Here is a 55222-nt window from a genome sequence, read left to right as displayed (position 1 = left end):
ACGAACGCCCGGTTCGCGCGGGCGGTACCAGTGATCGTCGGCACCACCTTGGTGAGACGGCCGGCGGCGTCCCGGTCAGAGGCGAAGTTGTCCTTGCCGCCGAGGAAGTGATCGTAAATGCGGGCCACGCTCGGGGTTCGAGAAGAGAAGGTGGTGCCCGCAGGGGTGGCAGGGGAGCGCATACCCCGGACCGTAGAAACGCGCTGGCCAGAGCCTCAATGAGTTTGCTGCCATTTGCGACGGGCCTCTCCTCAGCGGCCTTTCTCCCGCTGGCCGAGCAAAATCAAGCAAACTCCTTGAGCTGGCGGAGGCATCGGAGCACACTCAAGCAACAACCCCCGATGCGCGAAGGAGCCCGTCATGGCCCTTGAGTTCCTCGACAAAGACCCCTCCAGCCCCAACGGCGACTCGGCGACGGTGTGGCGAGACACCGAGACCGGCGACTACGTCTTGCAGGGCTACATCGACACCAGCCCGGCCACGACCGCCGAGCTCGGCCCCGTCCCGGACGGGGAGATCCGGATCCGCTACCCCCAGCGCATGATGCAGTTCTTCCCGGAGGTGACCGGTGGTCGAGCGGACGCTTGAGCAGCACCTGGCCGTCTGCACGCGCTCCGCGCTCCACCTGGAGATGCGTGACGGCTACACGCTCAACGATCCCGACTATCACGCCTGGCAGGCCGGCCACCGCATCAACTTGGACGACCGCACCTCCTGGTGGCGGCCCTGGCTGCAGAACATCACGGACGCGACCGCCCGCGGCGTCCAGGTCCGCCGGGCCCGCATCGTGTCCGAGCCGATCAGCGCCTACATCCGCTACGAGTACGACATCACCGTCCCCAACCTGCGGGCCGGGGAGCAGGTGCGGTGGCTGCCCCGCCGCCGGACGACCGGCCTGGCGCTGCCCGGTAACGACTTCTGGTTGTTCGACGAGGAGGTGCTGCTGGTCCACCACTTCAGCGGCGAAGGCGACAAGGTCAGCGCTGAAACGGTCATGGATCCGCAGGTCGTGAAGTTCCACGTGGCCGCGTTCGAGGCCGTGTGGGAGCGTGCCATCTCTCACGACCACTACCAGCCGCTCTGAGCCCGCAGCCGCTGTGCGATCCTCTTCCTCCAGCGCGCATCAGGCGCTCCAGGCACTCGGGCAGCGCCTACGGGACATCCGCGTCGAGGCCGAACTGTCTGGCCGTGACCTCGGCCGGCGGACCGGCTGGCACTCCTCGAAGATCAGCAAAATCGAGTACGGCAAGCAAACCCCCACCGCCGCCGACATCCGCGCCTGGTGCGAGCACTGCGGCGCAGGCGACCAGGTCGCTGATCTGGTCGCCTCGCTGCGCGCGGTGGAAGGCATGTTCGTGGAGTGGCGGCAGATGGAACGCACCGGTCTGCGCCGCGCCCAGGAGACGGTACTGCCGTTGTGGGAACGCACCCGCCACTTCCGCATCTACTCGCCTCGGATGATCCCGGGACCGTTGCAGACTCGCGCCTACATCACCGCGGTGCTGACCTCCCTCACCCGGCGCCGCTCCATCCCGGACGACGTCGAGCAGGCCGTACAGGTCCGCGTGGACAAGCAAAACGTCATCCATGAAGGTGATCACCAGTTTGCGATCCTGCTGGAGGAGAACGTCCTGCATCACCCGATCGGCGGGACAGAGACCATGGCCGGACAGCTCGGGCACCTGCTGACGGCGAGCACACTGCCGTCAGTGTCGCTGGGCATCATCCCCCTGGACGCCGACCGCTCCAGCATCTGGCCGGTGGAAGGCTTCTGGATGTTCGACGAAGCCGAGGTGACCGTCGAGCTGGTGTCCGGGCATCTGACCATCACCCAGCCGCACGAGATCACCATGTACGCGCAGGCGTTCGCCGAGCTGGCCGAGCTCGCGGTGTACGGCAAGACGGCCCGTATGTTGATCACGAAGGCGATCGCCGGCCTCGACGTGTAGAAGGGCCGGGGCTCGAGCCCCACCAGCCCAGGCTCCGGCCCTGTCACCGCTGCCGTGGGCAGCGGGTCCCGCATGTGCGCTCAGGGCATTTAGGGCTTGTTGCAGCAGATCCACCCCGTCGGGCAGGCCCTTCGGATCCTGCGCAGTGAAAGGCCTCATCGTGACCACCAAGGGCCAGGGGCCGGTCGTCGCCGGCGGGAGGCCGCGCGAGCCGTACCGGGTGCCGGCAGGGGCGCGGGTGGGCGGCGGAAGGTCCTGCTGCTGTGCGGACCGATCCACACTCGCGTTTGACGAGGAGTGACGGACTGCCTATGGAGCGTTTCATAAGCTGCCGGGTGCCGCTCACGGGGCATTCGACGCGACCGGCAGCGTGGAGGTCACCGAACGCGCCATCATGGTGGAAGGACTGGACGAGCCGCCGCGCTACTTCCTGCAGCACACCCACGGCTACCAGGTCCACGCCCGCGAGCACCCCCACCACTACCGTCGGCACGGCCGCGCTGACATCGGCTGGCCCGCAGCGACCGCATAGGAGGCACCCCGTGGACTTCGGCACCTGGCCGCCCCTGCTCGTCGTCGACGTCGAGGGCAACGGCGCCCAACCGCCGGACCTGGTGGAAGTCGCCGCGATCCGGATCGACGGCGGGCGGCCGGTGCCGCAGCCGGCACTGTGCACCCTGATCCAGCCGCCGCGCCCCATCTCCCGCTTCGCCACTCGCGTCCACCGCCTCACCGACCAGGACGTGGCCGACGCCCCGGCCTGGGCTGACGTCGCCCCAGCCGCCCGGGACGCCCTCCACGGTGTATGGATCGCGGCCCACAACGCCCACGTCGACTACCGGGTGCTGGAGCGGCACCTGCCGGGCTGGGAACCCGCCGGCGTCATCGACACGCTGCGCCTGGCCCGCGCCGCCCTGCCGCAAGCGCCCGGCCACGGCCTGGACGCCCTGCTGACCTACACCGGCATCACCACCGACGACATCCCCGGCCAGCGGCACCGCGCCGCTTTCGACGCCCACGCCACCGCGCGGCTCCTGCTCACCCTCGCCGGCCGCTACCCGACCTGGGACGCGCTGACCGCGGTGGCCGTCCCCCCGGGCCTGCCCGCAACAGCGACCGTCCCCGACCATGAGGAACAGAAGACGTTATGGTGACCACCCCCGTTCACCTCGGCATCGCCGGAACGCACGGCACCGCCACCACCACCCTGGCCCGCCGCATCGAGATGGAGCTGCGCGCAGGCGGCCTGACCGTGGCCCGCGTCAGCGGCCTGGCCACCCGGGCGGCCGCACTCGGGTTTGCGAAGATGACCCGGCACACCCCTGCCTCCACCGAATGGATCATCACCAGCGGAGCCGCGGCGAGCAGCCCGACCCCCGCACCCTGGACCGGCTCACGGCCCTGGCTGACCTCCACGCCAGCCGCCAGGCGCTCATCATGGCGACCGTCCTGACCAGGGCAGGGGCGGCGCTGGGCATAACCGCCCGACACCGCGGCCCCGACCGCGTCCCAGAATCCGGCGGCGTCGCGAAAGTGGCCGCTGAGCACACCGGGAGCCGGTCCAGCCGGGATCCGGGCGCGGCGGCGCCTCGGTCACCCCGAAATGAACGGGCGAACCTGACGGCAAGCAGCGGCGGCCATCGTTCGACTCCCGGCGGGGAACCCGGCATGACCGGCAACCAACTGCGTCTTCCCGTCCAATTTGGGACACTGGGCTCTATGAGTGAGCGGCTGGCGAACATGCCTCTTCAACGGATCGACGTGGCCTACGCGCTGGTTCTGGATGAGACCCACCCGGCGCGTACTGGCGGTGCGTAATCGTGACTCGTGGAGCCTGCCCGGAGGTCGCCGCGAGGAAGGCGAGACCCTGAGAGCCCGACGCTGTCGGGGATCTTGAAGGGCTGACGTTCAACCAGATGATCACCAGCTCTTCAAGATCCCCGACAGCGTCGGGCACTTCGACTCCTTCCAGGCGCACGATCGCGGGCGCCGACGAAGAGTTACGGCCAAAATTCTTCACGCCCCGGGTGGTGCGAGGCATCTCTGGAACTGCTGTCCGGTGCGCCGCGGCCGTCACCAGCGGTCGTGGTGCAGCACCTCCCGCAGTGGGGGCCGGGCCGCCGGACGGAAGGTGTCGCCGAGGTGGTACGCCGTCGGTATGAGCGCCCCCTGGTGGACCCCGGGCGGGATCCCCAGCAACTCGGCGATCTCCCGTTCGTACGCCAGGTGGGCGGTGGTCCACGCGGTCCCGAGTCCGCGCGCCCGGGCGGCGAGCATGTAGCTCCACACCGAGGGCATCAGGGACCCCCACAGCCCGGCCTGGCTGCCGCCGGGCAACGGGCCGCCGGAATCCAGGCAGGCCATGACCAGGACGGGGACCTCGCCGAGGTGCCGGGCGAGATGGCCGGCGCTGTCGAGCGAGCGCCGCCGGCTCGCCGCCCAGGCGTCCTGTCCACCGGCACGGCCCGGCCCGGGGCCCGCCGTCTCCCCGGACGGCTCCGGGGAGGCCGGGGGCGCGTAGCGGTCGAACGCCGCCCGGTACGACTCGCCGATCGCCGCCCTGATCGCAGGGTCGGTGACGACGATCCAGTGCCCGGTGTTGCGGCCCGAGCCGCAGGGCGCCTGCTGGGCGATCCGCAGGCATTCCTCGACCAGCGCCACGGGCACCGGCCGGTTCAGGTCGAGCCGCCTGCGCACCGAGCGGGTGGTCGTCAGCAGCCCGTCGGGCGTCAGCCCGTTCTCCGCCGGGCCGTGCGGGGCGTTCGCGCCGTTCATGCGGAACCTCCCTCCTCCCCGGTCACCAGGTGACCGGCAGTTCCCACAGCCCGCGGATGAACATGTCGGTCCGCCAGCGGAGCTCCTCCTCGGGCACGGCCAGGCGCAGTGTCGGGAAGGCGCCGAACACGGCCGTCAGGCCCAGGCGCATCTCCAGCCGGGCCAGCTCCGCCCCCAGGCAGTAGTGCGCCCCGAATCCGAAGGTCAGGTGCGGGTTCTCCGCCCGATCGCCCCGCAGGCACCGGGGGTCCTCGAAGACGCCGGGATCGTGGTTGGCGGCGTCCGGGATCGGGACCACCACCTCCCCGGCCGGTACCACGACCCCGCCGGGGAGCGTGACGTCGGCGGTCGCCACGTGCGGCACACCGCCGCTGCCGTTCGCGCACAGGTATCGCAGTATCTCCTCGACCACCGGCCCGCTCTCCTCCGGACGGTCGCGCACGCGCCGCACCAGCTCGGGGCGGCGCAACATCTCGTACACCGCCGCCGCCAGTTCGTTGCTGGTGGTCTCGTATCCGGCGATGAGGATCCCGGCGGACATCGTGATCACCTCGGCCCGGCTGAGCCGGCGCTCCTCCTTGCGCGGGGTGAGCATCTCGGCGATGAGGCCGGGCACCGTACGGCCCGCGTCGAGCGCCGCCCGCACATCCTCCACGAGCGCGGTGAAGTAGTCGTTCATCTCCCGGTGGCACCGGGCCACGGTGTCGGCGGGGAAACGGCCCACGGACATCATGGGATCCACCCACGGCTTGAACCGCCCGATGTCATCCTCCGGCACGCCGAGGATCCGGCACATGACCCGCAGCGTGAACGGCACGGTGAACCGGTCGACCAGATCGGCCGGGCGCGGGCCGGCCGCGACCTCGGCGATCTGCTCCTCGATCACCCGTTCGACCATCGGCCGCATCCGCCGCACCTGGCGGGCGGTGAAGGCGTGTGCGACGGCTCCCCGCCGGCGGCCGTGCTCGGGCGCGTCGGCCGTGTTCAACGCGAGCGACTCCGTCGTGCGCGCGAACAGCGGGGTGCTGGTGAACGCCGAGCGGCTGAACCTGCTGTCCGACAGCACGAGCCTGACGTCGTGGTACCGCGTGACGACCAGCGCCTGGCGGCCGTTGCTGAGCCGTACCCGGGGCAGGCCGGGTTCCTGCCGGATCCGGGCGTATTCGGCCGGCGGCTCACCCCTGGTCCCGGCGGGAAAGGGGAAGAGCTGGAGGTCGGTCATGGCGCCGTCGCCCTCTCCACGAGGTTGATGATCTGATAGCCGGCGAAGCTGACGAGCATGAACAGCGCCGCCTGCCCGTAGGGCCAGCGGGCGAGGTCCTCGCGCCGGAACCGCAGCGCGCCGAGCCCCGCGAAGGCCAGCGGTGCCGCCGCCAGCCACACCGCCCAGGTCCCGGTGCGCTCGCCGCCTCCGGCGGTGGTCGAGGCGATCAGGACCGCGACCGAGGCCAGCGCGCAGGCCAGGGCCAGTGCGGCGGTTCCCGCCGTGCCGAACAGGGTGACGTAGGTGCGCTCGCCCGGGCGGGGCCGCCGGGTCGTCTTGCGGGCGAACTCCACGTGCAGGAACGCCAGGGCGGCCACGGCGATCCCGATCGCGCCCGGCCAGACCGGGGCGAGCCCGGCCGAGTGCAGCAGCCCGGCGTACAGGAAGGCGTTGATCATGAGCTGGACGGGGAGGTTCACCAGGAAGCCCGCCACGAGCGCGTCGCCGCGCGGCCACCCGAGCCGGCGGTCGGCCCACAGCACCAGGTACGCGTACGCGAGCTGACCCGCCAGCACGCACATGACCGGCCAGCGCCACGCGTTGAGCGCGAGCACGAGCACGGTCCCGGCGGCGACCATGACGGTCAGGTCGCGGACGCGGACGACGCCTCTGGCGAGCGGCCGGTCCGGGTTGTGCTCCCGGTCGTAGTCCAGGTCCCGGATGTCGTCCAGGGCCCGCATCATCAGCAGGACGACGACGAGGGTCACGGCGCTCACCGCGGTCCCCGCGTCCGGCAGCCATCCGGAGATCCGGGGGTCGACCAGCGCGCAGGCGGCCGGCGCGCCGATCGCCCACGCCAGCGCGTAGGGGAGGTACACCTTGGGCGGGTAGCTGCCGGCGACGTAGCGGAGCAGACGGGTCGTCAGGAGGTCTCCGCGGCGCTCAGGACGCGCACCCTCCCCTCGGCCCCGTCGACCTCGACGAGGGCCCCGTCCTTGATCAGCGTGGTCGCCCGGGGCACGGAGACGACGGTCGGGATGCCGAGCAGTCGTCCGGTGATCGCGGTGTGGGACAGTAGCGTGCCCCGTTCCACCACCATTCCGCGCGCCGCCATCATGAGGAACAACCATCCGGGGTCGGTCTCCTTCGCCACGATAATCCGGTCACGGCATGATTCGGGGGATATGGATGGGTCGAGGACGACGCGAGCCTCGCCGCGCACCACGCCGTTGCTGGACGGCAGTCCCCGCAGGTCGCCGGCCACCGTGGCGGGCTCCGGAGCGGGCGGGTCGGGAGGCGCACCGGCCGGGCCGCCCGGCATGGGGCGGTTGAGCGGCATGGGGCGGTTGAGCGGCATGGCCAGCTCGACGCCGGGGTCCGGACGTCCCTGCGCCGCGCGCCGCTCCTCGCGGCGGGCGCGGACGAGGGAGCGCAGGTCGGCGTCCACCAGCGTGCCGTCGTAGGCGCCGAGCACCTCCTCGACGGTGAGGTCCACGACATCCCGGCCGCGGTCGAGCCTGCCCGCCTCGGCGAGCAGGTCCCCGAGGCGCCACATCACCTGACGGGTCAACCCGAACAGCTGGCTGCGGCAGTACCGGGTGTCCTCGCGGGTCTTGACCGCCCGGCGCAGCCCAGCGACGAGGGCGCGGATCGTCAGGAGGCGGACGGTGCCGCGGCAACGCCCGCGCAGTTCCCGCTCCGCCTCGGCACGGGCGGCGAGCTCCTTGGCGCGGCTGCCCGCCACGGTCAGGCCGCCGTGGACCATGGGTTTGACCATTTCGATGATCATGCCGGGCCGCTGGCGGGGCGAGGGCTCCTCCAGCTTCAGGTCGTGCAGGGCCCGATCGCCGTACCGGCGCAGGTGGGTGGCGGCGGCCCGGGCGATCTCCGCTCCGTAGCGGCCCGCGACGACGTCGACCCAGATCTCGTCGGCGGAGTCGCCCTCCCCGCCACAGCGCCGGATCCGTCCGGCCAGTTCAGGGTGCCCGCCGACCAGCTCCGCGAGCGCGATTGCGGACCGCACCCCGAGCAGCGACCGGTTCTCCCGCCCGCCCGTCAGCAGGCCGCCGAGCAGCCGCTGCTCGTCGTCGGTGACCCAGCGGCGCAGCGCCGCCGAGGTCAGCGTGGTCCACACCAGGAGGAAGAAGCTGTTGACGAGGGTGACGCCCCATCGCCGGCCCACCTCGGCCCACAGCCGCCGGTAGAAGGCGATGAGGCGATCGGGCGTCCACTCGTCCATCCCCGCGCTCTGGTCGACCAGGCGGTCCCACCAGCGCAGGAAGTCCCCGGTCTCCCGGGGCTGTCGCAGCAGCCGTGCGAGGAGACGCGGCACGGAGGGCAGCGCGCGGAGCACCTCCGGCCGGGAGGGGCGATGGTCGCCGTCGATCCCCATCGAGCGCTCCCACCACCGGCGGACCAGCGGGAAGCCGGGGATCTGCCCGTGCAGAGCGAGCCAGGCGTCCAACCGGTAGTAGATGCGGCCGTCGACCAGCCCCACCATGCGGTTGAGGTGGTGCTCCAGCGCCCGGAGCCGGCGGTCGGGCACTCCCATCCGCCGGTAGAGGTCGCGGAAGATCGACCGGTAGAAGACGCGTGCCTGCGAGTACGTCAACGCGCCGGAAAGGCCCGGGAAGCTCTCGGTGATGTTGTGGTTGCTCCAGCGCACCGCCGGTTCCTCCGGACCGCCGGCGAACACCACGGGGCGGGCCTGCACCAGGTGGATGGCGCCGTCGGGCGTGATCGTGCCCTCCATGTCCTGCGGCAGCCCGAAGAAGTCCTCGACCTCCGCCGCGAGATCACTCACCCGGCGCACCTCACCGTCGGTGAGCACGGGCTGCCCGGCCTGCTCGGCGGGCACCGGACGCGGCACCGGCCCCTCGTCCCCGTCACCCCGGGTCATCATCACCCGTTTGACGACAACCTCGGACCGGATCCGGCCGGAGGCCGTGTCCACGAAGAAGTGGTCGACGTCGGCGCGTTCCTGGACGACGCCCTCACCGATGCCGTGCGCCGCCGCGATCACACAGGCGGCCTCGCCCGTGCGGGGGTCGCGGCTGAACGCCACGAACGACCGCGTCCCGGGGACCATCACCTGGACTCCGACCGCCACCCGGACCGAGCCGACCGACAGTCCCCTGCGTACCCGGTACAGGATCGACTCCGGGGTAAATCCCGAGGCCCAGCACTGCACGACCCGCCCTGGTACGTCCTCGGGACGCACGTACAGGTAGGACTCGGTCATCCCGGCGAACGCGTCGCTGACGCCGTCCTCGCCGACTCCCTCGGCGTCGGCCACCACGCAGGCCCGTACCGCGAGCAGGCCGTGGTCCCCGGCGAGGGCCGCGGCCTCCTCGCGCAGCTCGGCCTCCAGCCGGCCCGGTGGCACGGCGGACGACAGCCGGGCCGCCGCGTCCGCCGCCCAGGCCGTCAGCTCGGCCTCGCGCCCGGGGTCCGGCGCGGGGGGCAGCAGGTCGCGGGCCACGGCGTCGAACACGGTGACCGGAACACAGAAGAACTCGGGCACCTGGAAACCGGCCCGGCGCAGCAGCTCCTGACGGGCGAACTTGTGCCCGGTCACGGTCGCGTCGGTGAGCCGGGCGTCACCGGCCCGGATCAGCGCGGTCATCACCACACCCCCATGAGCAGGCGCGCGCGCCCGGCGGCGAACTGCGGGTATCCGGGAACCGACCACAGCACCCGCTCCTCGGTGCGGATCCGCCAGACCAGGACTCCGGCCAGCACCAGCAGCGCCGCGACGCCGTACGCCTGGTGGAAGTAGAGGACGAAGCCGGTGTTGGCCAGGAGCATGCCGGCGTAGGCCGGGTGCCGCAGGAACCGGTACGGGCCGGTGGTGACCAGCGGGTGCTCCTCGCGGCGCAGGACGTGATGGGTGTAGAGCGCGCCCAGCGCCCTGATCGCGACCGTGCGCAGCACGATGCCCGCCAGGAACAGGGCGATCGCCGGCGCCATCAGATAGGAGACCTCGTTCCAGGGAGCCGGCGGCACCACGGCCGCGAGCACCAGCAGCATCCGCGAGGAGGCGTACGCGGCAAGGGTGCGGCTCTCGGCGACGGGCTGCGACGGTTTACGGAAGGTGACCGGGATCTCGATGCTCACCCAGGCCAGGTAGCCGGTGACGAGGAGTCCGGAGACGAGGTTCGCGCCCTCGGCGGCGTGGGTCAGGTACCCGGCGGCGCGCACCGCCATCGCGGTGACGGCGGCGACGAACAGCACCCGGGTCAACAGGGTCACCAGGCCCGCGGACCTCGCGGCGCTCATGCCGTCCTTCCCGCGTGGCGCAGCCTGCGGTAGATCGCCGGCGAGGCGGCGTAGTAGTCGAGCGTGACGGAGCCGCACGGCTCGGTGCCGGGGTCGCCGGCGACGACTTCGATGTGCATGCGGGAGCGTCCACGTCGCGGGGCGGTCCGCGTCCACCCGAGCCGCAGGTCCCGGGGGAGCTCGCACGGCAGGTCGGCCTCGATGGCCAGCAGGATCAACCGGGCGTCCTGCGGCACGGCGTGCTCGACGTGGCAGATCATGGTGCCGAACTGCCGGGCCGCGTCGATGATCAGCTCCGCGCGGGGCGGCGCGCCCGGCGCCGGGGCGAGCGGGTGGCCGTCCGGCGGCCGGCGTATCTCCGCGATCCGCGTCGTGCCGTACGGCACCATGCCGCCGATCAGGACGTTCTCCGGACGGTGCCGGTGGACCAGTTCCGGGCGGGCCGGTTCGGGGTGGCGGGCCGCGGCGGGGACGCCGGGCGCCTCGAAGGGCGCCGCCGGGCGGAAGGCGGCCTCTCCCTCGCAGACGACCTGGCCGCGCTGGCGGGCGCTCATGACCACCCGCGTCGTGCCGGAGAGCCCGCCGGGCAGTCCGCCGGTGTCGTCGGGAGGGAGCCGGATCGCTTCGAGGTGGACCGGCACCTCCTGCTCGCAGAACGTCGACAGATCCAGCGACATGAGCATGCGGTGCCCCGGCCGCTCGGGGTGCCCGGTGCCGGTGGCGCGCAACAGGTCCAGCAGACCGCAGACGAGGGCCATACCGGGCAGGTGATCGAGAGGATGGTCGAAGAAGTAGGGATCGCCGGAGTCCACGGCGAGCGTCGCGGACCAGGTTCCGGTCACCAGATCGAGGTCCCGGAGCAGACCGTCGGCCGGCCGCTCCTGCGGCAGGACTCCGTGGTGGGCCTCGGATGCGGTCAGAAGTGTCACAGGTTCCAACCCCCGTTTCGGGAAAGATTCATGAATCCTGTTACCGGCATGATCACCGAGCATCTCCCGTATTGCTCTCCTCCATATTTCGGTGTTATGGATCGATCCCGAAACGACTGTCGGAATATTCGCCAGCGGACGGCGTCCCCTCTGATCAGGCTCTATGCGGAAGGCGATCCGGACAGGAAAAAGCCGGCGTTTTCAGTCCTCTGTCAATCGCGGATACGGCCCGGCGTTAACGGACCCGGAGCTGCTCACGGACCCGGTGTCCACCGGCGCCGCCGGTACCGCATTCCAGAAGATGTGCGTCCGGCGTCCGCGGGTCCAGGATTCGGGCCGCGTCGCACAGGAGGGGCGGTGCATTTCCACGCGTCGCCCGAAACCGGTACGGATCACCGGACACCGCTCGGTAAGCGAGGTCGAAAAATGAAGGTGGACGGCATCCACATCGCCGGGCTCGGCGCATACATCCCCGAGTCGTTCAGTGCGGCGAGGGCCGTGGAGCTCGGCATGTACGACCGTGAGGAGCACATGCGCGCCGGATGGTCCGGCGCCGCGGTGGCCGGCCGGACGCCGGCACCGGACATGGCCGTGCGCGCCGGCAACCAGGCGCTGGCCCGCTCGGGCCACGACGCCTCCGAGGTCGGCCTGCTCCTTCACGCGACCTTCTACCACCAGGGTCCCGACGGCTGGTCGCCGCACCACTACGTGCAGCGCCACACCATCGGCGGCCACGTCCCCGCCTTCGAGATCCGTCAGACCTGCAACGGGATGCTCGGCGCGATGGAGCTGGCCGCGTGCTACCTGACCGCGGGCGGCGGGGACCGTACCGCCGCCCTCATCACCGGGGCGGACAACTTCGGCGCGCCGCTCGTCGACCGCTGGCGCTACGCCGAGGGGGCGGTCACCAACCGCGGCACGATCTTCGGTGACGCCGGCACGGCCGTCGTGCTGTCGCGACGCGGCGGGTTCGCCCGGCTGCGGGCGGTCGCCTCCGCCTCGCTCCCGGACATGGAGGAGATGTACCGGGGGGACATGCCGCTGTTCCCGCCCGGATGCACGGTGGGCCGCCCCATGGCGATCGGGGCGCGGATCGCCGAGTTCGCCGCCCGCCGTCCCGCGGAGTTCGACCGGGCCAGGGAACGGCTGACGCTGGCGCGCGTCGAGGTGGCGCGGCGCGCTCTCGCCGAGGCCGGGATCGGCCCGCGGGACGTGGCCCGCGCCACGCACGTCTTCTCCGGCGGCGAGGCCTACGTCAGGAGCGTGCTGGAACCCCTGGGCATCGACCCCGCCCGGGGCGTGCTGGAGTTCGGGCGCGGCGTCGGTCACCTCGGGGTGAACGACCAGATCGCGGGACTCACCCATCTCGTCGAGACCGGAGCCGTCGGGCCGGGGGACCACGTGCTGCTGCTCGGCAACGGCGTCGGCATCGCCCTGTCCTGCGTGGTCGTGGAAATCGTCGAGCCCGCCGGGTGGGCCCCGGCCGGCTGAGCCACTGCGCCGCTGCGCCACCCGGTCCTCACGGCCCGGCGCCCATGCCGCGGTGCGGCGGGGGCTCAGCCGTACCGGATCGCGTTGGCGACGATGGCGAACAGGATCAACGCCACCAGCCCGGCCCCGACCATGCCGCGGATCGCCGCCCACGCCGCCGCCTTGGCGGCGGGGATCCTGTCCTTCGCGTCCGCCGCGGTCTTGATCGCCTTGCCCCGGCCTCCCCAGGCGTCCACCGTCCGCTGATAGCGCCGTCCGATGAAGAACACCACCGTCGCGACCACGATGAGGACCAGGACCCGGCCGTCCGAGGAGTCCATGAACACCTCCCGCCGTGCGCAGGAATCCGTTCCCAGGATTATGACGGCAGGGGCGCCCCCCGGCCAGGGAGCCGATGTCGTACGGTCTCGACATGTGCCGAAGCATCAAAACCCTTCGCGAGCCCTACTCCAGTGACGTGACCGAGCAGGACGTGCGGGCCGCCGCGCTGCAGTACGTCCGCAAGATCTCCGGCTTCCGCGCCCCGTCCGCGCGCAACGCCGCCGCCTTCGAGCGGGCCGTGGAGGCCGTCGCCGCCGCGACCCAGGACCTCCTCGACGAGTTGCAGATCGGCCGCACCGCCCAGGAGCGGCCCCCGGCCTGAGGCCCGGCACCGCTCCGCCCGGTCACCGGGGTCCGGCCGGAAATAGGATCGTCTGCCGCGATGCTTAAATAGTTGAATTTTAAACGGCAGCGGGACGGTGAGCACGATGCAGTTCGGAATCTTCCCCGTGGGCGACGTCACCATGAACCCCACCACGGGAAGGACGCCGACCGAGCACGAGCGGATCAAGGCGATGGTCGCCATCGCGCTCAAGGCCGAGGAGGTCGGTCTCGACGTCTTCGCGACCGGTGAGCACCACAACCCGCCCTTCGTGCCGTCGTCCCCGACCACCATGCTGGGCTACATCGCCGCACGGACCGAGCGCCTGATCCTGTCCACCGCGACCACGCTGATCACCACCAACGATCCGGTGAAGATCGCCGAGGACTACGCGATGCTGCAGCACCTGGCCGACGGCCGCATCGACCTGATGCTGGGCCGCGGCAACACCGGCCCGGTCTACCCCTGGTTCGGCCACGACATCCGGGCGCTCCCGATCGTCCAGGCCCGCCTCGCCGAGCGGGCCCTTCTGCCCGCCGAGCACCTGGTCGACGGCGGCTACACCTCCGTCGCCATCCGCGACAACGTGGCCCGCCTGCACCAGATCGAGCTTCTTGGCCCGATACGGGCCAAGCGCACCCGCCAATCACGCAAGGGGAACGTGTTCCCGCCCGACGCCTTCACCATCGACTGGGACCGAGAGAAGGTCATTTGCCCGCAGGGCAAAGAGAGTTCCCAATGGGCGACTCCCCCCTCGATCGCGCCCTTGACCAGGGTGAAGTTCCTCCAGAACGACTGCGGCGCCTGCCCGGTCAAGGCCCAGTGCACCCGAACCGACGCCCGCCAGCTGACGTTCTACCCGCGGGAACTCCACAAGCTCCAGACCCGAGCACGAGCCGAACAGCAGACCCGGGACTGGTGGACCCGCTACACCCGACGCGCTGGCATCGAGAGCACCATCAACGAGTTCGTCCAAGGACATGGCATGCGCCGAAGCCGCTACCGCAGCCAGGACAAAACCCACGTCCAACACGTCCTCACCGCGATCGCCATCAACATCGAACGCATCTGCGCGCAGCTCCCGCCCGCCATCGCACCTCAACTCCGCCCCCCGACTGCCCTCCAAGGCTTCCTCGACTGGCAACACATCCCGCGCCCTCGCTCCTGGCGCTCAACCGACTGATCCGCGCTCAACCAAGATCCCCGACAGCGTCAGGCTCTGAGCGCGACCGCCGTACGCGAAACCAAAGAGGAGACCGGACTGGTCGTGGAGACCGGGCCGGTCGTGAGCGTCACCGAGCAGATCACCGATCAGGTCCACGACCTGTTCGTGGTGTTCCGCGCCCACGTCATCTCCGGTGAGGCAGCCGTCAGCGGCGTCGACGACGACGTGACCGAGACCCGGTGGATGACGCTGGAGGAAGCCGGCACGGTCATGCCGTGGTACCGATCCGGCCTGGCCGGACTCCTCGACGGTCCCGGCGCCGAGTACGACACCGTCCAGCCCTAGTCTGCCGGGCCTCACAGCAGGCGGCGTGCGGCCGGTCCGCGCAACAGCCCGCCGGAGCCGGCCTCCAGCGCCCGCCCGCACACTTTCGCCGCCATCTCCGCCACCGTCAACGTCGCCTCCACGTGCTCTTGCCCGTGGGCGGCGGTCGGGTAGAAGATGCCGCGCACGAGCGCTCCGGCGGCGATGAGTTCTTGCAGCAGCAGCGTCTTGAGCTCCGCGGCGGACACGGCCGTAGTGTCGCGGGTTTCGATCCCGAGGAAGCAGTCGTATCCGACCAGCCGGATCTGCTCGGCCAGCCCGGCCTGGCGCACGAGGTCGTCTATGCCGGTGCGCAAGGCAGCGCCGGTGGCGTGGGCGGCCTCGATCGCACCGGTGGCGGCGATCTCGGTGACGGTGGCGACCATCGCGGCCAGGCCGGCGGCTTCCCCCCGTGCGTGGTCGACAGCAGCAGCAGCGGCGGCGTGCGCGGACACCGGGCCGGATCGCCCAGTTCCATCAGCTCGCGGCGGCCGGTGAGCGCGGAGACGGGCAGGCCGTTGGCGATGCCTTTACCCCAGCAGGTCAAGTCGGGGTGGACGCCGGTGAGGGTGCGGGCGCCGTGCAGGTGGTACTTCAGGCCGGTCACCGTCTCATCGAAGATCAAGGCGGTGCCGTGGCGGGAACACCGCTCGCGCAGCGCCGTGAACCAGGCGGTGTCGGGGCGGGTGAAGCGGACCGGTTCCAAGATGACGGCAGCCAGGTCGTCACCGTGCTCGGTGAACAGCGTCTGCAGCGCGGGAGTGTCGTTGTAGGGGAAGTCGAGGGTGCGGGCGGCGACCTCGGGCAGCGTGCCGCCGCGGGCGGCGGTGGTGCCGATGAACCAGTCGCCGGTGGAGAAGAACGGATGCTCGGCGCATTTGGCGACCAGCGTCCGGCCGGTGGCGTAGCGGGCGAGCTTGAGGGCCGCATCGACGACGTCGGAGCCGTTCTTGGCGAACTTCACCATGTCGTCGCCGACCGCGACGGTGGCCAGGAACGTCTCGGCGGCGGCGAGCTCGGCGGCCGCCGGCAACTGGAAGGCGCTACCGGATCGCAGGGCGGCGGCCACGGCCGCGGTGACGGCCGGGTGGGCGTGACCGAGCGGGACGCACGTCAGCCCGGCGAACCAGTCGATGTAGCGGTGGCCGTCGACATCCCACACCCAGGCGCCGGATCCGCGTTCCAGCAGCGGCGGCGCCGTCGCCGGCCACTGGGAGGGGGCTTTGCTGTAGGCGTGGGCGCCGCCGGGCACCAGGTCGCGCAGGCGGGCCGCCAGCTGCCGGCCGCGCGGGTGGGAATCAACCACGAGAAAACATCTCCTCTTTCAGGTCAGGCTCAGGGCCAAGCCGCCGTCGACGGTGAGGATCTGCCCGGTCAGGTAGCGGGCGTCGTCACCGAGCAGGACGGCGATGGCGGCGGCAACGTCGGCGGGCGTGCCGACGCGGCCGAGCGGGATACGCCGGGCGAGCATGTCGCGCGGCCAGGCGGGGTCGGCGAGGGTGCGTTCCACATCGATGGCGCCGGGGGCGACGGCGTTGATGCGGACGCGGGGCGCGTACTCGGCGGCCAGGGTGCGCGTCAGCATCGACAGTGCGGCTTTGGAGGCTTCGTAGGCGGCCGAATCGGGGCCGGTGAAGCGGGCCGCGACCGACGACACGAACACCACCGCACCCAGGTGGGGGTGGGCGGCGGCGGCGCGGGCCAGCAGGAACGCGGCGACCACGTTGGTGGTCAGCACGTCGGTGAAGCGGGCGGCGGTCAGCTCGGCGGCGGGGGTGATGTCAACGGTGGCGGCGCAGTGCACGAGCGCGTCCAGGCGGCCATAGCGGGCCACCGCCCGCTCCACGAGATCCTCAGCGGTGCCGGCCGGGGCCGACAGGTCGGCGGGAGTGAACGCCAGCGTGCGCCCCGCCGGGTCGAGGTCGGTGAGCAGCGCCTGGGCGCGTTCGGGATGGCGGTGGCTGGTGGCGAGGATCCGGTGGCCGTCGGCGTGCAGGCGCCGCACGACGCCGGCGCCGATGCCGCTGCTGCCGCCGGTGACCAGGACGACCGGGCCCGTGGCGGTGCTGGTCATGGGCGGGCTCCGTCCAGGCCGGCGCTGTCCATCCACGCGGCCAGGAGCTTGCGGAAGCCCTCCAGCATGGCGGCGTCGGGCCAGCGGCGGCCGAAGTACGGGAACGCCGCCAGGTATTCGATGCCCTGGTAGGTGAGCAGCCGCCGCTCGAAATCGCCTGGTAGCGGCGCGGTGGCGGTGTAGCCCTCCAGGAACGGCAGGTGCAGGAGAGGGTGCCGGTCGAACACCCACATGGTGAGCTTCACGAAGTCCCACACCGGATCGCCGAACGCGGCCGACTCCCAGTCCAGCAGCGCCACTTGCGGAGTATCGCCGACGGGGCCGGTCAGCAGCACGTTCGGCAGGTACAGGTCACGGTGGATCAGGCGGGGACCGATGTCGTCCGGCAGGGCGCCGATCATCGCGGTGAGCCGGTCGGCGACCGGCCGCAGGATCTCCTCCGACAGGACGGCGGCCTCCCGGTTGGATCGGATCATGCGGTCCAGGCGGGCGGTGCAGGCGTGACGCCAGGTGGGGTAACTGGTGGTGGCGGCGCAGTCGTCGGCGACGCGGGGCCCGCGGATGCGGTGCAGGCCGGCCACCGTGCGGCCGAACGCGGACCCGAGTGCGGCGGCATCGACCGGCGTCTGCTGCAGGGCGGTGGCGGCGTCGATGCCGTCGATCCAGGTCTGCACGTAGCAGGGCCGCTTCAGGGGGCCGCCGGTGGCGCTGGCGGCGACGACCAGCGGCGTGCTGACGCCGCCGGTCGCGGCGGCCTGCTGGGCGGTGACTTGCCGGAACAGGGCGGTCACACCGGCGTTGCGGATCGCGGTCTTGATCAGGTAGCGGCCGGTGCCGGTGGCCACCTGCCACGACAGATGGCCGTAGCCGGGCGGCAGGGCGGCCACGTCATCGGCGTGCTCACCGGTCAGAGCGGTGAAGGTGCGGCGGACCGTGTCCAGGGGTATCGCGTCCGGGGGTGGGGCGGGGGGCGCCATCGGGATCCCTTTCTCAGTCGGGGCACGGCGTCTGCTCCTGAACGGCCAGGAGCTCAACGAGCCGGTCAACGGTGTACGGCAGGGCGGGCAGGGCATGGCGCAGTCTCCACACCGGTACGGCAGCGGCCAGGCGGGCCGCGTAGCCGGGAGGCGGCGGGCGCTCTGGGATGAGCGGCTCCAGCCACGTCTCGTACGGGTCGCAAGGCCCCAGCAGCGGCTGCAGCGCGGCGGTGGCCTGCCTGGCGCTCAGACGGCGCAGCACCACATCCTCGCCGGGCGCGGCGAACACGGGCAGCACCAGCGCCCGCAACGGCACGTGGCTGGCCAGCCGGGCGTTCAGGGCGCGTGCCGCGACGCCGGCGTCCAGGGTTACCGTCGGGCCGCGGTGGCCGGGGGGTGAGGTTGCCTCGGCGCGGAGTAGGGCGGGGGCGGCCGCGCCGAGATAGGGCAGAGTGTCGCCGCGGATGGTGACGCTGCGCGGGTAGCCGCGCGCCCACACCTGCCCGGGGGCGATCGGCAGCAGGGAGGCGTCGTCGTTGGCGACCAGGTGCCCGCCGTACCGGTGCAGGGAGGCGAGCAGGAGACTGGTTTTTCCGGTGCGCGACCGGCCGGCCAACGCCATGCCGTGGCCGTCGGCGGCGAGCACGGCCGCCTCGATGAACAGCTCACCGGCCTGCGACAGGGTGCGGCGGAGGATCGCCCGCAGCAGCCGCAGCAACGGCGCCACCCCGGCGGCCATGAGGGTGCCGCCGAAGCCGGCGCGGTCGTGGGCGACGAACGGCAGCAGCCGGGGGTTGACCGCATGCAGGCGGTCGGCGTCGGTGCCCAGGAATGTCAGGTCGGTGGGGACGAAGACCCCCGTGAGGCCCACGACGGAGACGACGGCTCCTCCGGCGAACAGACCGAGGCCGACCGCGATCATCAAAAGCTGCCCGACGAGGGCGCGCCGCCGCAGCCGCTCTGGTCCTTCCGGGCGGATCCTCCACCGGGGCGGCATCGGCCTGCGCCAGGTGGCCAGCAGGAACATCGGAAACAGCACCACCGTGACCGCGGTGTGCAAGGGCTCCACGAAGCCGGTGCCCAAGAAATAGAACAAGGTGGAGAAAGCGACCAGACCGGAGACGAGATATGCCTTGCGAGCCCACCTTCATCCCTGCCGCAGGCCACCCCACGCCAGTCCGGCGTACAGCACGCCGATCGCCACCATGGTGCCGGCCATCGTGATCCGGTCGTGCTGCAGGAAGGGCGCCAGGTTCTGGTTGACGGCGTCGAGGTGACGGCGGTCCATGCCGAGGTAGCCCTCGTCGTACCAGAGCAGCAGCGGCCCGATCGTGATCAGGGCGGCACCGAGCCCGGCACCGATCATGCCGAACCCGACGAGCAGGCCCCACCACCACTGCGGCCAGCCCCGCGGATCGGCGGTGACCTCCCGCAGCCCGGGAGGCGGTCCGGTCGGCGTCACCGCCTCGATGACCCGCTGGAACCAGCCCAGCCCTGCGGCCACCAGCACCGCAGGCGTGGCCAGCACCGTCACGCCCGGGTCGGTCAGCGCCGCCGCGGCAGGCGCGATAGCGGGATCGGCCAGGTGGATCAGGTCCGGCTCGTCCCCGGTGACCACCCGGTCGACGTACGGGACGAACTGCGCCGCCACCTCGGGCGTGGACGCCCGAGCGATCACCCGGCAGCGGCGTAGCACTCAGGTAGGCGGCCACCTCATCGCGCCGCAGGTAGCGCTCCGGGTCGCCTCGGACCGCTGCTTCGTGTTCGGCCCTTGCTGCCATGTGTGCGAGGTTCTTGACCTTCACGTGGCGTCAGGCTGCATAGTCGGTGCCGTGGAGGATCACTGGACCGTGGGACACGTGGCCGAGCTGGCCGGCGTGAGCGTCCGCACGCTGCATCACTACGACGAGATCAGGCTCGTCCGGCCGTCGGCGCGGACCGCAGCCGGGTACCGGGCCTATTCGGCGGGCGACGTGGGACGGCTGCGAGAGGTGCTGGCCTACCGGCGGTTGGGCTTCGGGCTGCGGGAGGTTGCGGAACTGGTCGACGACCCGTCCACCGACGCGGTCGCGCACCTGCGCCAACTGCGCGGCCTGCTGCTGGAGCGGCGTGATCGCGCTGACGCCATGGTGGCGGCCATCGACAGGGAACTCGAGGCACGGGCGAAGGGACTGAAGGTGACACCGGAGGAGCAACTGGAGATGCTCGGTGCCGGAACCTGTCAAATGATCTTAGGTTGTTAGCTTCAGTTAATTCTGTGCCCGGTTATCTGTTTCGGGCTCTGGTCGGGGTTTGTTGATCCACGCGGGTCCGGGCAGGGCCGGTGGAGTGGGCGGGCCGTGGGGGAAACGCTCGGGACGGGCCGCGTGCGCGGCGGCCAGGACCGCGGCACGCTGGTCGCGCACGGCCGCGGCGCGGCCGTAGTGCACATCGACGGGATGCTGGTACTTGATCCCGGAATGGTAGTGATCATGGTTGTACCAGCGGTAGAACCCGGCGCAGAACTGGCGGGCATGCTCTTTGGAGCCGAACCGGCCCGGGAACTCTGGACAGTACTTCAGGGTCTTGAAACTCGCCTCGATGTACGGGTTGTCGTTGCTGGTGCGCGGACGGGAGTGGGACTTGGCCACGCCCAGGTCGATGAGCAACTCGGCGACGGTCTTGGACCTCATCGAGCTGCCCCGGTCGGCGTGCAGCGTCAAAGTGCCCTCGTCGATGCCCTGGGCGCGGGCGGTGGCCGTGATCAGGCGCCTGGCCAGGGTCGCGGACTCACGGGTGGCGACCATCCAGCCCACGACGTAGCGGCTGTGGATGTCGATGATCGTGTACAGGTGGTACCAGATGCCCTTGTCCGGGCCGCGCAGCTTGGTGATGTCCCAGGCCCACACCCGGTTGGGCGCATCGGCGAACAGGTGCGGGACCGAGGCGTTCGCAGGCGTGGCCTGGCGGCGGCGATCGCGGCCGACCTCGCCATGGCGCCGCAGAATCCGGTAGAACGTCGACTCCGAGGCCAGGTAGAGCCCTTCATCCAGCAGCATGTAGTAGACCGACGTCGGCGAGCGGTCCCAGAATCGCTCGCTGTTGAGCAGGCCGCGGATGTGCTCGCATTCGGCCGGGCTGAGGGTGGCCGGGTGCGGTCGGCGCGCTCGGGCGGGCCGCTCGGGCAGCGGGCTCTTGCGGTGGCGGCGGTACCAGGTGGCCTGCGCGACACCGTACGCGGCCAGCGCCTGCTTGCGGCCGATGACCGGCTCCAGTTCGGTGACCGCCGCGTACTGGGCCTGCTCGATCAGGCGGGCCGCCTCTACTTCTCGCCCCGATCCGGTGTCTCGCTGCTGGTGGCGAGCTGATCCAGCAGTGCGAAGAGTTTTCCCTGCACCTCGATCACCTGGCGGGTCGTGCCGAGTTCGGCGCGCAGCCGTTCGATCTCCCCTTCCAGGGCCTCGATCTTCTTGTCCCTCGGGTCGGCCTTCGGGCGTCCGACCGGCCGGGCCAGCGCTTGGGCCGCGCCGTGGTCGCGGGCCGTTCTCCAGCCGGAGATCAGCGAGGAGTACAGGCCCTCGCGGCGCATCAGCGCGCCCTTGCCGGCCTTGTCGAGCTGCTCGTACTCGGCCAGGATCCGGGCCTTGTAGGCCGCGCTGTAGCGACGGGCCACGGGCCGTTCGCGTACCTCAGGGTCGGGAACCTCGTGCTCTGGTTGCTGTGCGTCCACGAGGGGATGTCTCCTTCCCCGCCCTCACGACAGAGTTTCGTGCTTGTTTTCCACCTCTACCCATTTTGACAGGAAGGGTCTGCACTGATTCCCGAAGTCGGCTTCACCGGTTGATCTGGTCGGTGCCGAGGTAGCGGTGCAGGGAGGTCTTGGGGATACCGGTCTTGGCGGCGATGACACCGAGGGAATCGCCCTGAGCCTTCAGGAGCTGGGCGTACTCGATCTTGTCTTCGGGGTGGGCGACGGGGCGGCCGACCTGGCGGCCGGAGGCTTCGGCCACGGCGCGGGCGTGGGCGGCACGCTCGGCGGTGAAGGTACGTTCCATCTCGGCGAACAGGGCCAGCAACAGGAAGGCGATGCGGCCCATGCCCTCGTCGGTGGTGTTGATCGGCAGCGGGTCGGCCAGAGATCGCACACCGATGCCGCGCTCGGCCAGGTCGTGCACCAGGTTGAGGACCTCGCGCAGGTTGCGGCCGAGCCGGTCCAGGGTGTGGACGACGATGGTGTCGCCGGGCCGGGCGTAGGCCAGCAGGGCCTTCAGTCCGTCGCGGTCGACGGTGGTGCCGGTCTTCTTGTCGAGGTAGATCCGTTCGTCGCCGATCCCGGCGGCGGTCAGGGCGTCGAGTTGGCGTTCCAGGGACTGCTTGGTGGTGGAGACGCGGGCGTAGCCGAGTTCCATGCCGCCCTGAGGGTGATCGTTGCCGGTTCCCATGCTCCGAGCGTACCGTAATTCGTCTTCGTACGTCCTTTCTGGAACGTTTCTTGTGGAACGACTTCCGGAACGATGCGTGTCCGGCGGTGTCCGGTTTCCCGGCCCGGGATCGCCGGCGCCGCGGATTGTTCCACTTCCTTGGAAGTGGAACACCGGGCGGTCGCGGGCCGGACTCCCAAGAGACGCTCGATTCCCGGCCGCGGCTCATCCCGCGGAAACGGCGGAGCCGACGGGCCGTGCACACGAGTACGGACAGGATCGACCCGTCGTGCACGGGACTACAGGAATCAGAAAGTTCCGAAGTCCCCTGCAATCGGCCACGAAACGCCTGGTCGCTCGTGAACACGACTTCGGGAATCGACAAACATCGCCCTGGGAGGGATCCTGCGGGCCGTCCCAGGGCGAACGTTTTCGGGACGGTCGTTTAATAGGCACATGGAACTGGCCCGGATGTCCTCGAACCGTATTGACGACCACACTGACGGTATGGATCTCATCGTATGGGTCAATCGCTGGCTGATGGAGTGTTGCGGTGATCCGTTCAGCATCGGATCGTACGTTTCGTGGCGGCTGGGCCCTGTCGATGACGAGTTCCTGGCTGTGCTACCGAAAGAGGAGATCGTCGCTGTGGTCGCTACGACCGGAGGGCACCACAGTGGCCTGTCGGATGATATGCCGGCCACCAGGGGGACCGTGGCCGCGATCACTGCGGTTCGTTGCCGATATGCCTCAGGAGCCAAAGCAGACCCCTGCATCTTGTACCCGGTCGCGGGTTCGGCTGTGCTGTCTGCGCTGGATTTCGCTGACGGATGGACGCCCGACCTCGGCGAGCTGGAGTTCGTCGGCTACCTGGTGCACTTGACTGTGTCCCAATAACGATGGCGGTCTCAGGGGATCAACGCATCACCGCTGTTCAAGATCTCAGCGTAGACCTCCGCCGGGCTGCGGTAGCCGTGCATCTTCCGAGGGCGGTCGTTGAGCTCGGCCGCGATGGCATCCAGGTCTGCTTGCGTGAAGACGCGCAGATCGGCGTTCTTGGCCAGGTACTGGCGCAGCAGCCGGTTGGTGTTCTCGTTGGTGCCCCGCTGCCACGGGCTGCGCGGCTTGCAGAAGTAGACCGGCATGCCCGTCGCGGCGCTGAAGGCGCGGCGCTCGGCCATCTCCCGGCCGCGGTCCCAGGTCAGCGAGCGCCGCAGCCGCTCCGGAACGGCCAGGATGCTGCCGCTCAGATAGGGGCGGACCTGCTCGGCCTTGATACCGTCGGGCAGCGCGACCAGGCAGGTGTAGCGGCTGGTGCGCTCGACCAGCGTGGCGATGGCCGACGGGCGGCTGCCCATCACCAGGTCCCCCTCCCAATGACCGGGCACCGTACGGTTGTCGGCCTCGGCCGGTCGGGCGCTGAGCGGGACCATGTCGCGCAGGACGCCGCGGCCGCTGGGCCGGCGGGCCGCTTTCGGCTGGCGGATCGGGCGGGCGGTGCGCAGCCGCTGGGTCAGGGTGCGGTCGATCGCGCGGCGGCGGCGCGGATCGAACAGCGACAGGTAGATCGCCTCGTGTGAGATCCACATGCCGGAGTCGTGCAGGTGGTGCCGGCGCAGCCAGCCGGAGATCTGCTCCGGCGACCAGCACAGGGCCAGTTTCGCCTCCACCGCCGCTCGCAGTGCCGGATGCCGGGCCAGCTTGGCGGGTTTCGGCCGCCGTGCCCGCGCATAGGCCTGCGCGTCGGCAGGACCGGCCCGGTAGTTTTCACGGCCGCCGCCTGCGGGTGATCTCCCGGGAGATCGTCGAGGAGGCCCTGCCCAGCCGCGTGGCCAGCCGCCGGGCGGACATCCCCGCGGCGATGCCCCGGGAGATCTCCTCGCGTTCGACGGCGGTCAGGTGCCGTGCGCAACGTCGCTGCGGTGCCTGGCGCACGCCACCGCTCTGCGCCAGAAAACGCCGGACGTGATGCATGGGGGCGCCCAGTGCGCGGCTCATCGCGTTGAACGACTCCCCGTTGCGCCAGCGCCGCCAGATCTCGTCTTGCTGAGCAGGGGAGAACCCGTAGTCCCGCACACACACCTCCATGGCCCACATGATCATCCATGGGTGATGCATTGATCCATTGAGGCTGCCATCGTTATTTGAAGCCCAAGACGATCGCAGAGCGTGAAGACGATTACCCTCAGCTACTTTGCGGCTCGGCGCGGCTTCGGGAGTACTGGGCCAAGTAGGCGAGACTCGTGGCATGGCTGGCTTGAGCCCCGGTTCTTCGGGTGAACTGACCGATCCCGATGGTCGCACCTGGCGCGTACGGAGGCGCAGACTTGACCCCAGGACCGTCCGAAGCCTGATGCGCCGCCGCGATGTCCCGGTCCTGCTGGGTGAATCCGGTGGTTTCGACCTGCGGTGGGTTCCGGACGGGGAGCTGAGTGCCCTGTCGGAGCTGGTACGCCGAAACTACGCATTCACGACTGCGTCTGCCGACTCTGACATCGTGTACATGGGCTACGAGTTCGGCGATGAAACCGGCCTGCGCCTGCTCTACATCGAGGAATGGTGCTGAGGCTCGCGGGCATCGGTCGCCGGCAGGGGTGGGTGACCTGCTCATCCCGATGCCGCCGTCGGCCCGTCCGCAGGGGAAGCAGAGCAGACGCCGGCTCAGCGCTTGAGAGCCCGGTATCTCTTGAGCAGAGCGGTGATCTTCTCGTAATCCGCGTCGCCGTTCAGCTCGGCCAGCAGATCGTCGGGGCACAACTCGTAGAGATCCCCCCACCATCGGCGGGCCCGGGTGTCCCAGATGCGATAGCCGCCCGGCACTCCTCGGGCCACGTACCGTCTCCTACTCACCGGCCGCCTCCGGATCGTTGTCCTCCGGGGCGTAGCCGCAGCGCTGCGGGCCGCATGCGGCCTTGTGGTCGCGGCCCCACAGGTAGGTGTCGCGTTCGGTGGCGCGGACGAGGTGGACCAGCCGCAGTTGCCGGCTTCGGCGCAGGGTCGAGGGCAGGGCGGTGAACGTGTCGGGCAGGACGGCGAGCATCCCGGTGACCTGTTCGCCGTCCTGCATCCGCAGGAGCGCGGTGCACTGCCACCAACGGATCTGTTCGCCTCGGCCGTCCGAGCGGCCAGGCCAGTAGTAGTCCGCCGGATCCGGCACCAGGTAGTGGACGCCGTCGGGGTCCAGGTGGGCCCGTAGCCAGGGCCCGCCTTTACCGAGGCCGAGCCGGAGCCGTCCGGCCTCCTCGTACAGGGCGCAGACGGTGTCGGTGTCGAGTTCCTTGAGGACACGCGCCTGCGCGGGCAGCGGCCGCTGACCGGCCGGGGTTCTGACCGGCCAGCGCCCCAGCAGGACGCCGATGCGCTGCCGCAGCGTCATGGGGAACGGGCCCTTGCGATTGGCCGGGAGCGGCGGCGGTGGCGTCCAGCGAAGCCCGGCCTGTTCGATGTGACGCAGCATCCAGGCGCGCCCTTCCGGGCCAGTGGTGTGCCAGGCCCAGCCCATCGGCCGTTTCGCCATCGCCTGCTGACGACCACTGCCGCGCGTGCCCCTGCGGGACGGCCGCCAGGGGCGGCGTGGCCGCGCGATCCCCGGCAGGTTGTGGCCCAGGTTGGCCAGGAACCTGATGCGGTCCAGATCATCGTCAGGACAGCCGTCTTCCGGTGCCTGCCGGGTGTCCCCGGCCAGGTACCGGATCTCGGTGAACGCCCTGGCCGCCAGGAGCGCGGCCACGTCCCGATCGAGCCCGGCCTCGCGGCGCCTCATGCCGCCCCGCCCGCACGGTCCCGGCCGACCCGCGCAAGGACCCGGTACACCGTCGGCCGCGACACCGAGAACAGCTCCGCCAGGTCGGCGATGGTGTACTCACCGGTGCCGTGCATGCGGCGCAGCTCGCTCTGCTGGCGCACGCCCAGCTTGGGCTGCTTGCCGCGCAGCCTGCCCTTCGCGCGGGCCACAGCCATGCCCTCGCGGGTGCGCATGCGCAGCAGATCGACTTCGAACTCGGCGACGGTCGCCAGGATGTTGAAGAACATCTTGCCCATCGGGTCGAGCGGGTCATACAGGGTGCCGCCGAGCGACAGCCGTACCCCGCGGGTGGCGAGGGAGTCGCCGATGTCACGGGCATCAGGCACCGAGCGCGCCAGCCGATCGAGTTTCGGCACCACGAGGGTGTCGCCGGCGCGCACCGCGGCCAGGGCCTGATCAAGTCCGGGCCGCGCCCGGTTGGTGCCGGTGAGCCCGTAGTCGAGATAGATCCGCTCGGCGGCGACCCCGAGCCCGAGCAGGATGTCCTTCTGGGCGGTGAGGTCTTGCTCGTCGGTGGAGCAGCGGGCGTATCCGATCAAGGTGACGGCCACCCGGGAAGTGTAACGTTTACCCCTCCTCCATCGGACAGTTCACCGGACCACCTATATGAGACGGCGTCCGCGCAGGCCGCATCCGCCCGCTCTTCAAGATCACGAGTGTCCGATGGAGGTTCGACTTGCGTACACCACCTCGCTGGACATGACCGTGACTCCTGCGCATACCCTGATCGCCCCTTTGGGAAGGAGTCGCGGTATGGATGACCAGACGCCCTTCTTCGAGGGCCCCTTCGACAGCGACGAGGCCGCCGACGCCATCGCGGAACTGGAAGAAAGCGATGACATCGCGGCGGCTATGACCGAGGTGCTCGACGAGTTCGTCCGAGACAACGAGGACTACGCCGAGGAGGGCCAAGTGGAGGCCGCCCTGGCGATCGCCTGCCTGGTCGCAGCCCGCATCTCAGGAATCGCTCCCGATGAGGTCGCTCATCACTGGCTGGACCGCAACCCCTTCACCGTCTCCGCTGACCTGCGTCGGCTGGCCGCCGTCGCGTTCGATCTGGCCACCCGTGCCGACGACAACTATCTCAGCGAGGTCCGGGCCGCGGACTGGCCGGAGTTCCTGAAGCACCTGGCCCCCTACCGAAAGGCCCTGCACGGGGAACCGCAGGAGCCGGCCGCCCCGTTCGTCGCGGACCACTCCCACCCCGGCAAGCAATGGCTGCAGGCGTTCTGGAGCATCACCGATCGCGGCCTGCCGCATGGCAGCGCCTACGCCCAGGCCGCCGAACGCCTCGTCCGGGCCGTCAACGAGTCACCGCAGTGGCTCGCCTGGTGGCGCCCGGCGGGCCTACAGGAACTGCTCATCTTCGGGGAACTCGTACCGGGCGCCTGCAGCGAGCGGATCTCCCGGGGCCGCACCACAGCCGAGGTGTGGATCGGCTTCGGTCACTCCCCTGAAGCCTGCGGGGACTCCGTCGTACAGCAGGTCGCCGACGATGTCCGTACGGCTCTGAACGCAGCAGGCCGTTATCTCGGCCTCGCTGCTGTTCCCTCGCTTCCCGCCTTTGACTGAAACCCCGAAGCCACCGGCTCGGCAAGCGGAGCGATCGATCACGTTCGTCGTGGTGGCACCCTCAAGGGATCAACGCACCACCCATGGATGATCATGTGGGCCATGGAGGTGTGTGTGCGGGACTACGGGTTCTCCCCCGCTCAGCAAGACGAGATCTGGCGGCGATGGCGCAACGGGGAGTCGTTCAACGTGATGGGCCGCGCACTGGGCGCCTCCATGCACCGCATCCGCCGTTTACTCGCGCAAAGCGGTGGCGTGCGCCAGGCCCCGCAACGGCGGCCGCGAGCACTACCGGGCCGGTCCTGCCGACGCGCAGGCCCATGCCCGGGCGCGCCGGCAAGACGCGTATGGATCGCGTCAACAACCCCTCCGGCGGCGTAGAGAAAGCGTCAAGATGCGGGGGAAGCTCCGATTATCGCTATTTCATGGGTCTTGGTCCTTCTCCTGGAGGGCTGGGCGAGGTTTCGAGATCGGGGAAATGGTGATCGGCATGCCACGGGGGCGGCTGCGGGTCTACCTGGGTGCGGCGCCGGGGGTGGGCAAGACCTTCGCGATGCTGAGCGAGGGGCGTCGCGGGGTGGAGCGCGGCAGGGATGTGGTCATTGGCCTGGTGGAGACCCACGGCCGTACCCGCACCGCCGGGCTGTCGGACGGCATGGAGCTCGTCCCCCGCAAGACCCTGGCCCATCGGGGTGAGATCTTCACCGAGTTGGACACCGAGGCGGTCATCGCCCGGCGGCCGGAAGTCGCCCTCATCGACGAGCTCGCTCACACCAACGCTCCGGGGTCGAAGAACGCCAAGCGCTGGCAGGACGTCGAGGAGATCCTGGACGCCGGCATCGACGTCGTCTCCACGGTCAACATCCAGCACCTGGAGTCGGTCGGCGACGTGGTGCGGCAGATCACCGGAGTGGCACAGCACGAGACCGTGCCGGACGAGGTCGTACGGCGGGCCGAACAGGTCGAGCTGGTCGACATGACCCCCCAGGCACTGCGCCGCCGCCTGGCGCACGGCAACGTCTACGCACCGCAGGAGATCGACGCGGCGCTGTCGAACTACTTCCGCGAGGGGAACCTGACCGCGCTGCGGGAGCTGGCGCTGCTGTGGGTGGCGGGAAAAGTCGACGAGCAGCTGGAACGTTATCGCGTCGAGCACGGCATCGCCGCGCCCTGGGGGGCGCGGGAGCGGGTCGTGGTGGCGCTCACCGGCGGTCCGGAGGGCGAGACGCTGATCCGGCGGGCGGCCCGCATCGCCGGCCGGACCAAGGGCGCCGACCTGCTGGCCGTGCACGTCACCCGCGCGGGCGGTGGCCTGGCCGACGCGGGTCCGGCCCATCTGGCCCGCCAGCGCACGCTGGTCGAAGCCCTCGGAGGCTCCTACCACCAGGTGGTGGGCGACGACGTCGCGCGCGCGCTGCTGGACTTCGCCCGCGGCGTCAACGCCACCCAACTGGTGCTGGGCGCCTCCCGCCGCGGCCGGCTGGCCCGCCTGCGCTCTCGCGGCGTCGGCGTGGAGACCATCGCGCTGTCCGGTTCCATCGACGTCCACATGGTCACCCACGAGCAGACCGCCACCGGTCGGCGGCGACCGTCACGCTCGCGTGCCGGGATTTCCCGGACCCGGCGGATCGCCGGGTGGTGCCTGACCGCACTCGGCCTGCCCGCCCTGGCCGCAGCACTCGTCTGGCTGGGCGGGGCGGTGAGCCTGTCCAGCAGGATCCTGCTGTTTTTGTTGCTGGTCGTCGGCGTGGCCCTGCTCGGCGGCAGATGGCCGGCGATCACCGCCGCCGTGGGCGGATCCGCCCTGCTCAACTGGTTCTTCACCCCGCCTCTGCACACCCTGTTCGTAGCCGATGCGGACAACCTGCTCGCGCTCATCGTGTTCGTGCTGGTCGCGGTCACGGTCAGCACCATCGTCGACCTGGCCGCCCGCCGGACCGAAGAGGCCGCCCGCGCCGGTGCGGAGGCCGAGGTGCTGTCCACCCTGGCCGGGCACGTGCTGCGCGGCCAGGCCGCGCTGGCCTCCCTGCTGGCCCGGCTGCGCGAGACCTTCGCCCTGACCTCGGTGACGCTCCTGGAACGCGTCGGCGAGCCGGGCCTCGAAGACCGCGGTGATCCCGGAGCCTGGCGCATCCTGGCCACCTCCGGCGGCCCGCCCTGCACCCACCCGGCCACCGCCGACACCGACGTCGCCATCGACGCCTCCCTGGTGCTGGCGGTCCGCGGGCGACTGCTGAAGGCCTCCGACCGCCGGGTGCTGGAGGCCTTCGCCACCGAGGCCGCTGTCGCCCTGCGCCAGGAACGCCTGCAGCAGGAGGCAGCGCGGGCCCGGCCGCTGGCCGAGGCCGACAAGATGCGCACCGCCCTGCTGGCCGCCGTCAGCCACGACCTGCGCACCCCGCTCGCCTCGGCCAAGGCGGCCGTCGACAGCCTGCGCAGCACCGAGATCGACTGGAGCGACGACGACCGCGCCGAGCTCCTGGCCACCGCCGCCGAATCCCTGGCCATGCTGGACCGGCTGGTGGCCAACCTGCTCGACATGAGCCGCCTGCAGGCCGGCGTGCTCGGCCTGGCCGCACATCCGGTGGCGCTGGAGGAGATCGTGCCGCATTCCATCGACACCCTGGGCCCACTGCGCGAGCGCGTCGAAGGCGACATCCCTCTGGACCTGCCTGAGATCGTCGCCGATCCGGCCCTGCTGGAACGCGTGCTGGTCAACCTGATGTCGAACGCGGCCCGCCACAGCCCGCCCGATCACAAGGTCCTGGTCACCGCCAGCCGGTACGGCGACCGCGTGGAGATCCGCGTGATCGACCGCGGACCCGGCATCCCGCCCGCGGCCCGTGAGCAGGTCTTCCTGCCCTTTCAGCGCCTCGGCGACCGCGACACCCACACCGGCGTCGGCCTGGGCCTGGCACTCGCGCGCGGGCTCACCGAGGCCATGGGCGGCACCCTGGTTCCCGACGAGACCCCCGGAGGCGGACTCACCATGATCGTTTCTATGCCCGTCCCCCCCACGGCGGAGCATGCCTCCGCGAAGGAGGACGCGTGACCCGCGTCCTGATCGTCGACGACGAGCCGCAGCTGCTGCGGGCGCTGCGCATCAATCTGGCCGCCCGCCACTACGAAGTCACCCTGGCCGATGACGGCGGCTCCGCGCTGCGCCAGGCCGCGCAATTCCACCCCGACGTGGTCGTGCTGGATCTGGGCCTGCCCGACATCGACGGCGTGGAAGTGGTTCACGGCCTGCGCGGCTGGACGTCCGTGCCGATCATCGTGCTGTCGGGCCGGGCGGGCAGCCAGGACAAGATCGACGCCTTGGACGCCGGCGCCGACGACTACGTCACCAAACCGTTCGACATCGAAGAACTCCTGGCTCGGATCCGGGCCGTCACCCGCCGCGCCTCACCACATGAGACGCAGCCGGCGCAGTTCCGGATCGGGGAGCGCACGGTCGATCTGGCCGCCAAGACGGTCTCCGGCGATGTGCGGCTGACCCCGACCGAATGGCGCCTGCTGGAGCTGCTGCTACGCAACCCGGGCCGGTTGATCAGCCAGCGCCAGATGCTCGCCGAGGTGTGGGGCGCCGGCTACGCCAAGGAGACCCACTACCTGCGCCAGTACATGGCCCAGCTGCGCCGGAAGCTGGAGCCCGACCCCGCCCGCCCGGCCCATCTGATCACCGAACCCGGCATGGGCTACCGGTTCACGCCCTAGGGCCGGTCATTCGTCAGACGGCCACCGCTTTCGAGTTCCGGAAGGAAGCGCGCCATGCGCGCCACACGAACACACCGACAAGTGACATCGACCACGGGGGGGTGGGCCGGGGTGAACACATCGACCCCGCCGAGGACCGGATCCGCACACGGCGAGTCCACACTGCGCCGATGGCTGCTGCACGGCCTGCCGCGCTCGGACGCCAAGACCACCGGCCCGCACCACCAGGAGGCACCGGGCCACCAGCACACCTGGTGGCAGGTGATGTGCCTGACCGGTGTGGACTACTTCTCCACCCTCGGCTACCAGCCGGGCATCGCCGCACTGGCCGCCGGAGCGCTCAGCCCCGTCGCCACGCTGCTGCTGGTGGCGCTGACGTTGTTCGGCGCGCTGCCCACCTACCGGGCCGTGGCCCGGCAGAGCCCCAACGGGCTGGGCTCGCTGTCGATGCTGGAGAGCCTGCTGCCCGGCTGGCGCGGCAAACTGCTGGTGCTGTTCCTGCTCGGGTTCGTGGCCACCGCGTTCATCGTGACGATCACGCTGTCGGCCGCCGACGCCACCGCCCACGTGCTGCACAACCCCTTCGTGCCCGAGTTCCTGTCCGGCTGGCAGGTGCCGGTGACGCTGGCGCTGATCGCCGCCCTGGGCGGGGTGTTCTTGGTCGGCTTCAGCGAGGCCATCTCCATCGCGGTGGTGCTGGTCGCCGTCTACCTGGTCTTGAACGTCGTGGTCGTGGCGGTGGCCGTCCAGCACGTGCTGGCCGAGCCGGCCCTGGTCGGCGACTGGGGCGCCGCGCTGGCCGCCGAGCACTCCAGCCCGATTGCGATGATCGCCGTCTCGCTGTACGTCATGCCGAAACTCGCCCTGGGGCTGTCCGGTTTCGAGACGGGAGTGGCGGTGATGCCGCTGGTCAAGGGTGATCTGACGCGGCGCATCGCGGGGGCCAAGAAGCTGCTGACCACCGCCGCACTCATCATGAGCGGCTTCCTGGTCACCTCCAGCGTCGCCACCACCGTGCTGATCCCGGCCGAGGAGTTCGCCGAGGGCGGCCGCGCCAACGGCCGCGCCCTGGCCTATCTCGCGCACGAGTTCCTGGGCGACTGGTTCGGCACCGCCTACGACCTCTCCACCATCGCCATCTTGTGGTTCGCCGGCGCCTCCGCGCTGGCCGGACTGCTCAACATCGTCCCGCGCTACCTGCCCCGCTACGGCATGGCCCCGGACTGGTCCCGGGCCACCCGGCCGATGGTGCTGGTCTTCACCGCCATCTCTTTTGCCATCACCCTGGTCTTCAATGCCGACGTCGAATCCCAGGGCGGCGCCTACGCCACCGGCGTGCTGGCGCTGATCTTGTCGGCGGCGGTCGCGGTCACCCTGTCGGCCTGGACCACGGGCCGCCGCCGGGCCGCGGTTCCCTTCGGCGTCATCAGCCTGATCTTCACCTACGCCACCGTGGCCAACATCATCGAGCGGCCCGACGGCCTGGTGATCGCGCTGCTGTTCGTGCTAGCCATCGTGATCACCTCGTTGATCTCCCGGGCCACCCGCTCCACCGAACTGCGCGTCACCCGCATCAGCCTGGATGACGCCGCCCGGCGCTACATCAACGAGGCCGGGGAGATCCATCTGATCGCCAACGAGCCGCACGCCCGAGACTGCAAGGAGTACGTCGACAAAGCCCGCGAGGCCTGGGGGCTGCACCGGCTGCGCACGGCCGAAGGCCTGATCTTTTTAGAGGTGACCGTCCCGGACGCCTCGGAGTTCGAAAGCGAGCTGCGCGTCATCGGCGAGGAACGCCACGGTTTCCGTATCCTGCGCATGGAGAGCCCGACCATCGCCAACGCCATCGCCGCACTGCTGCTGTACCTGCGCGATGAGACCGGCAAGACGCCGCACGTCTACTTCCACTGGGCCGCCGAGGGCAACCCGATCGGCGCGCTGCTGCGCTACCTGGTCTTCGGCGGCGGCGACATCCCGCCGCTGACCCGGGAGGTACTGCGCCAAGCCGAGCCTGACCCCGCCCGTCGCCCGCTGGTCCATGTCGGCTGAGCCGCCACCGGCAGCGGCGTTCACTACACCCGCCTTTGATCACACCTGTCTCCCGGCAGTCCGCGCGTGGATTGACCCCTTCAGAGCGGCGCCAGAACTCGACCTCAGATCATGTCTTCGTGATCGCTAAGCGGTCCCGCAGCCGACCGACACCTGGCACCCCTTCAAACCGTCGTCATCACCCCACCGATGCCCAGGCGCGACTCAAGCGACAGGATGGTCCAATCAATGCGTCGTTCCGCCTCTCAGGTGCTGCTGGACCGCTTCCAGCATCCGGCCCAGATCATCGTGACCGCGTTCGCCGTCGCCGCGGTGCTCGGCACCGCGGCGCTGGCCAGCCCGTGGGCCAGCGAGTCCGGGCAGGCCACCAAGCTGATCGACGCATTGTTCACCGCAATCTCGGCGGTGTGCGTGACCGGGCTGGTGGTCGTCGACACCGCCGGTCACTGGTCGGTCTTCGGCGAGGCCGTCATCTTGGTGCTGATTCAGGCCGGAGGCTTGGGCATCATGACGCTGGCCACCCTGTTCGCGATGATGATCTCCGGCCGAATCGGGCTGCGCGCCCGGATGTGGGCCCAGGCCGAGACCAGGTCCCCGCAGATGAGCGACCTGCGCCGGGTGATCGTCAAGGTGGTGCTCTTCAGCCTGGCGACTGAGGCGCTCATCGCCGCGGTGCTGACTGCCCGCTTCGCGCTCGGCTACGGCCAGCCGTTCGGCCGGGCCGCCTATCTGGGAGTCTTCCATGCGATCTCGGCGTTCAACAACGCCGGCTTCGGCCTGTGGCCCGACAACCTGATGCGTTTTGCCACCGATGGGTGGATCTGCCTGCCGATCGCGCTGGCGGTCATCATCGGCGGCCTGGGCTTTCCGGTGATCTTCGAGCTGCGCCACTCCTGGCGCCATCCGAGCCGGTGGTCGGTGCTGACCCGCATCACCGTCGTCACCACGCTGGTCCTGCTCGCCTTAGGCTTCCTGGCCTTCACCATCACCGAGTGGGCCAACCCCAAGACCTTGGGGCCGATGGATCTGGGCGGCAAGCTGCTGGCCGGCCTCTTCACCGGCGTGATGCCCCGCACCGCCGGATTCAACAGCCTGGACATCGCCGCGATGTACCCGACCAGCTGGCTGGCCACCGACGTGCTGATGTTCATCGGCGGCGGCAGCGCCGGCACCGCTGGCGGCATCAAGGTCACCACCTTCGCCGTGCTGGCCTACGCGCTCTGGGCCGAGCTGCGCGGCGAGACCCACGTCAACGCCGGCCACCGCCGCCTGGCCGCCACCGTACAGCGCCAGGCGCTGGCCATCGCCCTGCTGGGCGTGGGGCTGGTCACCGCCAGTACCTACGCGCTGCTCGCGCTGACCCCGCACAGCCTCGATGCGGTGTTGTTTGAGGTGGTCTCGGCCATCGCCACGGTGGGCCTGTCCACCGGCATCACCGCCGACCTCACCCCGGCCGGGCAGCTGCTCGTCGCGGCGTTGATGTTCGCCGGCCGGGTCGGCCCGGCCACTTTGTTTTCCGCACTGGCGCTCCAGACTCGCACCCGCCGTTACGAGCTGCCCGAGGAAAAAGTCATCGTCGGGTGAGCCGGGCCCCGGGCGGTCGCCGACAGCTGCTACGCATCGGCCTCCCGCAGAGGGGAGGATCGCCCCATCCGGCACAATGCCTGATGTGATTGTGGACAAGGCCATCTACCGAGACGGCGCGCGGGAGACCATCACCGGCGACATCAGCGATGCCTTCGCCGCCGCCCGCGCCGACGGCGACTGTTTTCTCTGGATCGGCCTGCACGACCCCACCCAGGAGGAGTTCGATCTGATCACCAGCGAGGTCACGCTGCATCCCCTGGCCATCGAGGACGCCATCCACGCCCACCAGCGGCCCAAGCTGGAGCGCTATGACGACACCCTGTTCGTGGTGCTCAAGCCGCTGCGGTATGTGGAAGAGGGCTCCGACATCGAAGTCGGCGAGATCAACCTGTTCCTCGGCGATGACTTCGTCATCAGCGTCCGCCACGGCCGGGCCAACCCGCTGACCGGAGTGCGCCGGCGCATCGAATCCGACCCTGACCTGCTGGCCGCCGGCCCGGCCGGGGTGCTGTATGCGATCTGCGATCAGGTCGTCGACACCTACTCGCGCATCTCCCACGAGGTCGAAGCCGACCTGATCGCCCTGGAGCGGCGCGTCTTCAGCGGCCAGGACGCCGACGTCATCGAGGCCATCTACTCCCTCAAACGTGAGGTACTGGAGTTCCGCGCCGCCCAGGACCCTCTGGTGCCGGTCCTGGAAGAGATCGTCAAGGGCCGGGTGGAGCTGTGCTCGGTCGCCCGGGAGCAGTTCCGCGACGTGCTGGACCATCTGCTGCGGGTGGACGCCGCGGTCGATGAGCACAACGAGCTGCTGACCAGCGCGTTGAGCGCGCACCTGGCGCTGGTGGGCCGCGAGCACAGCGCCGCGGCCATGCAGCAGAACGCCGACATGCGCAAGATCTCCTCGTGGGCCGCCCTCATCGCTGTCCCCACCATGATCGCCGGGATCTACGGCATGAACTTCGACCACATGCCCGAGCTGCACTGGCTGCTGGGCTATCCCTTCAGTTTGACCGTCATGGTCATCGCCGTGATCATCGTTTATCGGATGCTGCGCAAGAGCGGGTGGCTGTGAAGACGCCGAAACCCTCGCACCGCCACCTGTCCTGGAGCAGGATCTTGCTGGCGGCGGTCATCGTCTGGATCGTTCTGCTGACCATCCTCATCCTGCTCGACCCCCGGGCCGCCGGCGGCCTCTCGCCGTGACTTCAAAGACCGCCCGCACACACGGACTACGCTGTGTGGACTGCGATTAAGCGCGCCGACGGCTCCCTCGTGGTGCCCGTGCACGTCGACACGCCGGAGGGCTAGCACGCCGACGACGCCACCACCCTGGTTCCCGGTGATGCCGACTACGCCCTGCATGCGGCCGCCGCTATTGCGCTCACGCGACGGCGCGCGGTTCATCGGCCACGGCCACCGCTACACCAGGCGCCTGCTTTCCCCACCGCACCCGCGTCGGCGCCCACCGAGGCATCCAGCGCCCACAGTCAGCACCGCCCCACCGATCAGGACGGGCCGAGGTTCCACATCAGCAGCTTGCCGTCACCGGAGACGGCGATGGTCCGGCCGCCGAACTGGCCGACCGCCAATGCGCCGATGATGCCGGTGTGACCGGTGCGCGGCTGGCCGATCTGCTTACCTGCGGCCAAGTCCCACACCCACACCGTGGAGTCGCCGCCCGTCGGCGTGCCCCTTGACATGCAGAGGTGCGTACGAGTGATCGTGCAGAGCACCCGGCTGTGCAGTCGTCATCGCCGCGGGGTGGGTGATCGTCTCGGGCGGGAGCGATACGGCGGGCACTTCCCGCCCGAGAGGGGCATCACAGGCCGGCGCCGCCGGTCGCGTCGATCACTCTGCCGGTCACCCAGCGGGCGTCGTCGGCGGCGAGGAAGGCCACGATGTCGGCGATGTCGTCAGGTCGTCCGATCCGGCCGAGGGCCGCCAGGGACGCAGCGTGGGCCTGGGCTTGCGAGTTGCCGCGCAACCACCCCGCGTTAACGTCAGTATCGACGATCCCGGGCGCCACCGAGTTGACCGTGATGCCTCGCGGACCCAGCTGCTTGGCCAGGTTGAGGGTGAAGGTGTCCAAAGCGCCCTTCGTGGAGCCGTAGGCGATGATCTCCGGCATGGCCAGGCGGGCCGCGCCGCTGGAGATGTTGATGATGCGTCCGCCGTCGCGCAGCCGCTCGAGTCCGTGCTGCACGATGAAGAACGGCGCCCGGACGTTCACCGCGAAGACCTCGTCGAATCCTTCCTCGGTGAGTGAGACCAGGTCCGCGCTACGGCCGATGCCGGCGTTGTTGACGATGATGTCGACGCCCGCACGGGGCGAGTGCTGCTGGATCTGGTCGTCGAAGGCGGCCCAGAGCGCGGCTGCGTCACCGTGCCTGCCCAGCTCGGCTTGGATCGCGAACGCCCGGCCGCCGCCCTTGCCGATCTTCTCGACGACCTCGTCGGCCGCGGCCTTGTCGCGCGCGAAGGCGACGGCCACGACGGCGCCGTCCCTGCCGAGCCGCTCGGCGATGGCCCGGCCGATTCCTCGGCTGCCGCCGGTGACCAGCGCGACCTTGTCGTTCAGCACGTGTGCGCCCATGGTGTCCTTCCACTCTTCTTTGTTGAGTGATTACTCAACAAAGAAGCTAGCACAACTTATTGAGCGATCGCTCTACAATGAGTGCATGGGCCAGACGGGTGCACCACGGGGACGGCCGCGCACGTTCGATCGCGACGCCGCCCTCACGCAGGCCATGCGCCTGTTTTGGGAGCGCGGCTACGAGGCCACCTCGCTCAACGAGCTCACCGAAGCGATGGGCATCCGCCCAGGCAGCCTCTACGCCGCCTTCGGTGACAAGAGGTCGCTGTTCAAGGAGGTGGTGCACGCCTACGCGCGCTCGTCCGTCGGCGCGTTCATCGGCATCGCCCTGAAGGAGGAGCCCACCGCCTTCCGGGCGTTCGCCCGAATCCTGCACCAGGCGGCGGCGATCTACCCCGATCCCTCCCACCCGGCCGGTTGCCTGACCATCAGCGCCGCCACCAACGTCACAGTCCAGGACGCCGAGATAGCGGTGTTCCTGCGCGACCTGCGTAACGCCAACCTCATGGTTTTCCACGACCGCCTGCGTACCGCCCAGCAGGAAGGCGAACTCCCTCCCGGCGCCGACCCTCGCGCCCTGGCCGGTTATTTCGCCGTCGTCATCCAGGGGATGTCACAGCGCGCCCGCGATGGAGCCGACGCGACCGAACTGGCAGCCATCGCCGATATGGCGATGGCTGCCTGGCCGGAGGCCGAGCCAGGCCGGAGCTCGCCGAACTGAGCCGAGCCCCCAGCCTGCGGACATTGCTCCGTCGCATGGGCACAGCGGCCTCTGCGCATCCACCCGTACCCGCCTCTGCACACAAGCCAGTACGCCGACACCGCCGGTTGCGTCCTCGGAGCGGTTAAAAGGCTCGACGAGATAGGTGCCGTAGGTTGATCTTAGGCGGCCTCGGTAGCCGTCGTCACGACGGTCTGCGAAGCGGGGTGGAGCTGGGTCGGCGGGTGCAGCAGCGCGCGCCGTAGGTCCTGCGGAACACGCAGTCCGGCCGGGGTCGTGGTGAAGCCGCGCCAGCCCCGTGAGGCCCGGTCCAGGACGGCCCGCACCAGCGACACGCACGAGGTCTCGCCGGCGAAGCGGCCGATCACCTTCACGCGGCGGGTCTCGCCGAAGGTCCGCTCGATGAAGGTGCAGTGGCGCACGCGCTTGTGGTGCTCGGCGGGGAAGCGCAGGTAGGAGGTCAGGTTGTGGCGGTCGGTCAGCAGGCTCCTGACCGCCGCCGGGCAGGAGCGGCCCCAGGCCTCGGCGAAGGCGTCGATGCGGGCCCGCACCAGTTCGACCAGCTGCCGGCCGGGCGTGACGTCGCCGAGGCCGGCAAGATCGAAGATGCCCCAGCAGGCGGCTTTGACCGCGGCCTGGTCGGCGGCTGAGATCTTGGAGGCGATAGTGCGAGCTGATCGATCGGCGCACCTTCCGCACCCGGTCAGAGGCCGAACGGGCGCTGTTCTCCTACATCGAGGGGTTCTACAACCCACGCCGGCGTCACTCGGCCAATGGCCAGCTCAGTCCCGCCGAATACGAACGCCGACACACGCTCAAGGCCACCCAAGATCTCGACTATGCTGCCGCGTAGTCGAAAGCCCTGATGTGTCTACCGAACCGGGGCAACTCCAGTTCGGCGACGATCCACACGCGCTCGACCACCTGATGGACGGACTGCGCTTCCAGGTCACCGATGACGACGTCGACCCCGTGGAAGCAGACGAGAGCGTCAGTTCCGCCTTGGCGCTGATCGGGCGGATCACCGAAACCGACATCGCCACCGACTGGTTCCAGGCGCGGCACTCGCGCATCGGCGACCCCTCCTGGCACCCACCTGGGCCTTGAGTGCACGGCCGGCCAGAGGAACGATCATCTTCATCCTGGGAAAGCAATCAACGATTCCCTGGCTTGTCCGCAGGTCAGGGCCACTCGTGAACACCCCACGATCGCCAATGCGGTGCAGAGCACGGCGCGCTGAAGGCCCGGGCCACCGCGCTCGCGGCACATCGCCGTCACACCAGATCGACGCCTGTATCCGCTACCTGACCGGTTGTGCCGCCTTTCTGCGCTACGACCAAACCCTGCAGCAGGGGCGTGGCCGAGCGCAGTCGGCCACGCCCCTGCGGTATCGCCCCTCGTGGCGGCGTGGCCGTCCCCGCGTCAAGACAGCGGGCGCACGTCCATGCCGTAGCTCAGACGATCGATCCACCATGGTCCGCAGCTCGCCGTGCTCCACTGGCCGCTGTTGGTCGTCACCCAGCCGCCGTCCCTACGGCCGTTGACACACTGGACCCACGCGCGGAACTCGTAGGCGGGACCGTTCGTCGCACATCGGGCGGAGAATGAGTTCTGACCGACGGCGTAGTCGCAGTCATCGACTCCTGCCGACGCCGGGCTCAGCATGCTCGATCCGACGGTAACGGCTCCCGCTGTGAGCATGGTCGCGGCGAGGACGCGCAGGGTTCTTCTCATACCCTCTCCTAGGATTGGTGACGGATGGCTGTTTCATGTTCCGTACGCCCCGGTTCACGCCTCATTCCGGGGAAGTGCAGCAGAGGAAATGCTTAGGAAACTTTCCTAAGCGAAAGATACGCGCCGACCCGGGCGCGTCAACCCTGTGCGTACCGGTAACCTCATCCGCCCAGCGGAGTAGGGGCGCGGACTCCCCCATTCGCGCACTTGAGGGTCGAGGATCTCCGGATCCGGCTTGCTTGCTCCCACGAAGGGATGTCTCCTTCCCCACCCTCAGCACAGAGTTTCATGCCTGTTTGTTACCTCTGTCTATTTTGACAGGGAGGGGATGGAATGCGTCGGGCTGCGGCTGCACCCCGGCAAGACCCGGATCGTGTACTGCAAGGACGGCAACCGGCGAGGCTCATATGAGCACGTGTCGTTCACCTTCTTGGGGTTCACCTTCCGCGCCCGCAAGGCGAGAAGCTGTCACGGCAGGAACTTCACCGACTTCCTGCCCGCGATCAGCAAGGACGCCCTGAAGAAAATCAGCGTCCAGGTGCGCCGCTGGCGACTGCACCGGCGCGTCGGCCACAGCCTTGCCGAGCTGGCCCGCGCGATCAACCCGATCGTCGGGGGCTGGATGCAGTACTACAGGGCGTTCTACCGCTCCGCGCTGCATCCCTTCCTGCACCGCATCAACGCCTATCTGATGCGGTGGCTCCGCAAGAAGTAGAGACGGCTGCGGGGGTTCAAGAAAGCCAGGACGTGCTGGGAGGGGATGACCGCCCGTTATCCCCGGTTGTTCGTGCCCTGGCGCTGGACCTGCGGTTTCTGGGGGCCAGGCGTGATAAGAGCCGGATGACGGGAGACTGTCACGTCCGGTTCTGTGGGAGCCGGAAGGTGGGATTCCTCCCGGCCACCCGACCCAGGTATCAGGTCTGCACTACCCAACGGGAGGCGTGCACTCTTCGTGTCAGAAGCGGAAGCGGGTTAGGCCGCCCGGCTCCGTCGCCGAGACCACCGTCGCCGAGCGTGGCTCGATGCGATACACGTTCCACGGCGGTGGTCCTTGCGACGGTGCATTGAACGGGGCGATGATGCCCGAACCGCTCTCATCGGGCTCCGCCGGCCAACCGTTGTCCGCCCACGCCTTGGCAATGCGCGCCACCGCATCCGGCTCGATTATCCGCACTGCGGCACCCTCGATCACGACATCCGCGTCGCGGATCGACACCGCGACCGAACACCGCGGATCGCGCGCGACGTTGCGCCCCTTGCGCGTGCCCGAGCCCGTCTGGAACCAGAAAGCGCCGTCCACCCAGAGAGCGCCGACCGCGGTCACATGCGGGCTGCCGTCCTCGTTGATGGTGCACAGCCACGTCGTGCGGGCGTTCGCCGCATCCGGTCGCGGTGTCGACCCCGCATCAAGCTTCTCGATGACGGCGGCCCAATCCACCGGCGGCAGGCCATCCGCCTCACCCAGATTGATGGTCTCCATATCCAGAACCTACCTGCCCGCCCTTCTCCGGCAGGCGCAATCGGCAACGAGACTCGCAACTGGGCGCGCAGGCATCGATCGATGAACCACCGGGAGGGCGCTGGACAACACCTCCACCGCCTCCGACGGGCCGGTACGGCCCGGCCACCCCGGGCGGCCACTGCCCCACCACCATCAAGACCACCAGCGGACCGATCACCATCGCCCGCCCCAACTCGCACTTCACAATGCACGACGGCGCCCGGGCCGAGCCGGTGCTGGCCGCCTAGTGAGCCGGTCTTGAGATCCTGTCGCAGTAGCGGCAGATACGGTCGATGATCTGGTCGGCAGTCTTGGTCCACCGGAACGGCTTGGCATTGTCGTTCCAGAACGCGATCCATTCCTCCAGAGCGGTCGTCAGCGCCCCCAGGGAGCAGAACACCCCACGCTCCAGGCAGCGTCGCTGCAACTCGGCGAACCAACGTTCGACCTGGTTGATCCACGAGGCATAGGTTGGGGTGAAATGCAGCGTGAAGCGTGGATGGGCCAGCAGCCAGCGGTGCACCAGCGGCGCCTTGTGCGCCGCGAGGTTGTCGCAGATCACATGGACCTGCAGGTCGGGTTCGACCTGCAGGTCCATCTCGGCCAGGAAGTCGCGGAAGTCGATCGCGCGGTGCCGGGCCGACAGTTTGCTGATCACCTGGCCGGTTGCGGTGTTCAGCGCGGCGAACAGGTCCACAGTGCCGTGCCGGATGTAGTCGAAGCTGCGCCGCTCCGGGGTCCTGGGCAGCATCGGTAGGACGGGCGCAGTCCGTTCCAGGGCCTGGATCTGGGGTTTTTCATCCATCGAGAACACCACCGCGCCGGCCGGCGGGGCCAGATACAGTCCGACCACGTCCCGGATCTTGTCGATCAGCAGCGGGTCCGGGGAGATCTTGAAGTCCTCGGTCCGCCACGGTTGCAGGCCGAACGCCCGCCAGATCCGCAGCACACTGGTCGGGGAGATGCCCACCTTCCGGGCCAGCTCGCGTTTGGACCAGTGGGTGGCTCCGGCAGGGACTTCTTCCAGCGTGCGCACTACCACCTCCTCGACCTGGGCGTCGGTGATGGTGCGCGGCACGCCGGGCCGGGGCTCGTCATGCAGTCCGTTCATCCGGGCGGACAGGAATCGGCTGCGCCAGCGGGCCACGGTTTTACGGTGGATCCGTAAGCGTCCGGCCACCGCCATGTTGCTGCCGCCCTCGGCGCAGGCCAGCACGATCCGTGCCCGCAGTGCCAAGCCCTGCGCGGTCGTACGGCGTTTCACTCACCCCTGCAACGTCGAGCGTTCGAGCTCGGTCAGCACCAGCGGCTCCAGTCGTGGATCACTCATCCCTCCAGCAGAACGCGGCGCGGAGGTCTCGTCACCTCGCGCTGCGGCCTGAAACACAATTCACCTCATGTGGTGACACCACAGCTCAAGACCGGCTCACTAGGGCATCACCACCGGCGGCACGCCCGTCTTCGTCGGCCTGACCGCCGCCGGATCCGAATCGACCGACGCCTGGAGTGACTTCCTGACCGATCTGGTCGGTCGCGGTCTGCGTCCGCCACTGCCGGTCGTCTCCGACGGCGCACCCGGCCCGATCAGCGCGGCCGAGCAGGTCTTTCCCGCTTCGCTGCGCCAGCGCTGTCTCGTCCACCGCCTGCGCAACATCGCCTCCAAGATCTCAGCCACCGACCAGGCCGCGGTCAAAGCCGCCTGCTGGGGCATCTTCGATCTTGCCGGCCTCGGCGACGTCACGCCCGGCCGGCAGCTGGTCGAACTGGTGCGGGCCCGCATCGACGCCTTCGCCGAGGCCTGGGGCCGCTCCTGCCCGGCGGCGGTCAGGAGCCTGCTGACCGACCGCCACAACCTGACCTCCTACCTGCGCTTCCCCGCCGAGCACCACAAGCGCGTGCGCCACTGCACCTTCATCGAGCGGACCTTCGGCGAGACCCGCCGCGTGAAGGTGATCGGCCGCTTCCCCGGCGAGACCTCGTGCGTGTCGCTGGTGCGGGCCGTCCTGGACCGGGCCTCACGGGGCTGGCGCGGCTTCACCACGACCCCGGCCGGACTGCGTGTTCCGCAGGACCTACGGCGCGCGCTGCTGCACCCGCCGACCCAGCTCCACCCCGCTTCGCAGACCGTCGTGACGACGGCTACCGAGGCCGCCTAAGATCAACCTACGGCACCTATCTCGTCGAGCCTTTTAACCGCTCCGAGGACGCAACCGTGAGGATTTCGGTGACGGCTCTGTTGGCGGAGCGGACGGCGCCGTCCATGTGGCCCTCCCACAGGTAGGAGGTCTCGGCGCCTGCCCAGTGCAGGGGCCCGATGGGGCGGGCCAGCCACGGGTGGTGGGATGCGAGCAGGCCGGGGGGCGGGGCGGGGACGCAACCGCTCTGCCAGGGTTCGGCGGCCCAGTCGTGTTCGAGGTAGTCCAGGCGGTCGCGGACTTGCTCGCCGAAGAGTGCCTCCAGGTCATCGAGCACCTGGCGTTCACGCTCGGGGGCCGCTCCGGGCCGCAGGAGGTTCGGGTCGTCGACGTTGCTGAGGTCCACGAATGCCAGGAGGACGCCCGGGGCGTCCGGATCGGGCGGGCTGACGTCGAAGGTCATGCGGGCGAGGCCGCATTCGGTGATGGCGGCGCCGGTGAGGCCCCGATCTCGCCACCACGGCCGCGAGTAGATGAGGTGGGTCTTGCTGCCGTGCCCCATCTGCCAGCGGCGTTGCAGATCGGCTCGGGCCGTGGGCAGCGGTGGGTCATGCGCGATGGCCCGGGCGGTTGCGGGGTCCGTGGCGATAAGGACGTGGCGGGCGGTGATGGATGTGCTGCCGGGGCCGTTCACGCAGGCCGTGCGATCGGTGCGACTGATGTGGGTGATCGGGTGGCCGGTGAGGACCCGGCCGCCCAGGTCCGCCGCCAGCCTGGTGGTCAGCGAGTCCGCGCCGCCGGCGATCCGGTATTTCAGCGCTCCGCTGACCTCGAGGAGTGAGCTGAGCCCTCCTGCTCCTCCGACGTGGGCGGAGAACGCCAGGAGCGACAGCGCGTCGGGCCTGCAGCCGAAACCGCTGGCGGTCACCGCCTCGAAGACCATCCGGCCCGCATGGGTGTGAACGTGGCGGCGCATCCAGCCGCCGAGGGTCTGAGCGTCCAGGCGGCGGGCGTAGGCCCCGTGCCAGGGCGGAGGGCCAAGTCGGTGGGCCATCCGGTCCAGGGCGTATTGGGCGCGTCCGAGGTCGAGCAGGCCGATCGGCCCGACAGGGGGGATGCTCCCCTGGTAGCGGTAGGTCCTGCCGTCCACGTGCAGCAGGTTCGCCCCGTCGTCGTACTGCGGTATCAGTCCGATGCCCAGCTCTTCCAGCAGTGCGAGGACCGCCTTCTGGCCAGGCCCCACCCAGGCGGCACCGGCGTCGACGGGGACGCCCGTGGTGGAGGTCATGGTCAGCATCCGTCCGCCGACGCGGTCCTTGGCCTCGCAGACGACGACGTTCATGCCCGCTTGGTGCAGTCGGCGCGCGGCGAGGAGTCCGGCCAGCCCGGCTCCCACGACGACCGCGTCGACCTCGCCGGATTGAACGGCCGGCAGGCGGTCCGCGGTCACGGTGTGTTCTTGCATGGGGTTCTCCTGTTCGGCGGATCGGGCGCGGGTCAGCGAGGCGGCGCGGCGCTCCGGTCGACCAGGACGCCGTCGCCGGAGGGCGGCGGCGGGGCGCCGGCGGTGTGGTGTGCCAGGTCGCGGAAGAAGCGGTCGGCGTTGATCGCGATCTCAGGTGGGTGGATGCCGGGGGTGCGTGCGGTGCCGTCCAGCACTCGGGCGAGTCCCAGCGCGAGCGGGATGCCGGTGCCCTCGGCCATGTCGTTGATCAGCGCCATCGCCCCTGTTCGGACCGTGTCGCCGGGCAGGCGGGCGTGAAGCGTGCTCCGGGGACGCGCGTCTTCAGAGCGTCTCGTCACGGTCCGGGCTCCGCATGCCGGACGAGCGTACGGTCCGGGTGATCCGGTGCCGGGCCGGGCCGCGCGCCGTGTGCGGGCGTCAGCGTGTACGGCCTCGGGTCGAAGGTGCGGGTGCGGCGGCGGAACCTCCAGGTCGGCTCGGGCCAGATGGCGGTGACGCGGCCCTGGGAGTCCATGTACCAGTTCGTGCAGCCGCCCGCCGCCCAGACGGTGCCGGCCATGCGCCGCTGGAGGGCGGCGTTGTAGGAGGCCTGGACGTCGGCGCGCACCTCCACGGCGGCCAGGCCGCGCTCGGCCATGACACGCAGGCAGTCGAGCAGATAGTTGATCTGCGACTCGATGATGTAGATGAGGCTGGTATGTCCCACCCCGGTGTTGGGTCCGGCCATCAGGAACAGGTTGGGGAAGCCGGCGACGGTGGTGCCGAGATAGGCTTGCGGGCTCCCCCGCCAGGTCTCGTCCAGGCTTCGCCCGTCGGCGCCCATGATGCACTGCGTGAAGGTGGCGTCGGTGACGCGGAACCCGGTCCCGAAGATCAGGACATCCGCCGGATGCGCACTCTCATCCCGTGCGGGATGAGATGCCGTGATCACGCTCTCCCGGGTGACGGTGGTGATCGGGTCGGTCACCACCTCGACGTTGGGCCGGGTCAGAGCCGGATAGTAGTCGTCGGACAGGAGGATCCGCTTGCAGCCCAGTTCGTAGTCCGGGGTCAGTTTGACGCGCAGCGCCGGGTCGGCGACCTGCCGGTGCAGGTGGGCGAGTGCTTCTTTGCGGCCCAGGTCGGCCATGGTGCGGCTGCCCAGCAGCACGGGCAGGCCCGCCTCGCGGCGCAGGTACTCCACGCCGCGCGCCAGGCGGTGCAGCGGCGGAGCCAGCCGGTACAGGCGGCGCCGCCAGGCGGGGATCGGCCTGTCGTGACGCGGCATGATCCACGGGGGGTTGCGCTGGAAGACGGTCACCCGCCGGGCGACGCGTTGCAGGTGCGGAACGAACTGGATGGCGCTTGCGCCGGTCCCGATCACCGCCACGCTTTTGTCGCGCAGATCGAGGTCGTGCCGCCAGCGGGCGGAGTGGAACGCCTCGCCTGCGAAGTCCTCCATCCCGGGGAGGGAGGGAACGGCCGGTTCCGACAGCGGTCCCTGCGCCATGACCAGTACTCCCGCGGTGAGCGGCCCCCGGCTGGTCTGCAGGATCCAGCGGTGCCGCCCGGGGTCCCAGGACGCCTGCTGAAGCGCGACGCCCAGTCGCAGGCAGGACATGAGGCCGTGGTCGTGGGCGCAACGCCGTAGATAGCGCTCGAGCTCACCTTGCGGGGCGAAGCGGCGGCTCCAGTCCGGGTTCGGTGCGAACGAGAACGAGTACAGGCGCGAGGGGACGTCGCAGGCGCAGCCGGGATAGGTGTTGTCCCGCCAGGTGCCGCCGACGTCGTCGGCCTGTTCGAGGACCGCCAGGTCCCGGTGGCCTTCCTGGCGCAGGCGGATGGCCGCACCCAGTCCCGCGAACCCCGCGCCGACGATGACCACGGCGACATGCGGCACGGGCGGGCTCGTCTCATCCCCGTCCCCGTGCATCCGCTGCGCCTCACCTGGGTTCTGGTCGGTCATGGTGCCTCCATCCACAATCTCTTGATTTAGAAACTATCGTATAGACTACGATAGTAAAAGATTCGATAGATGGAGTGAGATGAGAATACTGGACACCTGCGACGACTGGGAGCCGACCCAGCAGATGCTCGGCTTGGACGAGCAGGACCGGGCCGCCGGGGTCTGCGCCGTGGTGGGCATGGACGCCAGCCCGGGCATCAGCGACCTGTCGGCCCTACACGGCCTCACGATGCTGGACGGGCCGGCCCAGGGCCTGTCCGCCGCCTGGCCGGTGGACGTTCCCGGCTCGGGAACCGGCAGGCAGGGAAAGCAGGACGACGAACAGCTGCTCGATCCCAATGGGCGCCCCAGCGCCGCCGCCGTGCACCGGATGGATCAGACCAGCGTCCACGTCGCCGTGGTCGACGGCGGCCGGCTCGTTCACCAACGGCCACTGACGCCGGTCATGCTGGCCGTCGCCCCCAAACGTTCCGACGCGGCCTACACCGTGGGGCGTCCCGAACCGGTCACCTCCCGCCGCAGCTTCCACTCCACGGGCAAGGCCGTCAACCTCATGGTCATCACCCCGGGGACCCTCGCCTACCTGGATCTGCTGCACCGGAGTATCGACTCCGGCAGGCTCACCAACGAGACCGCGGCCACCGATCTGGCCAGGCCCTCGATCGTGCACGGCCTGCATTCCGCCCTCACCCCACTGGGCCGCAAGGGCCCCGGAACGCTGTCGCCGTTCTCCGCCACCGCCACCGCCACGGGAACCCGTCACGACGACCCGGTCATCGACCCCGAGCGGTTCTTCCGCGGCCTGGCGCGCCAGGCCCCCCGCCTGCGCAGTGACCGCGCCCCCGACCGCGTGGCGGTGGACGTGACCCTGGCCGACGTCGAGGCGCTCCGATCGTGACGAAAGCCCATCAGCGACCCGCTAAGGCGCAGGAATCCTCCAGGCCGCACGGCCTCACCGCTCCGCCCGCGCTGTTCGCCGAGGCCGATTTCGCCGAGGTCGACGGGCACCGTGTCCGCTACCGCGTGACCGGCAGCGGCCCGCCGACGGTCCTGCTGCACGGGCTGGGCCGCAGCCTGGAGGACTGGGAGCCGCTGCGCGCGGCCCTGTCCGGGCATCGCGTGCTGGCGATCGACCTCGCCGGGTTTGGGCACTCCCATCCCCTGCCCGACCCGCAGCTCGGCTCCCTGGCCGGGCACGTCATGAGAACGCTGGACGTCCTCGGAGTCACTCCCGCCGTGCACCTGGTGGGCAACTCGCTGGGCGGCGCCGTCGCGATGCGGCTCGCCGCCGACGCCCCCGCCAGGGTCACCTCGCTGGCCCTGGCCGGCAGCGCCGGGTTCGGCCACCAGGTCACCTGGGCCTTGCGCGTTTTGGACCTGCCGCTGCTGTGGCGGCTGCTGCTACGCCCCGACGAGAACACCGCACGCTCGACCGAGCGTGCGCTGTTCTACGATCCGGCCTTCGCCACCCCCGAACGGGTCGCCCTGGCGCACAAGCTCTCCCAGCGCCCAGGGGCCGCCCGAACCCTGCGGCGCATAGCCGCCGACCTGGGCTCCCTGCGGGGCGTCCGCCCGGGCTGGCGCCGGGACCTTCTCGCGGAGACGGCCCGGCTCGGCATCCCGACGCTCGTCGCCTGGGGCACCCACGACCGGATCCTGCCCGCCGGCCACCTCGTCAACGCGGCGGCCGCCTTGCCCGGCGCCCGCACCCACCTGTTCCCCCGAACCGGCCACCTGCCCCAGATCGAGCAAGCTGAGCAGTTCGCCGCCCTGCTCACCGGTTTCTGGGACGGGCTGAAGGCCGATTGACCCGTGACGGACCGCCCGGAGAGGTAGCCAGGCTCGGCTCTCCGGGCACTCTGCTGTCCGCCCGCACCTGGAAGGCTCCCACCGTGACCGCCGCAGCGCAGATGCCAGGACCGGACGTGCAGGTCCCCACCCGGATGCTCGTCGAAGCGCTCGTCCGCGCCGACCTCACGGTCGACACCGGTGAGCTCTACGCCACCGGCAATCTGCTGGGCATGACCGACCAGCGGGTGCGCCTGTGCATCAAGCGACTGGTCGCCGAAGGGCGCTTCCGCCGCATTCGCCCGCGCCCTGTGGCCACTGGACGAGGTCGCCGAGCGCTACCACCGGCTCGCCGCCGTCACCCGACCGCGGCTGGAGCGCCTCCGCGACCACAGCGACCTCTCCGAAGCGCAGCGCCTCACCATCGCGGTGGAACTGGCCGCCGCATTCGCCCGCGCCATGGAGCCCGACCCCCTCCTGCCGCCTCAGATGCTCCTGCGGCCCTGGCCCGGCAGCCAGGCACGCGCACTGGTCGCGCAGTGCTGGTCGCTCCTGAACGAGAACGCCGACCCGGACAGCGAGCACACCCGCCTCTTCCGCCTCGACAGCGACGTGGAAAGCACCGCCGCCCCGCCGGCTCGGTGAAGAACCGGCCGGGATCGATCAGATAAGCCGCGGTCCCAGGCGTGACGACCAGGAGGTTGGCCGAGTTTTCGACCGGCCGGTAGCTATACCGCAAGGTCACCGGCTCGGGATGGCCGACGGTGTTCGATGGTCCCGCACGCCGCACACCGCTTCGAGGTGTGCGCGGGATTGACTTTGACGACCCGCCCGGGGCCTTGTCCTCCAGCCGCTCGACCAGCAGGCCCCACTCGTTGGCGAGGATGCCCCGGTTCAGCCCGGCCTTGGCCGCCACGTTGACCTCGGGGGCCTGGATCGTGCCCTTCGCCGACCGGACCATGTTCCGGATCCTCAAGTCCTCCACAGCGATCACGTCGAAGCGGCGGGCCAGATCCGTGCTGGTCTTCTCGGCCAATCTTTGCGCCGGTCGGTCTGACGGGCTTTCAGTTTCGCAACGGCGGCCTTGGCCTTGTCGCGCCGCTTGGAGCCGCGCCGGGCGCGGACGAGTTTGCGTTCAAGGCGCGCCAGTCGCCGCTTCTCGCTGTCGGTCAGGACCGGCACCGTCAGCAGTTCTCCGGTGGACAGAGCCGCCGACACGGTCACCCCGCGGTCCACGCCGATGCTTTCGCCGTTACCGGGGGCGGGAATCGGCTCGGGGATGACGGCGAACGCCACATGCCAGCGCCCAGCCGCCGTGGGACGGCCGTCCGGGCCTCGCAGGTCGGTCGCTTCAGCACCGGACGTCGGCAGCACATCAACAGGCCAGGCGGTGTAGAGATCGATTACGATGTCGAGCCGGGCCGCCGCCCTGGCTGCGAGCAGGTTGCCGATACCGGGGCTCGCGCCCATACCGACCACGGCGCACCCTGCCGCCCGGACGTCGGCGTCGAGCATCCGCAGGGTGGATTCCCAGTCGTCGCAGACATCGATGCAGGGAGTACAGGTGCGGATCGCCGCCTTGCAGGCGCTCGTCCGCACCCGCGAGCCGGCCCCTTTGACGTGTCTGCGTAGATCGCTCCCCGCGCCCGAGGGCCGGACACGCGTAGCCGCTCGGTACCGATAGTCTGGATAAGTGCGCCCCCGGAACCGACTCCCGTTCTGAACGTGCCAGCGGTTTGCGACAACGAGGCCTGACGTCCTCACCGGCACCGGCGCGACCGGCCCCGAACTCTCCATGATCTCCTCGCCGCCCTTTCGGGCTGCCCGGAAGAAAAGGAACCTCAATGCCGCGACGTACCTCCTACCGCCACGGCACGCCCAACTGGGTGGAGCTGCAGACCCCCAACCAAGAGGCCGCCAAGTCCTTCTACGGCCGCTTGTTCGGCTGGGAGTTCGAGGACCGTCCAATGCCCCAGGGCCCGACCTACTCGATGGCCGTCAAGAACGGCGGGATCGTCGCCGGGATCGCCTCACAGGCACCGGACAGGGCCGCGCGGGACGTGCCACCGAGGTGGAACACCCATTTCGCCGTCGACGACGTCGACGCCTCGGCTGCCAGGGTCGAGGTGGCGGGCGGGCGGCTGCTGACGGCGCCGTTCGACGTCGCGGACGCCGGGCGAATGGCCTTCGCCGCCGATCCTACGGGTGTGAGCGTCGGGCTCTGGCAGGCCGGGAAGCACATTGGGGCCACCGTGGTGAACGAGCCCGGCACGTTCATCTGGAGTGAGCTCATGACCGCCGACCATGACGCCGCGCTGCCGTTCTACGAGCAGGTCTTGGGCCTCACCACGACGACCGTGGACCTGGGCGGCTCCCCCTTCACCGGCTTCACGGTCGGTGAGGACATGATCGGCGGAATCATCCCTCCCCAGCGGGAGGGCGTCGAACACCGCTGGATCGTCTATTTCTCCGTGGCGGGCGTCGAGGAGATCGCGCGACGCGTCGAGGAACTCGGCGGCACCGTCGTGCACGGGCCGATCAGCACCCCGGTGGGGCCGCTGGCGGCGTTGCGCGACCCGCAGGGCGGCGCATTCAGCGTCTGGGCCTTCAACGGCCCCACCAAGTAGTCCGCTTCCGTCGCTGCTGCTGGAAAGCGAATCCGGCGCCTGAACGCGGGGTGTCGACGACTGCCACTCCATCGACTGGTCCGCCGGGCTGGGGTGCGTCCCACCCGGTCACGCCCCACTCGGCCCCGTCACCGCCGCCCTGCGATCCGGTGGCGGCTTCCAGCCGTCGGCGGCTGCCGAGATGTTCCCGGCCGCCGTCGCGGTCGGCGACGACACGGTGAAGTTCGCCAAGAAGCGAAGCGATCCACCGGCCGCGGCTGACTCGCGGAGACCGTGAACGGCGGGCTCCGTTCGCCTCCGTCTGGGAACGCCCCCGCACAGGCAGGCGGCCTCCTCCAGCAGCTGCGGTGTCATCGTGATCCCAGTGAGACGCTCGGCCAACATGAACGCCGGTCTCCGTGGGGCTCGGCGGCACCCATCTGCTCGACGGTCTCCGCGAGTTCGTCCGGCATCTCCTCCGAATAGCCTTCCAGCAGCAGGGCGGCGTGCACCCGCCGATACCCGTAGGTCTCATGGGCATCGGCAAAGATCTCGGCGACGACAGCGGCCCGCAGCACCCGGCGCTGCGCGGTGGCCGAGGCCGGCCGAGTGCGCCACTCGTAGTAGCCCGAGCGCGACGCCCCCAGCCAGGCACACATCTCGGCGATCTTATGGTGCGCCTTCTCCGCATCGATCAGCTCGAACTTGGCGAGCGTCATCGAGTCTCGGCCGCGAAGAAGGCTGCTTTTTTCAAGAACGCCAGCTTCTCGCGGAGCTCGGCGTTTTCCCGCTCCAACTCGCGGATCCGGGCCCGCTCCGGCCCGGAGACCGGCGGCTCGGCCTGGCCGTGCACGATCCGATACCGGTGCCGAACAGGCGGGAGGCGAACGTCTCGGCGGTGTTGCGCAGCTTCGGGCGGGCGATGGTGACCGGACCGGTGGTGGTCTTGATGGCGGTGGTATGCGTGCCACGAGCGTAGGCCCTTGCATAGTGCGAACTTTGGTCGGTTCAGCACGGCAACCTACGCTCGTTCTCTTCTGCACCGCACCTCGGACGCGACCGACGGCCCGTCCGAGCAAGCTTCAGATCCCTTGGACACGGCGCGGCCCCACCTCCGGGACTGCTGGATCACCTGACGTGCCTGAAGACCGTCGACGCGATGTTCTCAAAATCAAATCTCATAATCTTTAGTTTTTGAGATAGCGATACGCAGTCGCCCTGGAGATCTCGAAGGCGGCGGCTATCTCCTCGACGCTGCGGCCCTCGCCGTAGAGGGATCTCGCCTGGGCGATCTGCTCCTCGGTGAGGGCGGCGCGTCGCCCGCCACTCCGTCCCCGGGCGCGCCCGCGAGGCCGGGGCGCGGCCGGTTCGCCCAGCAGAGCTCTGGCGCCGTCGAGGATCAGGCTCCGCAACCGGTCGACGGGCTCGTCGCGGAACAGCACCACGGGATCGGCCAGCCCGGCGACCACCTGGCAGGCGCGCACCCGCTGCTCGAGCCCGCCGCCGGGACCGGCCACCAGCTCGTTGGCCAGGCCGATCGCGGCGCGGAAGCGGTCGCCGGCGGGGGTCTGCACCAGCAGCGTCATGTCCTTGACGAGCATGGTGAGGGTCTGGCGGTGGCGCAGGTGCACATCGACGTAGCCCTCTATCGCCCGCCAGCGCACCTCCTCGGCGCTCTCGCACGACTCGGCCCGCGCCAGCGTCCCCTCCAGCTCGTCCAGCAGCGGCATCGTGAGCTGGTGGAGGATCTCCTCCTTGGACTCGAAGTGGTAGTAGAGGGCGGCCTTGGTGATGCCCACCTCGTCGGCGACGGCCTGCATGGAGGTGGCGCGGTAGCCGCGGGCGGCGAACAGGGCGCGCGCCGCCTCCAGGATCCGCTCGGAGGTTTCACTTACCAATGGTCAGTTCCTTCGATATAGTACTTACCGGCAGTCAGTCTATTGCTGCGGGGATGATCTGCATGCGTACCAAGGTGTCCTTCACCGCTGACGGCGTCCGCTGCGCCGGCTACCTCTACCTGCCCGCCGACCACGGACCGGTGCCGTGCGTGGTGCTCTGTCACGGCTTCAGCGGGACGATGGACCGGCTCTCCGACTATGCCGAGCGTTTCGTCGCCGCGGGCCTGGCGGCGCTGGTCTTCGACTACCGCGGCTTCGGAGAGAGCGGCGGGGAGCCGCGCCAGGTCCCCGACATCGACGGCCAGCTCGTCGATGTCCGTGCCGCGGTGGCCTTCGCCCGCGCGCACGAGCGGATCGACCCCGACAGGGTGATGTTGTGGGGCAACTCGCTGGGCGGCGCGCACGCCATCACCGTGGCCGCGGACGATCCCCGGATCACCGCGGTGGTGGCGCAGATCCCGTTCAACGGCTTCCCCAAAAAGGTGGAGGACCGCTCGACCGGCGAGACGCTGCGGCTGCTGGGCGCGATCGTCTGGGACTCTCTCCGCGGCAAGGTGGGCATGCGCCCGCATTACATCCCCATGGTGGGACGGCCTGGAGAGCTCGCCGTGACCGCCACTCCCGAAGCCGACCAGCACATCCAGACCCTCACCGGCGGCGGACAGACGCTGTGGCGCAACAGCGTCGCCCCCAGAGGCCTGCTGCAGATGATGCGCTATCGCCCCGCCGGCTCCGCCGCCCGGTTGGCCTGCCCGCTGCTGGTCTGCGTCGCCGCCGAGGACCGGGAGACGCCGCTGGAGACCACCCGGGTGCTCGCCGACCGTGCGCCTCGAGGCGAGCTGCGGGTCTACCCCGGCACGCACTTCACCTTCTACACCGATCCCGTCTTCCGTGATCGGGTAGTCGCCGACCAGATCGCCTTCTTCCACCGGGCTACCGCATCGGTGTGAAAGGAGCAGCTCGGGACCGCACATCACCGACCATGGAGGTGACCTGATGTTGTACGGGCGCCAGGCGGAACAGGCCGCGATCGACGAGCTGCTCCAGGCGCGCTCCGGCGCTCTGATCGTGCGTGGCGAGGCGGGCATCGGCAAGTCGGCCCTTCTGGACTACACCGCCGCGACAGCACAGGCACGCGTGTTGCGAGTCAACGGCGTCGAGTCCGAGACCGACCTGCCGTTCGCCGCGTTGCACCTGCTGCTCCGCCCGGTCCTCGACCACGTGAGAGCGCTGCCGCCGCAGCAGGCAGAGGCGTTACGCAGTGCGCTCGGCCTTGGCGGCCCGGCCCGGGGCGACCGTTTCCTCGTCGGCCTGGCGACGCTCAGCCTGCTCGTGGAGCTGTCGGCGGCGGGCCCGCTGGTCTGCCTGGTCGATGACGCCCAGTGGCTGGACGGCGAGTCGGCCGACGCGCTGCTGTTCGCCGCCCGCCGCCTGCATGGCGAGCCCGTCGCCACGCTGTTCGCCGCGAGGGAGGGCGATGGGCTCTTCCCTTCGAGGGGACTGCCCGAGCTGTGGCTGGGCGAACTCGACGCCGGGACCGCCCACCGCCTGCTCGCCGAGCAGGCGGCGGATCTGCCGCCGGCCGTCCGGGAGCAGCTTGTCGCCGAGGCCCGGGGCAATCCCCTTGCCCTGGTCGAGCTGGCCCGGATGCTCACCGCCGAGCAGCGCAGGGGCGCGCTCGTCCCGCTGTCGTTCTCCCTCGGTACGGCGCAGCCGGTGACTGATCGGGTGCTGTGCGGCTTTCGGGACCGGATCGCAGCGATGCCCCGCGCCACTCGCTCCTGCCTGCTGGTGGCCGCTCTCGACGACCGGGCCGAGCTGGATGTGTTCGCACGGGCGATCGGCCTGCTCGGCG

The 55222-nt window shown here is 70.1% G+C and carries 61 protein-coding genes and 4 pseudogenes (2 of these 65 cut by a window edge); 31 read left to right on the top strand and 34 right to left on the bottom strand.

Annotated elements, in window-relative coordinates; translation table 11 throughout:
* Positions 1 to 182, bottom strand: the 5' end (the start) of a protein-coding gene (locus HS041_RS27990; protein ID WP_230879829.1) for an SAM-dependent methyltransferase. It extends 625 nt beyond the left edge of the window; only the first 182 of its 807 coding nucleotides appear in the window; the start codon lies at positions 180 to 182; its stop codon lies off the left edge, out of view.
* 178 nt (positions 183 to 360) lie between these two features.
* Between HS041_RS27990 and HS041_RS27985 the strand changes: the two genes are divergently transcribed.
* The 6 genes from HS041_RS27985 to HS041_RS27960 all read left to right on the top strand — a co-directional run bounded on the left by HS041_RS27985 (position 361) and on the right by HS041_RS27960 (position 3402).
* Entirely contained in the window at positions 361 to 588 is a 228-nt protein-coding gene (locus tag HS041_RS27985; RefSeq protein ID WP_196443826.1) for a hypothetical protein, read from the top strand.
* The gene (locus tag HS041_RS27980) at positions 569 to 1084 is read left to right on the top strand and encodes a DUF6879 family protein (RefSeq protein ID WP_307845498.1); all 516 of its coding nucleotides are present in this window, start codon (positions 569 to 571) and stop codon (positions 1082 to 1084) included. The genes HS041_RS27985 and HS041_RS27980 overlap by 20 nt, the downstream gene beginning before the upstream one ends.
* Before the next feature lie 13 nt (positions 1085 to 1097).
* The gene (locus tag HS041_RS27975; RefSeq protein WP_196443825.1) at positions 1098 to 1949 is read left to right on the top strand and encodes a helix-turn-helix domain-containing protein; all 852 of its coding nucleotides are present in this window, start codon (positions 1098 to 1100) and stop codon (positions 1947 to 1949) included.
* 370 nt (positions 1950 to 2319) lie between these two features.
* Positions 2320 to 2481 carry a hypothetical protein gene (locus tag HS041_RS40200; RefSeq protein WP_196443824.1) on the top strand — a complete coding sequence of 54 codons (162 nt, stop codon included), beginning with the start codon at positions 2320 to 2322 and terminating at the stop codon, positions 2479 to 2481.
* Between the two features lie 10 nt (positions 2482 to 2491).
* Positions 2492 to 3103 (top strand): 3'-5' exonuclease, encoded by a 612-nt coding sequence (locus tag HS041_RS27965; RefSeq protein ID WP_196443823.1) that lies wholly within the window; start codon positions 2492 to 2494, stop codon positions 3101 to 3103.
* A complete protein-coding gene (locus tag HS041_RS27960) occupies positions 3097 to 3402 on the top strand; it encodes a hypothetical protein (RefSeq protein WP_196443822.1) in 306 nt (101 codons plus the stop codon). Before HS041_RS27965 ends, HS041_RS27960 begins: the two co-directional genes overlap by 7 nt.
* Positions 3403 to 4022: 620 nt before the next feature.
* Here the strand turns inward: HS041_RS27960 and HS041_RS27955 are convergent.
* The 6 genes from HS041_RS27955 to HS041_RS27930 are packed head-to-tail and all read right to left on the bottom strand — an operon-like array spanning position 4023 to position 11135.
* A complete protein-coding gene (locus HS041_RS27955) occupies positions 4023 to 4724 on the bottom strand; it encodes a nitroreductase family protein (protein WP_230879827.1) in 702 nt (233 codons plus the stop codon).
* A gap of 22 nt (positions 4725 to 4746) precedes the next feature.
* Positions 4747 to 5946, bottom strand: a complete 1200-nt coding sequence (locus HS041_RS27950; RefSeq protein ID WP_196443821.1) for a cytochrome P450 — start codon at positions 5944 to 5946, stop codon at positions 4747 to 4749.
* On the bottom strand, positions 5943 to 6806 hold the full coding sequence (locus HS041_RS27945) for a UbiA prenyltransferase family protein (RefSeq protein ID WP_196443820.1): 864 nt from the start codon (positions 6804 to 6806) through the stop codon (positions 5943 to 5945). Before HS041_RS27945 ends, HS041_RS27950 begins: the two co-directional genes overlap by 4 nt.
* Positions 6807 to 6850: 44 nt before the next feature.
* Positions 6851 to 9553: a PEP/pyruvate-binding domain-containing protein gene (locus HS041_RS27940; protein WP_196443819.1), complete on the bottom strand. Its 2703-nt coding sequence runs from the start codon at positions 9551 to 9553 to the stop codon at positions 6851 to 6853.
* Entirely contained in the window at positions 9553 to 10206 is a 654-nt protein-coding gene (locus HS041_RS27935; RefSeq protein ID WP_196443818.1) for a methyltransferase family protein, read from the bottom strand. The genes HS041_RS27940 and HS041_RS27935 overlap by 1 nt, the downstream gene beginning before the upstream one ends.
* Positions 10203 to 11135: an AfsA-related hotdog domain-containing protein gene (locus HS041_RS27930; RefSeq protein WP_196443817.1), complete on the bottom strand. Its 933-nt coding sequence runs from the start codon at positions 11133 to 11135 to the stop codon at positions 10203 to 10205. Before HS041_RS27930 ends, HS041_RS27935 begins: the two co-directional genes overlap by 4 nt.
* A gap of 426 nt (positions 11136 to 11561) precedes the next feature.
* Between HS041_RS27930 and HS041_RS27925 the strand changes: the two genes are divergently transcribed.
* Positions 11562 to 12626: a ketoacyl-ACP synthase III family protein gene (locus HS041_RS27925; protein ID WP_196443816.1), complete on the top strand. Its 1065-nt coding sequence runs from the start codon at positions 11562 to 11564 to the stop codon at positions 12624 to 12626.
* Between the two features lie 65 nt (positions 12627 to 12691).
* Here HS041_RS27925 and HS041_RS27920 read toward each other — a convergent pair whose 3' ends face one another.
* Positions 12692 to 12946 (bottom strand): hypothetical protein, encoded by a 255-nt coding sequence (locus tag HS041_RS27920; RefSeq protein WP_196443815.1) that lies wholly within the window; start codon positions 12944 to 12946, stop codon positions 12692 to 12694.
* Between the two features lie 92 nt (positions 12947 to 13038).
* Between HS041_RS27920 and HS041_RS27915 the strand changes: the two genes are divergently transcribed.
* The 3 genes from HS041_RS27915 (at position 13039) to HS041_RS27905 (ending at position 14779) form a co-directional block, all read left to right on the top strand.
* Positions 13039 to 13269 (top strand): DUF2277 domain-containing protein, encoded by a 231-nt coding sequence (locus tag HS041_RS27915; protein WP_196443814.1) that lies wholly within the window; start codon positions 13039 to 13041, stop codon positions 13267 to 13269.
* A gap of 106 nt (positions 13270 to 13375) precedes the next feature.
* The gene (locus HS041_RS27910; RefSeq protein WP_196443813.1) at positions 13376 to 14452 is read left to right on the top strand and encodes an LLM class flavin-dependent oxidoreductase; all 1077 of its coding nucleotides are present in this window, start codon (positions 13376 to 13378) and stop codon (positions 14450 to 14452) included.
* Positions 14453 to 14488: 36 nt separating this feature from the next.
* The gene (locus HS041_RS27905) at positions 14489 to 14779 is read left to right on the top strand and encodes an NUDIX domain-containing protein (protein ID WP_196444353.1); all 291 of its coding nucleotides are present in this window, start codon (positions 14489 to 14491) and stop codon (positions 14777 to 14779) included.
* 11 nt (positions 14780 to 14790) lie between these two features.
* Here HS041_RS27905 and HS041_RS27900 read toward each other — a convergent pair whose 3' ends face one another.
* Genes HS041_RS27900 through HS041_RS27875 form a run of 6 tightly spaced genes read right to left on the bottom strand, consistent with a single transcriptional unit; the run spans position 14791 to position 19526 of the window.
* Positions 14791 to 15183, bottom strand: coding sequence for a PLP-dependent aminotransferase family protein (locus HS041_RS27900; RefSeq protein WP_196443812.1), 393 nt, complete (start codon positions 15181 to 15183; stop codon positions 14791 to 14793).
* On the bottom strand, positions 15099 to 16103 hold the full coding sequence (locus tag HS041_RS27895) for an aminotransferase class III-fold pyridoxal phosphate-dependent enzyme (RefSeq protein ID WP_196443811.1): 1005 nt from the start codon (positions 16101 to 16103) through the stop codon (positions 15099 to 15101). The genes HS041_RS27900 and HS041_RS27895 overlap by 85 nt, the downstream gene beginning before the upstream one ends.
* 18 nt (positions 16104 to 16121) lie before the next feature.
* The gene (locus HS041_RS27890) at positions 16122 to 16871 is read right to left on the bottom strand and encodes an SDR family NAD(P)-dependent oxidoreductase (protein WP_196443810.1); all 750 of its coding nucleotides are present in this window, start codon (positions 16869 to 16871) and stop codon (positions 16122 to 16124) included.
* Positions 16868 to 17848: a phosphotransferase family protein gene (locus tag HS041_RS27885; protein WP_196443809.1), complete on the bottom strand. Its 981-nt coding sequence runs from the start codon at positions 17846 to 17848 to the stop codon at positions 16868 to 16870. The genes HS041_RS27890 and HS041_RS27885 overlap by 4 nt, the downstream gene beginning before the upstream one ends.
* Before the next feature lie 13 nt (positions 17849 to 17861).
* The gene (locus HS041_RS27880; protein WP_196443808.1) at positions 17862 to 18944 is read right to left on the bottom strand and encodes a hypothetical protein; all 1083 of its coding nucleotides are present in this window, start codon (positions 18942 to 18944) and stop codon (positions 17862 to 17864) included.
* Positions 18945 to 18995: 51 nt separating this feature from the next.
* Entirely contained in the window at positions 18996 to 19526 is a 531-nt protein-coding gene (locus HS041_RS27875; RefSeq protein WP_196443807.1) for a hypothetical protein, read from the bottom strand.
* A gap of 154 nt (positions 19527 to 19680) precedes the next feature.
* Between HS041_RS27875 and HS041_RS40195 the strand changes: the two genes are divergently transcribed.
* A complete protein-coding gene (locus HS041_RS40195; protein WP_196443806.1) occupies positions 19681 to 20091 on the top strand; it encodes a MerR family transcriptional regulator in 411 nt (136 codons plus the stop codon).
* A 6-nt stretch (positions 20092 to 20097) separates the two neighbouring features.
* On the opposite strand, the gene HS041_RS27865 is transcribed toward HS041_RS40195, so the two are convergent.
* Both HS041_RS27865 and HS041_RS27855 read right to left on the bottom strand, forming a co-directional pair.
* Positions 20098 to 21557, bottom strand: a protein-coding gene (locus HS041_RS27865; RefSeq protein WP_374058819.1) for an IS3 family transposase whose coding sequence is annotated in 2 segments (ribosomal slippage) — positions 20098 to 21218 and positions 21218 to 21557 — 1461 coding nt in all. Because the reading frame shifts where the segments join, the coding sequence is not laid out codon by codon here.
* Positions 21558 to 21660: 103 nt separating this feature from the next.
* Positions 21661 to 22269, bottom strand: coding sequence for a recombinase family protein (locus HS041_RS27855; RefSeq protein WP_196443805.1), 609 nt, complete (start codon positions 22267 to 22269; stop codon positions 21661 to 21663).
* A gap of 435 nt (positions 22270 to 22704) precedes the next feature.
* Between HS041_RS27855 and HS041_RS27850 the strand changes: the two genes are divergently transcribed.
* On the top strand, positions 22705 to 23145 hold the full coding sequence (locus HS041_RS27850) for a DUF6578 domain-containing protein (RefSeq protein ID WP_196443804.1): 441 nt from the start codon (positions 22705 to 22707) through the stop codon (positions 23143 to 23145).
* 11 nt (positions 23146 to 23156) lie between these two features.
* Here HS041_RS27850 and HS041_RS27845 read toward each other — a convergent pair.
* Positions 23157 to 24324: pseudogene (locus HS041_RS27845) on the bottom strand (IS30 family transposase).
* A gap of 172 nt (positions 24325 to 24496) precedes the next feature.
* On the opposite strand from HS041_RS27845, the gene HS041_RS27835 reads away from it, so the two are divergent.
* Complete coding sequence (locus HS041_RS27835) at positions 24497 to 24814, top strand: hypothetical protein (RefSeq protein ID WP_196443802.1); 318 nt, start codon at positions 24497 to 24499, stop codon at positions 24812 to 24814.
* Positions 24815 to 24909: 95 nt separating this feature from the next.
* Here the strand turns inward: HS041_RS27835 and HS041_RS27830 are convergent, their stop codons facing one another.
* From HS041_RS27830 to HS041_RS27820, 3 genes are read right to left on the bottom strand one after another with little or no spacing between them, the layout of a single operon-like run.
* Positions 24910 to 25080 carry a hypothetical protein gene (locus HS041_RS27830; protein WP_196443801.1) on the bottom strand — a complete coding sequence of 57 codons (171 nt, stop codon included), beginning with the start codon at positions 25078 to 25080 and terminating at the stop codon, positions 24910 to 24912.
* 10 nt (positions 25081 to 25090) lie between these two features.
* Positions 25091 to 26011, bottom strand: coding sequence for a hypothetical protein (locus HS041_RS27825; RefSeq protein WP_196443800.1), 921 nt, complete (start codon positions 26009 to 26011; stop codon positions 25091 to 25093).
* Positions 26008 to 26604 carry a recombinase family protein gene (locus tag HS041_RS27820; protein WP_196443799.1) on the bottom strand — a complete coding sequence of 199 codons (597 nt, stop codon included), beginning with the start codon at positions 26602 to 26604 and terminating at the stop codon, positions 26008 to 26010. Before HS041_RS27820 ends, HS041_RS27825 begins: the two co-directional genes overlap by 4 nt.
* A 202-nt stretch (positions 26605 to 26806) precedes the next feature.
* Between HS041_RS27820 and HS041_RS27815 the strand changes: the two genes are divergently transcribed.
* From HS041_RS27815 to HS041_RS39500, 7 genes are all read left to right on the top strand, one after another.
* Positions 26807 to 27625 (top strand): DUF4259 domain-containing protein, encoded by an 819-nt coding sequence (locus HS041_RS27815; RefSeq protein WP_196443798.1) that lies wholly within the window; start codon positions 26807 to 26809, stop codon positions 27623 to 27625.
* 490 nt (positions 27626 to 28115) lie between these two features.
* Entirely contained in the window at positions 28116 to 30677 is a 2562-nt protein-coding gene (locus HS041_RS27810; protein ID WP_196443797.1) for a DUF4118 domain-containing protein, read from the top strand.
* Positions 30674 to 31342 (top strand): response regulator, encoded by a 669-nt coding sequence (locus HS041_RS27805; protein ID WP_196443796.1) that lies wholly within the window; start codon positions 30674 to 30676, stop codon positions 31340 to 31342. The genes HS041_RS27810 and HS041_RS27805 overlap by 4 nt, the downstream gene beginning before the upstream one ends.
* Positions 31343 to 31453: 111 nt before the next feature.
* A complete protein-coding gene (locus HS041_RS27800; RefSeq protein ID WP_307845497.1) occupies positions 31454 to 33391 on the top strand; it encodes an amino acid transporter in 1938 nt (645 codons plus the stop codon).
* 228 nt (positions 33392 to 33619) lie between these two features.
* A complete protein-coding gene (locus HS041_RS27795) occupies positions 33620 to 34975 on the top strand; it encodes a TrkH family potassium uptake protein (RefSeq protein WP_196443795.1) in 1356 nt (451 codons plus the stop codon).
* Positions 34976 to 35060: 85 nt separating this feature from the next.
* Positions 35061 to 36053: a magnesium and cobalt transport protein CorA gene (locus HS041_RS27790; RefSeq protein WP_196443794.1), complete on the top strand. Its 993-nt coding sequence runs from the start codon at positions 35061 to 35063 to the stop codon at positions 36051 to 36053.
* A complete protein-coding gene (locus tag HS041_RS39500) occupies positions 36050 to 36184 on the top strand; it encodes a hypothetical protein (RefSeq protein ID WP_255530087.1) in 135 nt (44 codons plus the stop codon). Before HS041_RS27790 ends, HS041_RS39500 begins: the two co-directional genes overlap by 4 nt.
* Before the next feature lie 302 nt (positions 36185 to 36486).
* Here HS041_RS39500 and HS041_RS27785 read toward each other — a convergent pair whose 3' ends face one another.
* The gene (locus tag HS041_RS27785; protein WP_196443793.1) at positions 36487 to 36681 is read right to left on the bottom strand and encodes a hypothetical protein; all 195 of its coding nucleotides are present in this window, start codon (positions 36679 to 36681) and stop codon (positions 36487 to 36489) included.
* A 119-nt stretch (positions 36682 to 36800) separates the two neighbouring features.
* The gene (locus tag HS041_RS27780) at positions 36801 to 37574 is read right to left on the bottom strand and encodes an SDR family oxidoreductase (protein ID WP_196443792.1); all 774 of its coding nucleotides are present in this window, start codon (positions 37572 to 37574) and stop codon (positions 36801 to 36803) included.
* A gap of 85 nt (positions 37575 to 37659) precedes the next feature.
* On the opposite strand from HS041_RS27780, the gene HS041_RS27775 reads away from it, so the two are divergent.
* Positions 37660 to 38295 (top strand): TetR/AcrR family transcriptional regulator, encoded by a 636-nt coding sequence (locus HS041_RS27775; protein ID WP_196443791.1) that lies wholly within the window; start codon positions 37660 to 37662, stop codon positions 38293 to 38295.
* 161 nt (positions 38296 to 38456) lie between these two features.
* Here HS041_RS27775 and HS041_RS27770 read toward each other — a convergent pair whose 3' ends face one another.
* Positions 38457 to 39050 carry a transposase gene (locus HS041_RS27770; RefSeq protein WP_196443790.1) on the bottom strand — a complete coding sequence of 198 codons (594 nt, stop codon included), beginning with the start codon at positions 39048 to 39050 and terminating at the stop codon, positions 38457 to 38459.
* Here HS041_RS27770 and HS041_RS27765 point away from each other — a divergent pair.
* A pseudogene (locus HS041_RS27765) lies at positions 38963 to 39148 on the top strand (IS3 family transposase); the annotation flags it as partial. The gene HS041_RS27770 and the pseudogene HS041_RS27765 sit on opposite strands and share 88 nt — an antisense overlap.
* A 14-nt stretch (positions 39149 to 39162) precedes the next feature.
* Positions 39163 to 39402 (top strand): hypothetical protein, encoded by a 240-nt coding sequence (locus tag HS041_RS27760; RefSeq protein WP_196443789.1) that lies wholly within the window; start codon positions 39163 to 39165, stop codon positions 39400 to 39402.
* Positions 39403 to 39717: 315 nt separating this feature from the next.
* Here the strand turns inward: HS041_RS27760 and HS041_RS27755 are convergent, their stop codons facing one another.
* Positions 39718 to 40029 carry a hypothetical protein gene (locus HS041_RS27755; protein ID WP_196443788.1) on the bottom strand — a complete coding sequence of 104 codons (312 nt, stop codon included), beginning with the start codon at positions 40027 to 40029 and terminating at the stop codon, positions 39718 to 39720.
* A 328-nt stretch (positions 40030 to 40357) separates the two neighbouring features.
* Here HS041_RS27755 and HS041_RS27750 point away from each other — a divergent pair, with 328 nt between their 5' ends.
* Positions 40358 to 40744: a group II intron maturase-specific domain-containing protein gene (locus HS041_RS27750; protein WP_196443787.1), complete on the top strand. Its 387-nt coding sequence runs from the start codon at positions 40358 to 40360 to the stop codon at positions 40742 to 40744.
* A 240-nt stretch (positions 40745 to 40984) separates the two neighbouring features.
* Here HS041_RS27750 and HS041_RS27745 read toward each other — a convergent pair whose 3' ends face one another.
* Complete coding sequence (locus HS041_RS27745) at positions 40985 to 41509, bottom strand: pyridoxamine 5'-phosphate oxidase family protein (RefSeq protein ID WP_196443786.1); 525 nt, start codon at positions 41507 to 41509, stop codon at positions 40985 to 40987.
* Positions 41510 to 41774: 265 nt separating this feature from the next.
* A pseudogene (locus tag HS041_RS27740) lies at positions 41775 to 42860 on the bottom strand (IS630 family transposase).
* Positions 42861 to 42963: 103 nt separating this feature from the next.
* Between HS041_RS27740 and HS041_RS27735 the strand changes: the two are divergent.
* Positions 42964 to 43686, top strand: a pseudogene (locus HS041_RS27735) (transposase); the annotation flags it as partial.
* Positions 43687 to 43702: 16 nt separating this feature from the next.
* On the opposite strand, the gene HS041_RS27730 reads toward HS041_RS27735, so the two are convergent.
* Genes HS041_RS27730 through HS041_RS27720 form a run of 3 tightly spaced genes read right to left on the bottom strand, consistent with a single transcriptional unit; the run spans position 43703 to position 47075 of the window.
* Positions 43703 to 45130 (bottom strand): flavin monoamine oxidase family protein, encoded by a 1428-nt coding sequence (locus HS041_RS27730; protein ID WP_196443785.1) that lies wholly within the window; start codon positions 45128 to 45130, stop codon positions 43703 to 43705.
* A gap of 32 nt (positions 45131 to 45162) precedes the next feature.
* The gene (locus HS041_RS27725; protein ID WP_196443784.1) at positions 45163 to 45468 is read right to left on the bottom strand and encodes a hypothetical protein; all 306 of its coding nucleotides are present in this window, start codon (positions 45466 to 45468) and stop codon (positions 45163 to 45165) included.
* Positions 45465 to 47075 (bottom strand): flavin-containing monooxygenase, encoded by a 1611-nt coding sequence (locus HS041_RS27720; RefSeq protein ID WP_230879823.1) that lies wholly within the window; start codon positions 47073 to 47075, stop codon positions 45465 to 45467. Before HS041_RS27720 ends, HS041_RS27725 begins: the two co-directional genes overlap by 4 nt.
* A gap of 79 nt (positions 47076 to 47154) precedes the next feature.
* Between HS041_RS27720 and HS041_RS27715 the strand changes: the two genes are divergently transcribed.
* The 3 genes from HS041_RS27715 (at position 47155) to HS041_RS27705 (ending at position 49508) form a co-directional block, all read left to right on the top strand.
* Positions 47155 to 47973 (top strand): hypothetical protein, encoded by an 819-nt coding sequence (locus HS041_RS27715; protein WP_196443783.1) that lies wholly within the window; start codon positions 47155 to 47157, stop codon positions 47971 to 47973.
* The gene (locus tag HS041_RS27710; RefSeq protein ID WP_196443782.1) at positions 47970 to 48884 is read left to right on the top strand and encodes an alpha/beta fold hydrolase; all 915 of its coding nucleotides are present in this window, start codon (positions 47970 to 47972) and stop codon (positions 48882 to 48884) included. The genes HS041_RS27715 and HS041_RS27710 overlap by 4 nt, the downstream gene beginning before the upstream one ends.
* A 288-nt stretch (positions 48885 to 49172) precedes the next feature.
* The gene (locus tag HS041_RS27705; protein WP_196444348.1) at positions 49173 to 49508 is read left to right on the top strand and encodes a PaaX family transcriptional regulator C-terminal domain-containing protein; all 336 of its coding nucleotides are present in this window, start codon (positions 49173 to 49175) and stop codon (positions 49506 to 49508) included.
* Positions 49509 to 49853: 345 nt separating this feature from the next.
* On the opposite strand, the gene HS041_RS27700 is transcribed toward HS041_RS27705, so the two are convergent.
* Positions 49854 to 50462, bottom strand: coding sequence for a transposase (locus HS041_RS27700; protein WP_196443781.1), 609 nt, complete (start codon positions 50460 to 50462; stop codon positions 49854 to 49856).
* Between the two features lie 245 nt (positions 50463 to 50707).
* On the opposite strand from HS041_RS27700, the gene HS041_RS27695 reads away from it, so the two are divergent.
* Positions 50708 to 51490, top strand: a complete 783-nt coding sequence (locus tag HS041_RS27695; RefSeq protein WP_196443780.1) for a VOC family protein — start codon at positions 50708 to 50710, stop codon at positions 51488 to 51490.
* 108 nt (positions 51491 to 51598) lie between these two features.
* Here the strand turns inward: HS041_RS27695 and HS041_RS38710 are convergent, their stop codons facing one another.
* From HS041_RS38710 to HS041_RS27680, 4 genes are all read right to left on the bottom strand, one after another.
* A complete protein-coding gene (locus HS041_RS38710) occupies positions 51599 to 51844 on the bottom strand; it encodes a hypothetical protein (RefSeq protein WP_230879822.1) in 246 nt (81 codons plus the stop codon).
* Positions 51841 to 52188: an IS3 family transposase gene (locus HS041_RS27690; RefSeq protein WP_196443779.1), complete on the bottom strand. Its 348-nt coding sequence runs from the start codon at positions 52186 to 52188 to the stop codon at positions 51841 to 51843. The genes HS041_RS38710 and HS041_RS27690 overlap by 4 nt, the downstream gene beginning before the upstream one ends.
* Positions 52185 to 52322, bottom strand: coding sequence for a hypothetical protein (locus HS041_RS27685; RefSeq protein ID WP_196443778.1), 138 nt, complete (start codon positions 52320 to 52322; stop codon positions 52185 to 52187). Before HS041_RS27685 ends, HS041_RS27690 begins: the two co-directional genes overlap by 4 nt.
* A gap of 334 nt (positions 52323 to 52656) precedes the next feature.
* Positions 52657 to 53367: a TetR family transcriptional regulator gene (locus HS041_RS27680; RefSeq protein WP_196443777.1), complete on the bottom strand. Its 711-nt coding sequence runs from the start codon at positions 53365 to 53367 to the stop codon at positions 52657 to 52659.
* 62 nt (positions 53368 to 53429) lie between these two features.
* On the opposite strand from HS041_RS27680, the gene HS041_RS27675 reads away from it, so the two are divergent.
* A complete protein-coding gene (locus HS041_RS27675) occupies positions 53430 to 54317 on the top strand; it encodes an alpha/beta hydrolase (protein ID WP_196443776.1) in 888 nt (295 codons plus the stop codon).
* A 46-nt stretch (positions 54318 to 54363) separates the two neighbouring features.
* A protein-coding gene (locus HS041_RS27670; protein ID WP_196443775.1) for an ATP-binding protein crosses the window boundary here: on the top strand, positions 54364 to 55222 show its start. It continues 1886 nt past the right edge of the window; the window shows 859 of its 2745 coding nt (coding positions 1–859); the start codon lies at positions 54364 to 54366; its stop codon lies beyond the right edge, outside the window.

Source organism: Planomonospora sp. ID67723, assembly GCF_015711605.1.
In the GTDB taxonomy this organism is placed as follows: Bacteria; Actinomycetota; Actinomycetes; order Streptosporangiales; family Streptosporangiaceae; genus Planomonospora_A.
This window is presented reverse-complemented; position numbering and strand designations above follow the sequence as displayed.

Coding starts and splice junctions, on each gene's coding strand:
- HS041_RS27825 (WP_196443800.1), bottom strand. CDS start 26,011: ATGAGGCGCCGCGAGGCCGGGCTCGATCGGGACGTGGCCGCGCTCCTG.
- HS041_RS27720 (WP_230879823.1), bottom strand. CDS start 47,075: ATGACCGACCAGAACCCAGGTGAGGCGCAGCGGATGCACGGGGACGGG.
- HS041_RS27675 (WP_196443776.1), top strand. CDS start 53,430: ATGCGTACCAAGGTGTCCTTCACCGCTGACGGCGTCCGCTGCGCCGGC.
- HS041_RS27940 (WP_196443819.1), bottom strand. CDS start 9,553: ATGACCGCGCTGATCCGGGCCGGTGACGCCCGGCTCACCGACGCGACC.
- HS041_RS27950 (WP_196443821.1), bottom strand. CDS start 5,946: ATGACCGACCTCCAGCTCTTCCCCTTTCCCGCCGGGACCAGGGGTGAG.
- HS041_RS27955 (WP_230879827.1), bottom strand. CDS start 4,724: ATGAACGGCGCGAACGCCCCGCACGGCCCGGCGGAGAACGGGCTGACG.
- HS041_RS27910 (WP_196443813.1), top strand. CDS start 13,376: ATGCAGTTCGGAATCTTCCCCGTGGGCGACGTCACCATGAACCCCACC.
- HS041_RS27850 (WP_196443804.1), top strand. CDS start 22,705: ATGGAACTGGCCCGGATGTCCTCGAACCGTATTGACGACCACACTGAC.
- HS041_RS27695 (WP_196443780.1), top strand. CDS start 50,708: ATGCCGCGACGTACCTCCTACCGCCACGGCACGCCCAACTGGGTGGAG.
- HS041_RS27985 (WP_196443826.1), top strand. CDS start 361: ATGGCCCTTGAGTTCCTCGACAAAGACCCCTCCAGCCCCAACGGCGAC.
- HS041_RS27780 (WP_196443792.1), bottom strand. CDS start 37,574: ATGGGCGCACACGTGCTGAACGACAAGGTCGCGCTGGTCACCGGCGGC.
- HS041_RS27795 (WP_196443795.1), top strand. CDS start 33,620: ATGCGTCGTTCCGCCTCTCAGGTGCTGCTGGACCGCTTCCAGCATCCG.
- HS041_RS27855 (WP_196443805.1), bottom strand. CDS start 22,269: ATGGGAACCGGCAACGATCACCCTCAGGGCGGCATGGAACTCGGCTAC.
- HS041_RS27885 (WP_196443809.1), bottom strand. CDS start 17,848: ATGGCGCCCCCCGCCCCACCCCCGGACGCGATACCCCTGGACACGGTC.
- HS041_RS27690 (WP_196443779.1), bottom strand. CDS start 52,188: ATGACGCTCGCCAAGTTCGAGCTGATCGATGCGGAGAAGGCGCACCAT.
- HS041_RS27835 (WP_196443802.1), top strand. CDS start 24,497: ATGGCTGGCTTGAGCCCCGGTTCTTCGGGTGAACTGACCGATCCCGAT.
- HS041_RS27745 (WP_196443786.1), bottom strand. CDS start 41,509: ATGGAGACCATCAATCTGGGTGAGGCGGATGGCCTGCCGCCGGTGGAT.
- HS041_RS27730 (WP_196443785.1), bottom strand. CDS start 45,130: ATGCAAGAACACACCGTGACCGCGGACCGCCTGCCGGCCGTTCAATCC.
- HS041_RS27750 (WP_196443787.1), top strand. CDS start 40,358: ATGGAATGCGTCGGGCTGCGGCTGCACCCCGGCAAGACCCGGATCGTG.
- HS041_RS38710 (WP_230879822.1), bottom strand. CDS start 51,844: ATGACACCGCAGCTGCTGGAGGAGGCCGCCTGCCTGTGCGGGGGCGTT.
- HS041_RS27775 (WP_196443791.1), top strand. CDS start 37,660: ATGGGCCAGACGGGTGCACCACGGGGACGGCCGCGCACGTTCGATCGC.
- HS041_RS27900 (WP_196443812.1), bottom strand. CDS start 15,183: ATGGTCGCCACCGTCACCGAGATCGCCGCCACCGGTGCGATCGAGGCC.
- HS041_RS27925 (WP_196443816.1), top strand. CDS start 11,562: ATGAAGGTGGACGGCATCCACATCGCCGGGCTCGGCGCATACATCCCC.
- HS041_RS27815 (WP_196443798.1), top strand. CDS start 26,807: ATGGATGACCAGACGCCCTTCTTCGAGGGCCCCTTCGACAGCGACGAG.
- HS041_RS27920 (WP_196443815.1), bottom strand. CDS start 12,946: ATGGACTCCTCGGACGGCCGGGTCCTGGTCCTCATCGTGGTCGCGACG.
- HS041_RS27810 (WP_196443797.1), top strand. CDS start 28,116: ATGCCACGGGGGCGGCTGCGGGTCTACCTGGGTGCGGCGCCGGGGGTG.
- HS041_RS27935 (WP_196443818.1), bottom strand. CDS start 10,206: ATGAGCGCCGCGAGGTCCGCGGGCCTGGTGACCCTGTTGACCCGGGTG.
- HS041_RS27715 (WP_196443783.1), top strand. CDS start 47,155: ATGAGAATACTGGACACCTGCGACGACTGGGAGCCGACCCAGCAGATG.
- HS041_RS27915 (WP_196443814.1), top strand. CDS start 13,039: ATGTGCCGAAGCATCAAAACCCTTCGCGAGCCCTACTCCAGTGACGTG.
- HS041_RS27890 (WP_196443810.1), bottom strand. CDS start 16,871: ATGACCAGCACCGCCACGGGCCCGGTCGTCCTGGTCACCGGCGGCAGC.
- HS041_RS27755 (WP_196443788.1), bottom strand. CDS start 40,029: ATGAGAAGAACCCTGCGCGTCCTCGCCGCGACCATGCTCACAGCGGGA.
- HS041_RS27785 (WP_196443793.1), bottom strand. CDS start 36,681: ATGTCAAGGGGCACGCCGACGGGCGGCGACTCCACGGTGTGGGTGTGG.
- HS041_RS27960 (WP_196443822.1), top strand. CDS start 3,097: ATGGTGACCACCCCCGTTCACCTCGGCATCGCCGGAACGCACGGCACC.